The sequence below is a fragment of the Aminobacter aminovorans genome, assembly GCF_900445235.1.
GTDB lineage: Bacteria > Pseudomonadota > Alphaproteobacteria > Rhizobiales > Rhizobiaceae > Aminobacter > Aminobacter aminovorans.
Genome location: NZ_UFSM01000001.1, coordinates 4107530 through 4165036, shown reverse-complemented (window position 1 = coordinate 4165036; position 57507 = coordinate 4107530). Strand labels below are relative to the sequence as shown.

Genomic DNA, 57507 nt, shown 5'->3' with positions numbered 1-57507 from the left:
CCAAGAAATATTCCGGCTTCTTCGGCTCGATCTGCACCAATCTGGCCTGGACCGGCTATGTCATGGGCACAGGTGCGCTGCGCGGCACCGATCCGCGCGAGATCGGCAAGTCGGACTGCGTCGTCATCTGGGGCACCAATGCGGTGGTCACCCAGGTCAATGTGATGACCCATGCGATCAAGGCGCGCAAGGAACGCGGCGCCAAGATCGTCGTCATCGACATCTATGAGACGGCGACGCTGAAGCAGGCCGACATGGGGCTGGTGCTGAAGCCCGGCACCGACGCCGCGCTCGCCTGCGCCGTCATGCATGTGCTGTTCCGCGACGGCATGGCCGATCGCGCCTATCTCGAAAAATACACCGACGACCCCAGGGGGCTGGAAGCGCATCTCGCCGACAAGACGCCGGAATGGGCGGCCGCAATCACCGGTCTGTCGGTCGAGGAGATCGAAGCCTTTGCCCGGCTCGTCGGCACCACCAAAAAGACCTTCTTCCGCCTCGGCTACGGCTTCTCGCGCCAGCGCAACGGCTCGATCAACATGCATGCCGCACTGTCGATCCCGGCGGTGACGGGGGCCTGGCAATATGAGGGCGGCGGCGCCTTCCATTCCAATTCTGGCATCTTCAAGCTCAATGGCGAGCTGCTCGAAGGCACGAAATTCCGCGACCCCGACATCCGCTATCTCGACCATTCGCGCATCGGCCCGGTACTGACCAATGCCGAGGACGCGCTGTATGGCGGCCCGCCTGTGACCGCGATGCTGATCCAGAACACCAACCCGGCAAATGTCGCGCCCGAGCAGCGGCTGGTGGTCAAGGGCATGCTGCGCGACGACCTGTTCACCGCCGTGCACGAGCAGTTCATGACCGATACGGCCAAGCTCGCCGACGTCGTCCTGCCGGCAACGATGTTCCTCGAGCATGACGACATCTACAAGGGCGGCGGCAACCAGCACATCACGCTGGGGCCGAAGCTGATCGACCCGCCGGAAGGGCCGCGCACCAACCACTATGTAATCGAGGAGCTGGGCAAGCGGCTTGGCGTGTCTGATATGCCGGGCTTCGGCATGACCGAACGCCAGCATATCGACGTCATGCTGGAGAAGAAGGGCCTCGGCAATTTCGACAGCTTCAAGGACCAGAAATGGGCCGACATGCAGCCGGAATTCGACAGCGCCCATTTCCTCAAGGGCTTTGGCCATCCCGACGGCAAATTCCGCTTCAAGCCGCAATGGAATGGCGGTGCCGCACCCAACAAGCCGCCGCGCAGCATGGGCATCTTCGGCCCGGTCGCGCAGCTGCCCGAATTCCCCGATCATGTCGACCTGATCGAGGTGGCGGACGAACAGCACCCGTTCCGCCTGGCGACGTCGCCGGCGCGCAACTTCCTCAACTCGACCTTCGCCGAGACGCCGGTGTCGCGCGAAAAGGAGGGGCGGCCGGAACTTCTGATCCATTCCGAGGACGCCGCAGCCCTCGGGATCACCACCGGCGACCGCGTCGAGATCGGCAACATGCGCGGCGAGGTCGTTTTGCATGCCCGCCTGTTCGACAAGATCAGGCGCGGCGTCGTCATCGCCGAAGGCATCTGGCCGAATTCCGACCATGAGCGCGGCGAAGGCATCAACGTGCTGACCGGCGCCGACGCCCCCGCACCTTATGGCGGTGCCGCCGTGCACGACAACAAGGTCTGGGTGAGGGCGGCGTAGGGGCCGTCCCACAGCCGCAGCCGCATCGAAGCCGGTTGGGCGATGGCGCGGAATTGGCTGCTCGCTTGTTGGGGAGCAGACGCTATGTCGCCCCGCCGGGGCCGGTCAGATACGCCGGCTCGTGCCGCTGCTTGACCGACATCGAGAAAGCGTCTGGCAGATTGCGCCATCTTTCGCTGACGCCTTGCAGTTTACCGGTCGAGACATCGTTAACCGAACGGCGCAACATGAAAGCGGCCATTCTGCAGCCGACCGATTGCGTCCGTTCGATGACAGGAGACGAAGACGACCACAGCGGCCCATGTAGGTCCCTGTCATCCTGAATCATATCTGTCGCAGGTTTCGGGATTTTTGCGACAGATTACGGACAGATTACAGCTTGGCTGGCTGAAAGCCGAAACCATCAATCTCAGCCCTTACGTTTAGTTAAGTACGAATCCATTCGATAAAAATTTAGTCTTAATGCCGCGCGGGTACGCCATTAGTGGTCGACACCATAAAAATCCCTACGCGCGGAGACTTCACATGCGACGCTGTCTTCTGAATGCCCTGCTGATAGCTGTCATCGCCGGCTTCAGCGTCCCTGGTGGTGCGACGCTCACATACGCCCAGTCGGCTCCAAAAGCTCAGTTGGGAGAGGGGCGCGCCTACGAGATCATCGATAGCGAAGTGTGGGATGTGCCCGATCCGGTTTCCGGTCGCGCCTACCAGGTCTTCGTCGCCTTGCCGCCGTCCTATGCGAAGGAACCACAGCGGCGCTACCCCGTGCTTTACGTCACCGATGCTGACTACGCTTTCCCGATCATCCGGCAGATCGGCCGCCGCCTGAACGTCGAAGGACCCCGGATCGAGGAGTTCATTCTTGTCGGTTTGTCTTATGGAAAAGGCGAGGATGGCAAGGTCAGCCGTCAGCGCGACTACACCCCTACGTCGAACGGTCCGAGGAGCGCACCAGCCGGTGCGATCCATGGGCAGGGACGGGCCTATCAGCGATATCTGGGTGATCAGGTGAAACCATTTATCGCCGCCCGCTATCGGACCGATCCCGCCAGATCGCTCTTCCTTGGCCACTCCTACGGCGCTTTGCTTGGCGCACAGATACTGTTCACCGAACCTGGCCTGTTTAGCGGCTATATCCTCGGTAGCCCCTCTCTATGGTACGACAAGCGCCACACCTTGAAGCTCGAAACGGCTTACGCCACGCAGAACAAGGACCTGCCGGCCAAGGTCTATCTTTATGTCGGCGCCTATGAAGCGCAGCGCAAAGGCGACCGGCGCTACAACCAGACGGTAGATATGGTCGCCGACAACCGGGCTTTGGAAGCAGCGTTGCAGAGCCGCAAGTATCCGAACCTGCACTTGAAGTCGGCGGTCCTGGACGACGAGGATCACCTGACCGTCGCGCCGCGTGGCTTCACGCAGGGCTTGGAGTACCTTCTGAGACTGCGCTGACAAATCGCATCGAAAACCGGAACGAAGTCGCACTGAGTTTTGCGAGCACACCAGCCGCGCTGAATTTTCCGTGGAGTTTGCGTCGCAAAGGTCGGGTGCAAAGGTCGGTCCTACGCAACCGACCTTTGCGATGCCGAATGGCCGCTTCGTCAGGCTGAAAGCGGTTAGGCCGCTTTCAGCCCCGCACCGGTCAGCTCCAAGCTGATCGTCGGCAGCCTGCGTGCCTCCTGACCAGCGGACCGGCGGCGAATCTGGATCGAACGGTAAGGTGGCAACGGCGGCGAGATGCGCCGTCGCCACTGCGGTCGGAGGTCCGGCAATTCAATGCCCAGGGAGGGCTGCGAGACGCGTCTCTGCTGTGCTTGCCATCAGCAAGCGCTTTCATCAAAGGAACGTCCGGTAAGTGGAACGAGTACGGAGAGCAGCCGTCGCATGCCCGCCTCCAGGATCGTTCTCGAAGTGCCGAGGTTGATGCGGATGTGGTTCTCTCCACCAGGCCCCATCGGCTCGCCGTAGGTCACGACGAGCTTCGCCTGCCTTTCAATCAGCGGCTCATAGACAGCCCTCGGCGTGTTGAGCCTGGAGAGATCCAGCCAGGCGAAATATGCTGCTTCGGCGACCGGAACCGTGACCTCGGGCAGGAATGACCGGATCAAATCCGTGACGTATGCGTGATTGCCGGCAATATGGTGCATCAGCGCGTGGCTCCAGTCGTCACAATCCCGGAACGCCACTTCGGCAGCGGCGTATCCAAGTGCGCTGCCGCCATACTGTAGATTGGCGCGCAGCAAGCCGCGCCGGAAGGCATCCCGCAGGACCGGGTTCGGGGTGACAACGATGGAGTGCTTCAGTCCGGTGAGATTGAAGGGCTTGCTTGGTGAGAACAGGCAATAGGAATTCATCGCAGCCCATTCTGAAACCGCAGCAAAGGGTGTGAATTCCGTTCCCTCATACAGCATCCCGCTGTAGACCTCGTCGGAAACCACGATGACTCCGCGTTCGGAGCATATGCGTGCCAGCTCCTTCAGCTCGTCGCGAGCCCAGACCCGACCAACCGGATTATGCGGGCTGCAGAGCAACAACAACTTTGTTCGGTCAGTAATGCAGGCCTCAAGCCCGGCAAAATCCATCTCGTATGTGCCGTCGCGATTGATCAGTTGATTGGCGACGGGCACGCGGTCGTTGGCCTTCACGATCTCCGCAAAAACGTGGTGGACGGGTGGCTGGTAGATGATCTCGTCGCCGGCCTGGGTCAGTTCCATGATAATCGAGTGCATCGATGGATAAATCGCGACACACGCGTCGATCCACGTCTTCTCCACCTGCCATCCAAAACGTCTGCTCAGATAACCCGTGACCGCGTCGTAGTAGCTGGGTCGTCTCAGGGGATAACCAAAATGGCCGGCTTCGACCGCACGATGCAGCGCTTCGACGACGGCCGGTGGCGACCGGAAATCCAGATCAGCGGTTCCAAACGAGAAAAGGTCTTTGTCGCCCAGTCGGTCGATTTCCATCTCCCACTTGAGGGTGCTGAGAGCTGACCGATCTATCGCCTTGCTGAAGTCATGGAGCGATTGCTCGGATGCAGACCGAGCAGTTTTTGCGGACATGGGGTCTCCTTGCCCCGTGGTTTCACGGGGTCGACATCTGGTTTATGGAAGCGGACTACTTGACGCGCGCCAGGAACTCGCGGAGGCGTTGTGATTGCGGATTTGCAATCATTTCTTTTGCAACGCCACGCTCGACAACCACGCCACCGTCCATGAAAACGAGTTGGTCAGCGACTTCTGACGCGAAGCCGATTTCGTGGGTAACCACCACCATGGTCATGCCGTCCCGCGCCAAATCCTTCATGACGGCAAGAACCTCCCCAACGAGTTCGGGATCGAGCGCCGAAGTCGGCTCGTCGAAGAGAATGACCTTGGGCCGCATGGCAAGCGCCCGAGCTATCGCCACGCGTTGTTGCTGCCCACCAGAGAGCTGTCGTGGATAAGCGTCACACTTCTCGGCCAGACCAACCTTGCCAAGGAGATGGACCGCCCGCTCCGTGGCAGATTTGACCGATTCACCCCGGACATGGACTGGTGCCTCGATAACGTTCTGCAGGACGGTCAGATGGCCGAACAGGTTGAACTGCTGGAACACCATGCCGACCTCGGCACGACGGCGGCAGATTGCGCTGTCTGGCAGTTCATGGAGCCGGTCTTGCCTGAGCTCGTACCCTATGAAGTCCCCATCCACGAGGAGCAGGCCGCCATCGATCTTCTCCAGATGGTTGATGCATCGCAAGAACGTGCTCTTGCCCGAACCCGAAGGCCCGATGATGCAGGCGACGCTGCCTGTCGGGACGCTCAGGCTGACGTCTTTAAGCACTTCGAGGGAACCGAAGGATTTTCGGACGCCTTCGGCATAGACCATGACATTCTGGTCGATACCAAAGCGGCCATGATGTGTCCTTGAAACAGTCATTGTGTGACCCTCCTGCGAACGGAGAAGGCATTGCTGAATGTTGCTTTCAGCATGCCCTTGCCTTGCCGGGTGGCATTGTCCCGAGAGAAATAGCGTTCCAGGTAAAACTGGCCGATCGACATGATCGCCACGACAACGAGGTACCAAAAGGTTACAACCAGCAACAGCGGTATGGTCTCGAACGTACGGGCGTAGATGGATTGCGCCGAATAAAGCAGGTCACCCACCGCAACGACGCTGACCAGCGAAGTGGTCTTGAGCAGGTTGATCGTCTCGTTGCCGGATGGAGGGATGATTACTCGCATGGCTTGGGGGATGATGATGCGGCGCATCAACAGGCTCGGCTTCATCCCGAGGCACAGAGCCGCTTCCCGCTGGCCTTGGTTGACTGACTGCAGGCCGTTGCGGATGATTTCCGCCATGTAGCCGGATTCATGGAGCGAAAGGCCGACGACGGCCGCGACCAGAGGCGTCATGACGTCGTTGGTCGAAATTGAAAAAATGGTGCCAAGACCAGGCAGCCAAAGCTCGAAGCGCGGAACGATCAGCGCCAGATTGTACCAGAGTATGAGCTGGACCAGCGCCGGCGTTCCCCGGAAGAACCAGACGAACACTTTTGCCGGCGTTGAAAGCAGCCGGCTCGGCGACAAGATCATAAGTGCCGCAATCGTGCCCAGGACAACGGCGATCACCATCACCAGAGTGGTCACGATGAGGGTCACCAGGAGACCATTCATGATCAGCGGATTGAAGAGATAGCTTCCGGCGATGGGCCATTGCAGCTTGGGGTTCATTGCCGCGCTACGAACTGCCAGCGCGAGAAGCGACAGTACAAGAATGATCGCCGCGAGGCGGAACGGGTGGGGCAGCGGAACCACTTTAAGCTTGGCAATTTCCGCAGAGTTTTGATCGTTTTTCATGGGTGTCGCACAGCTCTCCCCGCCCGGCGGTCGAGGCCACCGGGCGTTCAGTCGATCTCGGATGAGATATGGCGGTTAGTGGTTCAGTTGAGAGACGTCGGTATAGATGACCGGCGCGTCCAGGGACGACTTGCCCATGTTGTAACTGTCGAGCAGCTTTTTGTAGGTGCCGTTCGCCATCAATTCCTTGAGGACGGCATCCACCATGGCTGCCGTAGCCTTGTCTCCCTTCGGGACCGCGATCCCAAGCGGTGACGGATAGTAGCTGTCGCCGGTGACGACGAGCTGCCCCTTGCTCGTTTTCTCAAAATAGCCTGTGGCCGTCGAGTCATCCAACCATGCCTCGGCGCGACCTGACAGTACCGCTGCGATGCTGTCCTTTGGCTCCGGATAGATCTGTTTGTTGATCTCCGGCAGGTTGGCGGCCTTGCAATCGGCCGAGATCCTGTCGGCAGCGATATCGCCGGAAGTGCCGGTCTGAACCGCGACAGCGTGCCCGCAAAGGTCAAGCTTCTTTGTGAATTTGTCCTTGTCCTCCGGCTTCACCGTTGCCACGGAGCCGGTTTCCATGAAGGAGATGAAGTCCACCTGCTTCAAACGCTCAGGCAGCACCGTGAAGGTGGTCCAGGCCATCGTTGCGCGCCCCGATGCGAGAGCCGGAATCTGCGAGGCGAAGGGAATTGTGACGACTTCCAGCTTCACCCCCATCAGGCCGGCAGCGGCCTGAGCCATCTCAATGTCCAGGCCAGCCGGCTTTCCGGAGGCGTCAGTGAACTCGAAGGGGGCGTAGGCGAGCGAACTGGCGATTGTGAGCTTGCCACTGGTCTTGACGGCATCCGTTACGGGAATGTCGGCAGCAAAGCTGCTGATGGTCGAAAATGCCGAGAGCGCAAGAACCACGCCACTCGTTGTAAGGCTACGCTTCATTGGTTCCTCCCTGTTTGAACCGTGGCCTACGGATAGCAGTCGCCTGCATGATCGGTGAAATTGATAATGCAACATAAGACTATGCATGCCATGCATAGTGCCGTCGTGAAACAGCCCATCAGGGGCCAACGCCTGGCGCACGCCTATTGTTAAGATTGACGGCCGCCGGAGATGTTTAGGCGTCCATACGCCGCTTCTTTCAATGCCCGCTGAACCTCTGTCGTGGCGATGATCAGGCTTCGCAGCCAGGCATGTCCCGCATCGGCCTCCAAACCACGTTCGTAAATCATGGAGACCCGAACGTCCGGGAGAGGGAACGGGGCCGGAACGATCTTGGTCTCGGTTTCTTCGGAGACCGCGAAAATGAAGTTGTCGCCAAAAACCGTTATGAGAGGCGTGTCCTTGATGATCCAAGGCGCTACGAGATAGTGCGGAATGGTGGCGACAACCTTCCGTTTGAGGCCAAGGCCTCTCAGGACGATATCGGCAACGCCATCCGCCTTGCCGTCTGCAGAGATCTGAAGATGAGGCGAAGACAAGTAGCGCTCTTGGGTGAAATCATCCAGCAGGCCATTTCCTTTCCAGCCGGCACAGACCATCTTGTGCGTCGATAGTTGCACGACTGTAATCTGGTCACTCTTGAGCGAAAAGTTGCCGAGCACCGCGCATTCGATTTGCTTGGATTTCAACAAGTCGAGGACTTCAGCCTCTCTGGTGTGCAAGACGTTGAGTGTTGCATTTGGCGCCTGAGCCGAGAAGTTCTGGATGAGGCTCGGAAGGATCGTAACGGCCGAGGAATCCGAGAGGCCGATCCTGAAGTTTCTGAATGTGCTTGCCGGCTCGAAATTCAAATGCCTTTCGACGACCTGACGAATGTCAGACAGCGCGCGAGTGAGAACAGCAGCCAGTTCTTTCGCCCGAGGCGTCGGCTCCATCACCCCTGAATCGCGAGAAAACAATTCGTCCTTGAAGATATGCCGCAACCTGGAAAGTGAATGGCTTGTGGCCGACTGCGTCCGACCAAGCAGTTCCGCCGCCTTTGTGACACTGCGCTCCTGCATCAATGCGTCGAACGTACGAAGCAGATTCAGATCGATTTGATTCAAGGAGAACGCGTGTGGGCTCGGAGGCATCTAACAACATCACGAATTTCAGCTCCGGCGACTTATACATACATACGAAAAATGTGCGCTACGATCACGATAATTAAGAAGCAGGGTTACCGCAGGTCCTCACCGCCAGGCATGATTGCCGATTTCCGTGCCGGGCTGAATCCAGCGTCCGCTTACATCATTTGCTCGCCAAAAGCAGCCGGGCAGAAAACCACTCCATACCGGTCATCTTCACTAGCTCGGCAGCGTGAGATAGCTGCGCAGGCGGCCGAGGCGGGCGCGCATTTCTTCTGCATCGACGAGACATTCGCCTCCGCCCGGCCGGTATTGCGCGAGATCGCCAACGCGCTCGTCTCATCACCGGGAAACAGGTCAGAAAGCAGCACCTCAATTCGGTTCGCCGCCACCGTGTCGTCGCCATCGACGAAGCGGTTGAGCAGCGTATCAAGTTCGAAGGTTGTTGCATCCAACTTCGAAGCATCGCTTTCAGACGCTGCAAGTGCTCCGGGCGGCGGGTTTGCCGACGGCCCGGCCAACGGCCGCTGTATTGTCGGCGGCGCATGCGTCCGGCGCCGTGGTCATGTCCGACGCCCCGACACACTTGCCAGGAATGCCCCGCCGGTTTTCACCGGCGGGGGCAGGGCTCTTCAGCGGTCTTGCAGCAACGCGTTGGTGTAGTACTGCGAAGGCTCTTTCCTGGTTGCGCTGTCCTCGGTCGACATCACCAGGTCCTGAGCATCCGATATGACATTCTCTTCGATCCAGCCGTTGATATGGCCTTCGGGTGCCTGAAGACTGAGCGATGTGGCAACGACCGACTGCCGGATCAGCTCTTCGGATGGAGCAGCACTCCAGGCCGACCGCAACGCGCTGGCGGCAGACGCTGGGTCTTTGCGCATGAGGTCGATGGCCTCGCTCGTGGCGGAGAAGAACCGCGTCAGGATGTCCTGGTTTTTGGCCAGGCCGTCGTCGCTGACCACGGCCGCCAGACCCGGCACCGACAATCCATATTTGGGAAGGTCCAGAACCGCGAACTTGATCCCGCTTCGCTCTTCGATGAGCGGAAGGTCGACATTGGTGTAGACCGTGATCATGTCGATCTTGTTCTGGAGGAACTGCGGGACCTTGATCTGCGGGTCGATCTGAACCTTCGAGATCTTGCTGCAGTCTATGCCGTTCTTTTTGCAGAGGACGTCGAGATACGCCGTCGCAGTATCTCCGGTCGATACTGCGAGAGATCTGCCCTCCATCTGCTTCGGCTCGGTGACGGGGCGGTCAGGATGAGAAATGAACGCGAACGGGGTTTTCGGCTGATAGAGCGCGGCGATCTTGACCGGCATGCCTTTCTGGATCGCCGATATGGCAAAAATTGCCGGCACGATGACGACGTCCTCGTTGCCCTGCACCAGCGACCCGAGTGCTGCCTGGGCGCCGGCGCCTTCTCCCAGTTCGACATCGACCTTGTGGGATGAATAGATCCCCTTGTCCCTGCCCAGATAGAAGAAGGCATATTCGCCCTTCAGCTTCCAACTGAAGCGCACTTTGACGGCGTCGTTCGCCCAGGCCTGGCTCGACGTCACCGCTGCTGCGACGGCTACCAGCGCGATGGCTATTGTGTTGGCTATGCGCATTAATGTTCCTCCCGTTTTTGTTCGAAGACGTGTGCGGCTAGCGCGCTGCTGTCCCTGTGCGCTTGGCAACCCAGTTGGCGACATAGTCCATCAGGCCGGGCGACAGGCAGTCATAGGGTTCGAGCCCGAGTTCCCTGAGCCGGCCGCGCACGCTGTCCATTTCGGACGGGTCGACGCCCGCCTCGATGATCGACGAGACGAATGCGGCAAAGCCCGGCTCGGCCCAGCCCGCTTCCTGGAAGCGCTCGGGATGGATGAAGTCGAGGCCCTTGAAGGCATGGTCGCGCTCGACCGGGCCATACATGTGCACACCGCAGGCCTTGCAGGCGTGGCGCTGGATCAACGCCGTCGGATCGACGACAGCGAGCTTGTCCCCATTTTCCAGCACCGTCACGTTCTCATGCGCGGTGACCGCCACGACCGAAAACTTCGCCCCCTCCGGCTTCCAGCATTTGGTGCAGCCGCAGGCGTGGTTGTGGGCAACCTGGCCCTTGATCGCCACCTTGACCGGCCTGTCGGCGCAGGCGCAGGCCAGCGTGCCGCCGGTGAAGGCGGCACTGCCGGGTTTGACCCCGCCGTCGAGCGCCGGATGTATCGAAACTGAAGCCATGTCGTTCCTCCCTGTTGATGACTGTTCGCGATGCGCACCCCTCGCAAGGGGACGCTAGTAGACGACCACGCTGCGGATGCTTTCGCCTGCATGCATCAGGTCGAAACCCTTGTTGATGTCTTCGAGCTTGAGCGTGTGGGTGATCATCGGGTCGATCTGGATCTTGCCCGCCATGTACCAGTCGACGATCTTCGGCACGTCGGTGCGGCCGCGTGCGCCGCCAAAGGCGGTGCCTTTCCAGCTCCGGCCGGTGACCAGCTGGAACGGCCGCGTCGCGATCTCCTGGCCGGCGCCGGCGACGCCGATGACGATCGACTCGCCCCAGCCGCGATGGCTGGCTTCCAGCGCCTGGCGCATCACCTTGACGTTGCCGGTGCAGTCGAAGGTGTAGTCGGCGCCGCCGATCTGGTCGGCACCACGCTTGGTCATGTTGACGAGATAAGGAACGATGTCGCCCTCGACCTCCTTCGGATTGACGAAATGCGTCATGCCGAACTTTTCGCCCCAGGCCTTGCGGTCATTGTTGATGTCGACGCCGATGATCATGTCGGTACCGGCTAGGCGCAGACCCTGCAGCACATTGAGGCCGATGCCGCCGAGGCCGAAGACGATGGCCGTCGAACCGATCTCGACTTTGGCGGTGTTGATGACCGCACCGATGCCGGTCGTCACGCCGCAGCCGATGTAGCAGATCTTGTCGAACGGGGCGTCCGGGTTGACCTTGGCCAGCGCGATCTCGGGCAGCACGGTGAAGTTCGAGAATGTCGAGCAGCCCATGTAATGGAAAATCTTGTCCTTGCCGATCGAGAAGCGGCTCGAACCATCAGGCATCAGGCCTTGGCCCTGCGTCGCGCGGATCGCGGTGCACAGATTGGTTTTCCGCGACAAACATGACGGGCATGAGCGGCATTCCGGCGTATAGAGCGGAATGACGTGGTCGCCCTTCTTGAGCGAGGTCACACCCTTGCCGACGTCGACGACGACACCGGCACCCTCATGGCCCAGAATGGCCGGGAAGATGCCTTCGGGGTCGGCACCCGACAAAGTGAACTCGTCGGTGTGGCAGATGCCGGTCGCCTTGATCTCGACAAGCACCTCGCCCTCGCGCGGCCCCTCGAGGTCGACCTCCATGATCTCGAGCGGCTTTCCAGCTCCAACGGCGACTGCGGCGCGGGTTTTCATGCAAATCTCCAGCTTGTCAGATATCGAGAACCAGTTGTCTGGATCGTGCGCGCGAGCAACAAATCGCAATGCGGCTGCCGCTGCTCTTTTCCAGCTGGGTCTGAAAACTATCGCGGTGGTCGACCTCGCCGCTGATCACCCGCGTCAGACAGGTGCCGCAAATTCCCTGCTCGCAGGACAGGAGCGGGCGCAAGCCGGCTTCCTCGAGCGTTTCGGCGATGGATTTGTCGTGCCTGACGCGCAGAACCTTGCCGCTGCGCGCCGCAACGACTTCAAATTCGTCTTCGCCGTGAACGACGGCCGCACCGAAACTTTCGGTGTGGATACGCTCCGGTCGAACCCCCATGCGCTGCGCGGCCGAGGTCACGAAGTCCATGAAACCGCGTGGTCCGCAAACATACACAGCCGTTGTCGGTGTGGCCGATGAGAAGGCGTCTTCGGGATTGAACCTTTGGTCAGGTCCGGCGTCGTCGAGATGCAAATGCAGGCTCGACCCGAACGGGCTCGAGGCGATCTCTTCCAGGAAGGCGGCTCTTTCGATCGAGCGCGCGCAAAGATGAAGTGAAAAACGGGTGCCCTTTGCAGCCAGCCTGTAGGCCATGCTCAGGATTGGCGTGATCCCTATTCCACCGGCAACCAGGACCACCCGGGTGTCGTCGTCGGCCAGCTGAAAATTGTTTCTGGGAACGCCGATCTGGATGATGTCGCCGGCCTTGAAGCGATCATGGATGGCTCTGGAGCCGCCACGCGACTGCGCTTCTTTCTGAATGGCGAGGCGGTAACAGGAACTGTCGGCAGGATCATTGGAAATGGAATATTGCCGCACAAGACCGTCGCCGACGAACACATCGACATGCGCTCCTGCCGTGAAGGGTAGAAACGCGTTGCCGGTTGCGGGTGCAATTTCCAGGCAGACGATATCTCTGGCGATCACCGTCCTGCTGCGGATCAGGGCAGGAAAACGCGCCGTTTTCTCGATTGTCATCAGAACTGTTCCAAACCTGAGTCATCCCGGCAGCGATGGGTTCGCTCGACAGGAAAACAGTAGGCTTGGCCCGGGGAATGCGGAAATTGGGATTTTGGAGGTCACATATCGACACGGTCGATAGATCAGTGCTGCGCTGCGTATCGTTCCGTCGCAACCCTGACGATCTGATCGCGCAGCCATTGCAGGCCGGGGTCGCGATCATGCGAACGGCGCCATTGCAGCACGTCGGTCATAACAGGCAATTCGAAAGGCACGTTCACCGTTCTGATCGGAAGGTAGGAAGATGCGCGTGCTGCAAGATCTCTAGGGACAAGGGCAATGAAATCCGTTCCGACCAGCGCATCGGGCAGCAATGTGAAACTTGGTGCGGTAATCCCGGGCTGCGGAGCGCGGCCAAATTGCTTGATGAACCAGGACTCGATGAATGTTGTTCGTTCGCTGAAAGCCTGGGCATGACGGGCTTCGAGAAACGCGTCGAGTGTTATCGACGTTCCGACATGTCTGTTGTCCTGCCAGACGATGCACGCATAGGAGTTCGGCGGCAGGGGCTCGAAAAGGCAGTCCTCTAGCATGAACCGGTCCGGCACGATCAACAGGTCGATGTCGGTCTTGAAGAAGCGGGTACTTGGTCCGCTGTAGAACATGTTCACTGACGGAGCGTTGTCGCGGAGAGCGGAAATGATGTCCAGGATCAATGTCGCCCAGACATAATCAGAGCATGCAATGGTGAACTGCCGGTCTGACGTGGACGGGTCGAAAGCGCTTCTCATCGACAGCAGGCGCTCGGTGTCGGACAGTATCGCGCGCAAAGGCACGACAAGCTCTTCGGCAAGTGGCGTCAGCGTCATCTGGCGACCCGTCCTGACCACCAGCTCGTCTTCGAAATGTTCACGCAGCCGCGAGAGAATGCCGCTGGTTGCCGACTGGCTCAGGCAAAGTCGTTCCGAGGCGCGGGTGATGTTCTGATGTGTCAGGATCGCATCGAGCGCGACCAGCAGGTTCATATCCAGGTGTCTGAAACGCAAGGTCTGCCCCAGGGAAGCCGAAACAGGTGGCAGCATAGCGTATCCCCCGGAAATGGACCACAAACGGCAAGCGGCACCGGCAACAATGCCATGGTGCCGCCGTCGTCTGGAAAAAGGCGTTTTAGTTCGCCAGTTCGGCCTTCAGCCCTGCCTCGATGACGCGTCTCGCGCGCACGGCAGGCCCGTCGGTTTGCAGGAGGACCGGGTTGAGCGACATAAGCTCGCTCGTCTCGATCATGCGCTGCTGTGCTTCGATGACGGGTTTGTCCTCGTCGTCGAAGACGGCAACGCCCACCCGAAGCAGTTCATCGCTGAGGGCTGCATCAGCCTGCCTGAAATCGCGCGACATCGCCCAGAAATAGTGGGTGGTGGTGTCGGTTTCAGGGGTGAGCAGATGCGACGTGGGGATCGACAGGCCTTCTTCCACGGGGCGACCGACACCTGTCATGCCGACGTCGAGAAGAAGCAGCGACGGTGCGGACCATCGCATGTAGTTCCGGTGGTCGCCACGCTGGTCCTTCGGATAGCCAAGCATCTGGAAATACTTGTTGGGGTACTGATTGGGACGCGAGAAGCGTGCCCAGACCTCATGGCCCGTCGGGTCTTTCTCAGGTTCGAAGCGTGGTGGGCCCTCGGCGTTGGCGAACATCGGGTGGATGTACTGGCCGTGACTGAGGTCGAGCAGATTGTCGGAAATGAGCTGATAGTTGGCCGCGACATGCAGGTAGCTGCTGACGGTCTGAAACCTGGGGTCGGTCAGCACACTAAAATCGGCGATGAGATCTGCGTCGGCGCTCTCGGGGTCGCCGAGCCAGATCCATGCGATGCTGTGTTTTTCGACCACCTTGTAGGCTTTTACCCGCGCCGCCCGCGGGATCTTGCCGTCTCCGTGGGGATTGAGGGTGCAGGCCCCGGAGGCGTCAAAACAGAGGCCGTGGTAAGCACATTCGACAATATCTCCCTTCAGCTTGCCGAGATGCAGGGGCACAAAACGATGCGGGCACCGGTCCTCGATGGCCGCGATCTCACCTGACTCGGTGCGATAGAAGACGATCTTTTCGTTGGCGATGGTTCGGGGGAAGAGGTCTCGCGCAATCTCGCTCGACCATGCCGCCGCGTACCAGATGTTCTTGATGTAAGCCATGGACTCCTCTCTGCTCGGGTTGGTGGATAGGTCCCGATCAGGAGTCTCGCATCGTTCACCGGCTTCAAAAAATTGCGAATTCAAATGGGTACTATCGGCCCAGTCGCTGATTGCTCCGCGCCGACGTTTCTCGTCATCGCGCCGCTCGAAAGTCTTCTTTCCACCAGCAAAGAAAAAGGGCTGCGCGCCATGACGGCGCGCAGCCCATTGTTATGACCGCTTGTTTTGACCGCTCAGGCGGCCTGCGCGGCAGCGGTGTCGCGCAGCACCTGGGCGAGCGGCACCAGCCCCTTCATCGCGCCGCTGCCCTTGGCCGTGACGTCGCCGTCCTCGATCGCCACCGCGAAGCGGAACGCCGGGTCGGCCTCGATGCGGTTGCGCAGCGCCAGGATGCGCGGGTAGTCGGCCAGGTTCACCGCCTTGTGGAAATCGGTCCAGCGCGCGACGCCTGAAAACACCGCATCCGCCAGCGTCGGGCGGTCGCCGAGCAGATAGGCGCTGTCGCCGATCATCGCTTCGAGCTGGGCGTGGCGGGTGGCGACGAAGTCGCGGCCGAACTTGCGCAGCGTCTCGCGCTCGGCTTCCGTGGCGTCTTCCGCTTCGAGCGCCACCCAGAGCGGGCCGAAGGCGCCGGTGAAGGCGGTGTTCAGGAAGGCGATCATCTGGTGCATCCTGTCGGCCTCCGGCGTATCAGGCACGAAGCTGATGCGGCGCTCGGGGTCGCGTGCTTCGAGCCACAAGGCGATCGCCATGGTTTCGGTCAAAACGCGGCCGTCTGATGTGACCAGCACCGGCGTTTCGACCCGGCCGTTGAGGCGCTTGTAGGCCTCGCTGCGCATCTCGCCCAGCATGTCGACGCGGGTCAGCCGGTAGGGCTGGCCGAGCCATTCGAAGGCGGCGACGAGGCCGGCCGACGATCCGAGCGGGAAGCCGGAGGTGAGGATCGGGGTGGTTGTCATGTCAGCTCTCCATTGTTGATGACCCCGATGTATCGATGTGGACTTTGATCCTGTAGTCGGGCAAATTGAAACCAAATGTCCACAAACGTAGACTTTGATGCTGAACCTCAACGATCTCCATTTCTTCGCCCAGGCGGTCGACCATGGCGGTTTTGCCGCCGCGGCGCGTCGGCTCGGCTGCCCCAAATCGACTGTCAGCAAGCGGGTCGCAGCACTGGAAGCGTCGCTCGGCGCTCTGCTGATCCACCGCAGCTCGCGCAGCTTCACGCTGACCGACGTCGGCCGCGACGTCTATGACCATGCGCGTGCGGCGGTCATCGAGGCCGAGGCGGTGGAGGCGGTGGTGCAGCGGCGGCTGGCCGAGCCGAGCGGCATCGTGCGCATCACCACCTCGGTGCCCAATGCGCAGTTCCGGCTGGCGCATCGATTGCCCGTACTGGCGCGCCGCTATCCCAAGCTTTTGATCCAACTGCATGTCACCGACCGTTTCGTCGATCTGGTGCAGGACGGCTTCGACATCGCGCTGCGCAGCCATTTCGCGCCGCTGCCCGATTCCGACCTCGTGCAAAGGCGGATGAGTGAGGATGCGATCACGCTGGTGGCGGCACCGTCCTATCTCACCTGTCATGGCGCGCCTGAAACGCCGGAGGCGCTCTCCTCTCATGACGGACTGATGAGCTCGATGACGGCCAAGAGCTGGCAGTTGCGCAATGGCCAAGGCCGCCTCGTCGAAATGGCGCCGCGGCAGCGCTTCTATGCCGACGAGTCAGTGCCTTTGCTGATGGCCGCCGAATCCGGCCTCGGCATCGTCTGCCTGCCCGAGCTGATCTCGGCCAGTTCAGTGGCGCAAGGCAGGCTGGTGCGGGTGCTGCCCGACTGGACCGCAGGCCGCGTCACCACGACGATCCTGACACCGCACAAGCGTGGACAGCTGCCGGCGGTGCGCGCGGTGATCGACTTCCTGCTCGAAAAGGATGGCCAGCCGGCAGGCTAGGTGTCGCTGCCGATCGCGATCGATCTACGGAGGACGCCGCCGATCGCGGCATGGTTGGGGCGAGACTGAGACGAAACTCGACCTATCTCCTTGTTTTTGCAAAATTCCCCGCGTAGAGGCGCTTCACACTGGTCCCGCAATTGCTTTAGCTTGTGACAAGCAAATCCCGAGGGGAGGCCTTGATGAGCGGCGACCATGATCACGGCGACATGAAGAACACGCCGGTGTCGCGGCTGTGGATGGCCTTGGGCCTGACCAGCGCCTTCATGGTGGCCGAGGTGATCGGCGGTTTCGTCACCGGCAGCCTGGCGCTGATCTCCGACGCCACGCACATGCTGACCGACGCCATGGCGCTGGCGATCGCGCTGGTGGCGATCAAGGTCGGCCGCCGCCCGGCCGACCTGTTGCGCACCTATGGTTATGCCCGCTTCGAGATCCTGGCTGCGGCCTTCAACGCGCTGCTTCTGCTCGCCGTCGCCTTCTACATTCTCTACGAGGCCTATGTCAGGCTGTTCAAGCCGCAGGACATCGCCTCGCTCGGCATGCTCGGCATCGCCGTCATCGGGCTTCTGGTCAATTGGACGTCGATGCGGCTGTTGGCCGGCCACAAGGACGGCAGCCTCAACGTCAAGGGCGCCTATCTCGAGGTCTGGGCCGACATGCTCGGTTCGATCGGCGTGATCGCCGGTGCTGCCCTGATCTGGCTGACCGGCTGGTCATGGGTCGATTCCGTCGTTGCCGTCGGCATCGGCTTCATGGTCTTCCCGCGCACCTGGGTGCTGCTCAAGGAGTGCATCAACATCCTGCTCGAAGGCGTGCCGCCTGGCATGGAGCTGGCAGAGGTCGAGCTGGCGATATCAACCGTGCCTGGCGTGGCCTCGGTGCACGATCTGCATCTGTGGGCGATCACCCAGAGCAAGGCGTCGCTGACCGCGCATGTCGTGCTGGAGGAGGGCGCCGATGCCGAGACGGTGCGCCGGGCGGTGGAGGTGCGGCTGCAGGAAAAGTTTGACCTGCACCACACCACATTGCAGATGGAGCGGGTCAGCTGCGCGCCGCTGGAGCGCATCCACTGACAGTGCCTGCGTCAACATGTCAGCAATCTGTCCCATTATCTCTAACAGCCGGAGTGCCTATGTCTGGCCGGCCCGATGAGTCTTCGGTGCGCAACTGTAGCGGAGAGCATCGATGGGCGACTTCAGGAACAAATACAGCGGCAAGGACCGTAACAGGGGCGGCCGGGATGGCCTGCTCGGCGCCGTTCTTGGCGAGGTCGGCAAGAGGTTTGGCGACAAGGCCTCCGGCGGCCATCGCGGCGCCGCGAGTTCCGACGGGCACAGGACGGCGGGCAATGTGTCGGGGGGCTTCGGGCGCGACGGGCGCGCGGCGGCGGTGAAAGCAGCGCCCCGCTCGCGAATGCCCGGCTTCGGCAGCACGGCAGCGCTGGTCGTGCTGGTGGTGTGGACGCTGCTGGCCTGGGGCGGCTACAGCCTCGTCGACGGCGTGCTGGCCTGGACGTCGAGCAATGCCGGCGCCCTGGTGCAGACCGGTCGGGATGCCGCGGCTGCGACCGGCATCGGCTCGGAAGTCGTCGGTGTGGTCGGCAGCGCCGAAACGTCGGGCATGCTCGGCGGATTTTTCGCGCTCCTCAGTGCCGTGCTCAAGCCGCTGGTGGTTGTGGTCTGGCTGGTCGGCGCGGTGCTGATCATGGCGGCGCCCAGGCTGGTGTCTCTGCTCACGCGCAAGTTCCGCTAGGCGGCCGGCGCGCCTGTCCCGGCAAGACGTGGGCGCCCCCAAGACGCGGCCAGAAGACGCGCCCGGAAGACAGGCGCCCCAAGACGCACGCCCCCAAGACGCACATCCCAGGACAGGCGCGCGCCCCAAGGCCTGAAATGGCGCCGTGCGTTATGGCGCCATCACGGATTAGGCCATCAGGGGTGCTGGTAACGGAACTCCTGGGTCTTGCCGCCATAACCATAAGAGGCTGCGCGCACGTCGTGCACGTGGATGTAGCTCTCTTCGTGGATGTCGCCGAGAATTGCGCTAAAGCCTGCGAACACCGCCGCGATGTAGCGCTTCTTCTCGTCCTTGGTGTTGGTCTCGTCGGTGACCTTGATCTCAAGCGCAAAGCTCGACTTGCCGTGGCTCTGCAACGACTTGCCGGCGATGATCCAGTCGCGCGGGTCGATGTAGCTGATGGCGATGGCCGTCACTTCGGGCTTCTTGCCGAGGATGGTGCTGGTGTGTTCGGCCAGCATCGCGGCGACCTGGTCGGTCAGCGTGTCGCTGCGCTGGGCTGATATCTTGACGGTGAGGATAGGCATTGTCATTCTCCAGTGGTTAGATATGCAACTATTATGACTGCTCAGTTGTCATGACCGGCTCATTCCAGCTTTGCGGCGATCGCCTTGGCCTGGTCGACGAAACCGGCAAAGACCTCGGCGCCGAAAAGGCCTGACAGGCGTTGGGTGACCGCAGCGCTGGCGGCGTTCAGCGCATCCTTGATGTCGAGCGCCGCCGCTGTCGGCGTGATCAGGGATTCGCGCTTGTCGCCGCTCGATTTGGTCCTGACGATAAGCCCCTTGGCCTCCAGCCCGTCGAGGCCGCGCGTCGTCGTGGCCCGCGCGATCTTCAGCTCATTGGCGAGCTCGCTTTGCAGCAGGCCCGGCCGTGCCAGCACCGCGCGCAGCATGAAGCCTTGCGGCGGCGTCAGGTCGAACGGCGCAAACGCCGCCGTCCAGACGCGGTCGAGCTGGCGCGCAAGGGCTGTGGTGTTGAAGTAGATGCAACGGTCGAACATGACGCCAACATAGGCATTAGTAGTTGCATATGCAATTATTATTTTGTCGCTGTCTGAAAAATCACAGCCGGCGGGTTGACGGGCTTCGACCGGCGGCCGGAAAGGACACGACCGGGCAGGGGCGTGGCAGGCGGATATCGTTGCGGGATGGTCGAATGCGGCCGGCAGCTTGCCTGGGAAAATTGCGATGTGGGCGACTTTTACAGCCTGACCTCTTCGACCGGATCGCCGCGCTCGAACTCCCATGTCGTTACCAAGTTCAACACATCCTCGAATGATTCATCCGGATGAGAAGAGGTGCATAGAAAGCGTGTCCCGTCGCTTCCGTCAGCGAGCACGATCTCGTCGATAATGTCTTCGACCCTCGCGCAACCCGGTCCGACTACGGCCACGAGCGCCACACCATCATTCAGACATTGCTCGACAAAGCCAGCAAGCAAGGCTTCATCGGATAGCGGAACGTGAAGAATGAGTTTTCGGGCGTGCGGCATTGCCAGATCGTAGACAGTCGGATGATTGCTTTCCAGCCGTCTCGATCACCCAGCATTCTTTAGGTTCACGACCTGGCGCGATGGTCGCATGCCGCCGCGAGCAGCGCCGGCCAAGCGGCTGCGCCTCAGGCCAGCTCTCTTGGCCTGAGGCAATGGGTCAGGCGCGCCATGCCGGGGCGTAGCTCGTTCCAGGCGCCTTCGAACTCGAAGCGGGCCAGCGCGCCGCTGGGGAATTTCTCTTCCAGCGACTGGACCGCATCGCTGCTCGAAGCGGGGCCGGCCAGCTGGGCGGCGAAGATCTCAAGCCCCGGATTGTGGCCGATGACCAGCAACGCACCGGTCTCGTCGGGCGCGGCCCTGGTGAGCGCGAACAGGTCGTTTGCCAGGGCGCCATAGATGCTGTCGTGCAGCGCGGCCGCGGGCAGCGGCGCCGGCCAGAGTGCCGAAGCCAGCTGCCAGGTCTGGCGCGTGCGCATGGCAGGCGAGATATAGACCAGCTCGGGCAGCCAGCCGCGCCTGGCGATTTCAGCGCCCATGCGCGGCGCAGCCTCGAGGCCGCGCGGCGAAAGCGGCCGGTCGAAATCGGCGAGCGCCGCATCGTCCCAGCTCGACTTGGCATGGCGCAGCAGAAGCAGGTGCCTGATTATTGCCATGCAGGTCTTTCGGCTCAGGGCGTGATGCGGGCGAGCTGCTCGAGATCGATCTCGTCGCGCGCCGGATTAGGGGCGGCGATCTCGTCGGTGCCGATGCTGTCGGCGAAGCCGGAATAGGCCGTGCGGCTGCCTTCCATGCGCACCTTGCCTTCGGCGAACAGCCTGAGGGCGAGCGGATAGAGCCGGTGTTCGGCCTTGAGCACGCGGGCCGACAGCGTCGGCTCGTCGTCGTCGATCAGCACCGGCACGGCGGCCTGGGCGATGATGGGGCCGTCATCCATCTCGGGCGTGACGAAATGCACGGTGCAGCCATGCACGCGGATGCCGGCGTCGAGCGCGCGCTGGTGGGTGTCGAGCCCCTTGAACGACGGCAGCAGTGCCGGATGGATGTTGATCATCCGGCCCTGCCACTTCTCGACGAAGCCGGTGGTCAGTAGACGCATATAGCCGGCTAGCGCCACGATCTCGGCGCCGAACGTGTCGAGTGCCGTGGCAATCGCCTCGTCATGGGCTTCCTTGCTGGCATGGTCGGCGCGTGTCACAACCTTGGTGGCGACACCACGGCTGGCGGCGATGCCGAGGCCGGGCGCATTGGCCTTGTCGGAGATGACGCCGACGATCTCGGCCGGGAATGCCGGGTCGGCGGCGGCGTCGATCAGCGCGGCCATGTTGGAGCCGCGGCCGGAAATCAGGATGACGGTGCGTTTGCGCTGCAGGCTCATAGGGCGAGCGACCCGCGATAGATGACGCCGGTGTCGCGGCGCGGCACGATGCGGCCGATCGGCGTGACGGTCTCGCCGGCCTCCTGCAGCACGGCGGCGACCTGCGCTGCCTGTCCGGCGGCAACGACCGCGATCATGCCGATGCCGCAGTTGAAGGTGCGCATCATTTCTTCAGGCGACACACCGCCTGTGGCAGCCAGCCACGAGAACACGCGCGGTGCCTCGATCGCCGACAGGTCGAGCTCGGCCGAGAATTCCTTGGGCAGCACCCTGGGGATGTTTTCGGGGAACCCGCCGCCGGTGATGTGGGCCAGCGCCTTGATGCCGTTGGTCTCGCGGATCGCCTTGAGCAGTGACTTGACGTAGATGCGCGTCGGCTCGAGCAGGGCCTCGGCCAGCGTCGGGCCGTCGGCGAAGGGGGCGCGGTCGCTCCACTTCAGGCCGGAGACCTCGACGATGCGGCGGACCAGCGAATAGCCGTTGGAATGAACGCCCGATGACGCCAGGCCGAGCAGCACGTCGCCCTCGACGACGTCGTCGGTCGGCAAAAGCCGGCCACGCTCGGCGGCACCGACGGCAAAGCCGGCGAGGTCGTAGTCGTTGCCATGATACATGCCGGGCATTTCGGCGGTTTCGCCGCCGATCAGCGCGCAGCCGGCCTGGCGGCAGCCCTCGGCGATGCCGGAGACGATGTCGGCGCCCTGGTTGGGATCGAGCTTGCCGGTGGCGAAATAGTCGAGGAACAGGAGCGGCTCGGCGCCCTGGACGACGATGTCGTTGACGCACATGGCGACGAGGTCGACGCCGATCGTGTCATGCTTGCCGGCATCGATGGCGATCTTGAGCTTGGTGCCGACGCCGTCATTGGCCGCGACCAGGATCGGGTCGTTGAAACCGGCGGCCTTGAGGTCGAACAGGCCGCCGAAGCCGCCGATCTCGCCATCCGCGCCCGGCCGGCGCGTCGAGCGCACCAGCGGCTTGATCTTCTCGACCATCAGATTGCCGGCGTCGATGTCGACGCCCGCCTGCGCATAGGTGAGACCGTTCTTGCCTTCGCTCATCGCCAATTCCTGATGTCGTGCGCTTTTGGGGCGCTATTCGCATGAACGGCCCGTTCCCGCAAGCGAGAGAGCCGGATTGCCTTGGAAACGGCCGCCAAAGCGGTGGACAGGCCTGCCCGGACCGCCGCTCGCATGACGGCCACGCGATTGCGCAGCCGCCCACTCCCTTGCGATGTCGTGAAGTCTCGCCCATTTATCGACTAAAGACAAAATGTCGGGAAAAGACAAAGCGTAATGGCAACGGCCGGGGCGGAATGCTTATCGTGACGATTCCGAACATGATCACGATCATGAGGCTGATCCTCGTGCCGTGCGTGATCTACGCCATGTTGGCGGGGGAGTGGGACTGGGCCTTTGCCGGTTTCGTCATTGCCGGCGTTTCGGACGGCGTCGACGGCTTCATCGCCCGCCACTTCAACCAGCGCTCGGAACTCGGCGCCTATCTCGACCCGATGGCCGACAAGCTGTTGCTGGTCAGCGTCTTCGTCGTGCTCGGCATCATGGGGCATCTGCCGCTTTGGCTGGTCGTGCTGGCGGTGTCGCGCGACGCCTTGATCGTCGGCGCGGTGCTTTTGTCGACGATCATGGCGCATCCGGTGAAGGTGCGCCCGCTGATGGTGTCGAAGGCCAACACCGCCGTCCAGATCGTGCTGGCGGCGGTCGTGCTGGGCGAACTTGCCTTCAGCTTTGCGCTCGGCCCGGTCCGGCCGGCGTTGATAACCATTTCCGGCCTCTTGACCGTCGCTTCCGCGGCAGCCTATCTCGTGGCCTGGCTGAGGCACATGAGCGGTTATGGCGAAGGCGAAACTCCCAACCGATGACGAAGCGGCCGAAGAAGCTGCTGCTGCGGCATTCCGCAAGCAGATCCGCTTCTGGTTGATCACAGCCGTCCTGTTTTCGGTATTCCTTTATCTGTTCAGCGACATCCTGCTGCCTTTCGTCGCCGGCATGGCGCTTGCCTATTTCCTCGACCCGGTCGCCGACCGGCTGCAGAAGCTCGGCCTGTCCAGGCTGATGGCAACCGTCGTCATCCTGGTCTGCTTCCTGGTGCTTCTGGTTCTCGGCCTTGTCATCATCATTCCGGTGCTGGCCTCGCAGATGGCCGACTTCGCCGCCAAGGTGCCGGGTTATCTCGAACGCCTGCAGCAGCTGATCACCGACTTCAACCCGCAATGGATCGAACAGCGTTTCGGCGTCGATGCCGAAGGCCTGCGCGAGGGGCTGAACTCGCTGCTCAACTCGGGCTTCGGCTTCGTCACCACCATCTTCCAGGGCATCTGGAGTTCCGGCGTCGCGCTGTTTTCGATCGCCAGCCTGTTCGTGGTCACCCCGGTCGTCGCCTTCTACATGCTGCTCGACTGGGACCGCATGGTCGCGGTCGTCGACAGCTGGATCCCGCGCGATCACGTCGTCACCGTCAGGCAGATCGCCCGCGACATCAACACGGCGATTGCCGGCTTCGTCCGCGGGCAGGGCACTTTGTGCCTGATCCTCGGCATCTTCTATGCCGCCGGCCTGACCCTGACCGGGCTGAATTTCGGCGTGCTGATCGGCCTGTTTGCCGGCCTGGTCAGCTTCATTCCCTATGTCGGCTCGCTGCTTGGCCTGGTGCTGTCGATCGGCGTCGCCTTCGTCCAGTTCTGGCCGGACTGGACCATGGTCGCGGCGGTGGCGGCGGTGTTCTTCATCGGCCAGTTCATCGAGGGCAACATCCTGCAGCCGCGGCTCGTCGGCAAGAGCGTCGGCCTGCATCCGGTCTGGCTGATGTTCGCGCTCGTCGCCTTCGGCGCGATGTTCGGCTTCGTCGGCCTTCTGGTGGCGGTGCCGTCGGCGGCGGCCGTTGCCGTGCTGGTCCGCTTCGCCATCGGCCGCTACCTCGATTCACCGCTCTATCACGGCCATGACGCAGAGACGCCCGAGGCGGGCACGCCCAGCACTGCAAAGGTCGAGGCGGGCACGCCGAGCAGTGTAAAGATCGAGGCCCGTGGGCCGCGCGCTGCAAAAGTCCAGGCCGGCAAGCCGAGCGGCGCGAAACCGGAAAAATGACCGTGTCGCGCGAGCCGATCAAACCGCGCCAGCTGCCGCTCGACCTCGGACATTCCCCGGGGTTCTCGCGCGACGACGTCGTCGTTTCAGGCGCCAACGCCCAGGCTGTTGCGCTGATCGACCGCTGGCCCGAATGGCCGGCGCCTGTCGTGCTGCTGGCCGGTCCGGCCGGCTCCGGCAAATCGCACCTCGCCGCGATCTGGCGCGAGCATGCCGAGGCGCTCCAGCTCGACGTCTCCGACATTACGGCGCATCTGGGCGAGGTCGGCGCGGCCTCGGTGCTGATCGACGATGCCGACCAGGGCAGGATCGACCAGGACGGACTGTTCCACCTGATCAACACCATTCGCGGCTCGGGCGCGCAGCTTCTGCTCACCGCGCGCAGCTTTCCCGCCGCCTGGGGTGTGACGCTGCCCGACCTCGCCTCGCGGCTCAAGGCAGCGGCGACCGTCGAGATCGACGAGCCCGACGACCTTCTTTTGGCCGGCGTCATCACCAAGCTGTTCGCCGACCGCCAGGTCGAGGTCGAGCCGCATGTCGTGCAGTTCCTGGTCCGCCGCATCGAGCGCTCCCTGTCGACGGCCATCCGCGTCGTCGAGCGCCTCGACCGCGCCGCCCTCGAACAGAAGAGCCGCATCACCCGCGCCCTTGCCGCCGAGACCATCGGCGCACTCGACGCCGGGCAGGGTGAGTTCGAGCTGTAGGGCGCAAAGCCATGAACGAGAGATGGCACGACGGGGCGGGCGCGGGCTCCCCACTTCGTCATCCCAGAGGCTCGACCCGAGAATCCATGCCGTGAGGGTGAGGAATGTGTTGCGGGTGGCAGAAGGTACAGACGTTCTGAACCGTCTGTGCGCTGCCGCAAGGTCACGGCATGGATCCCAGGGTCTCCGCGACGGAGCTTCGCTCCTGCTTCGCCCTAGGATGACGAAGGGGTGAGCATGCGCTTTAGTGGTTTTGGCTTGCCGGACAGGCCTCTCCATTCGTCATCCCAGAGGCTCGACTCGAGGATGACGAAGCGGGAGGCCGCGCCAACCGGCTCACCACCCAGGCCGGCGGCGACCATCCACAATTCGTCATCCTAGGGCGAAGCAGGAGCGAAGCTCCGTCGCGGAGACCCTGGGATCCATGCCGTGAAGGTGAGGAATGCGGAGAGGGCGGAAGAAAGAGCACTTGTTTGCTCGCTTGAACACAGTTGCCATGCCGTTGCCGGAAAACCAGCCAGGGCAATTCCAGGAAGTGCAGCGGTTTTCCATCAGGAATTGCGCGGGCACAAAAAGCGCCTCCGCTATTCGAAGAGAAGCGGAACCGATCTAGCCCCTGGCCAACCTGGAATAGAGCGCCTTGGCGCCCAGAATGACGGCCAGCAGCGTGACATTGGAGACCAGGCCGACGCCGACGGCAAACGCCTTGGCGACGTCGTCGGAGGCACCGAAGCTGAACGGGATCAGCACGGCGACGAAGACGACGCCCAGCGCGATCGGGATCCAGCGGTTCAGGTTCGGCGCGGTGTTGGCGGCGGTGACCACCAGCGCGACCAGCAGGCCGATCCGGAACGGGTCGGTTAGCTGGGCCAGATAGATGTCGAGATAAGGCATTGTCGTTCCTCCCCATTCCAGATGCGCAGGTCGCAGGCGACGTGTCGAGTAAGCCTATGGTCTAGGCCCCAGGCTCATAAGCGAAGCCACAGCCCAAAGAAGCGAGCTGAACCATGGCGAGAACGTTTTCGGCCGGCTTGTCGTAGCGGGTCGCAACCTTCCGGACGGGCTTCAGTTTGGAGAAGAAGCGCTCGATGAGAGCGGCTCGATCAAGCGCCTCGGTTAGATCTATCGGCTCATGCCGATGCTGAATCAGATTTCGGCCCAACGTGAAAGACAGCGTCCGCATTCGACCCCCATGCCGGTCATCCAGAGCTGATGCGTGCATCCCAGCAAGCTGCCATTCGTCATCCCGTAGAGGTGCCAGGTGCGCGCCCCGATAGTGCAAATCAGTCGGGTTGCTGCTCAATCTTGTGCGTAATGTCTTTCACTTTAAACAGCCGACACCACCCGACTTCGAAATCGTCAATATTGAAGATTGCGACATTGTAGCCGTCCTCGCCGAACGCGCTTTTGTACGCCACGCCGTCGTAACCGAGGGAGCGGAACAATTCCGAGAGAATCTGTGTAGGCGCGTACTCCGCTGCGTCGTCGGACCTATCTACAGGCGCTGAAAATGCCCTGTTGATATCCGACCAGACGGCCTCCTCCATCTCGGCGCGTTCTGGCTCTTTGAAGTATATGAACTGCTTTTCGGCGAGAACGCTGCAGTCGATCAGTTTCAATTCGCGCAAGCATTTCATAACGGCGACGGTCACGTAAGCGCCGATCGCGGGCCTGACTTCCGATACTGCCGTAGCGTCGTTGGTCGCCATATAGAGACAGGGTATGCCGCGGGGGTTCACGCGCCCGTCGCCAGCCCGGTCAGGCAAAGGCATCATGCGGGCCTTGTTGGCTGCGCACTCGATATCGTCGATGTGTATGTATTCACCGTCGTCGCCAGTTTGATAAATCGGTCTCAGGCCATGTGCTACTTGGGCGCGCCTCAATCCCGCGCCCACTTTGAAGATAGTCTCTCGGGCATGACAGGTGGCAGCGACGGCTTGCAGAAATGCTACCGTCTCCGGAGACCCAATGTAACGACGTGACTTCACTACCTCGCGTCGGAAATGATAGTAATCACGGTGCGACTTGAAAGCCGGATCCAAACTGTCGTCCGTCACGAATTCACTCCCCAAAATCGACAATCACTAGGTCAGAAACAAACACTCAAACTGGCCAACGCCTTGCCAGCCGGCAACCTGGGTATCCTTGCCGGACCAGATTAGTTAGTACCGTTAAACGAGTTTCGCGGCGTCCTCGTCGATCTTGTCTGGCTTGGTGATCAGGAATTCGTGCAGGGCCACCAGCTTTGCCAGCAACTCGTCGAACGTGATGATGAGCACGTCCTTCTGGCTGCCGCGGTATATCTCGAAGGATTGCTTCTCGTCCTTTTTCTCGGGGACCCTGCCGATGATGAGAATGCACGGGACCGACCAAGCCTGGATGTTCGGCTCCTCCTCCTCTTCCTTCTTGGCTGCGATGCTCTTGATGAGACGAAGCTTCTGGTCGACCAACTGGTTCACACCACCTGTCAGTTCCGGGTGCGGGCCATAGAGGTTGGGTGGACGATAGGGGGGCTTGGTCAGCAACTGAGTCTCAGTCGTTTTGATCTCGACGATGGCCAGATTACCCAGCATCCCGGCTTTGACCAAGTAATCGGCCTGCTTCTCGCCCTTCCGCTTCAGCCCCATCCCGCCGACTGTCGCCTGGCTGGTATAGTGCACCACCGGCAGCCCGAAGAGCACCTTTAGGATGAATGGGTTCTCCTCAAAATAGGTCTGCCAGAACGCCTCGCGGTGGCCCTTGGCCATCTCCTTGGCCATGTCCTCGATCAATGCGGAAAGGGAGGCCAATTGGATCTTTTCGCTCAATTCGAAGAGCTGCACCGGATCGTCCTGGGTGATCTCCACGACCTGGCGCATCACGCTCCGGATAGCGGCACTGTTGTTGGTGTTGCGGGACCGCGGGATGCCCTTCTTCGCCAGCGCCGACCGAACGGTATCCTGCAGGTCGATTCCGGGCCGCTCGAAATCGTTGGGTTCGTATCCCGGGACTACGTAAGGCAAGAAAAGGTTTTTGAGGTAGGCCATCTTCTCGCCGTTGGCGAAATCACGAGCGGCATCGTGGGCCCGGTTTATGTTCAGGCGGGCGTCGTCGAAGATGTGGATGGGAAGGCGCACGTGGTCGCCATCGACCGAGATCTGGTCGTCCTCGCACATCGTGATGCCTACGATGCCGGGGAGGTTGCGGAAGGCGTCGATGAGATACTTGATGCGGGGATCGACGCCAAACCCCTCGAACGGCTTGCGGTGAAATCCGGTCGGCAAGCCGAAGAACAAGCCTATGTGCTTGTCGACTTCCATCTCATGCCCGTCCTCGAACGATATCCTGGCGATTGTCCCGTACTTCGGCTTGAGGAAATTGGTCTGGTTCGAGCGGAGCCAGATCGGATAGGTGGTCAGGACTTTCGTCTCGAAGCTATATTCCGCCAGCAGCTGAGGCTGGGACGCTTCGTCCAAAAGCTCCATATCGGCTCCAGCCGCCTTCGCCCTATCATAGGCCTTCACGCTGAGATGGTAGCTTAGATACTGGGTCTTCCCATCGGGAATGGTCTCAAGGACCAGGAAAGAACCGTCCTCGGCATGCGTGCCGGCGTCGATAGGCGCGCTGGCATAGGTATCTTCCTTCTCCGGACCGGCCACTTCATCCTCCCTTTGTGGGCCAGCATATACAGGCCAGGGGCAGGAAAGTGAATCCGAAGCAAACGCCTCCGCGTGGCGGCTCAATGTCTAAAAACTCTAGCGCCCGCTTTTCGCGGTTCCGCAATGAAAGCAGACTGTCCGCTTCCCACCCCAAACCACGCTCATTCAATCTATGCCTAGCTGCCCGGTCGCGGCAGCGTCACGCCGAGCAGCAGCCGGACCAGCGACGACTGCTTGGACACCCCCGACTTGGCGAAGATCGAGCGCAGATGCGAGCGCACGGTTTCCCGGGCGATGCCGAAATCCTGGCTGATGGCGTCGATGGTGCGGCCGTCGGCGAGCGCCGCGGCGATGCGCGCTTCGCTCGGCGTCAGGTCGAACAGCGCCTGCAGCACCTTGACCGGCGGTGCGCCCGGGCCGGGCAGCGGCATGATGACCAGGATGCTGTTCATGCGGCTGAACACGTCGTTCGCCGAGCCGCGCACCGGCAACAGATGCGCCACGCCTGACGGCTTGCCGTCATCGCCCTTGATCGGGAACGACTGGACGATGCCGCGCCGGGTGCCGACGGCGAGTGCCGCAAGTGCCGCCTCGAGCAGCGCATCGGCTTTCCTGTCGGTGATCTGGGCGCGGGCCGTGCCGTCCTGCACCATGTCGGGGATCAGCCTGTCCATCAGCTGGTTGCAGGCGAGCAACTGGCCGCGTCCGCCCAGCACCGCCGCCGGCAGGCCGAGCGCCTCCAGCGCATCGGCGCCGGCGCGCGCCTTTTCCAGGCCGATCCGTGCGCCGACCATGGCCGCGCGCGCAATATGCGGCCGCAGCCGGTCGAGCGCCTCGACATAGGGCCGTTCGAACGGCCCGCGTGCGGTGGAGCGCTCGAGGTTGAACGACAGCACGTCGCCGGTGGGCAGCGGGATATGGGTGCCGGCGGCCCAGCCCATGCCGCGCGGCCTGAGGAAGTCGCGGTAGATCGGCTCGCGCTCCAGTTCCTCTTCGCTGAAGGCATCGAGGTCGGTGATGAAGCCGGGATAGGCCAGCGCTTCGGCGCGCGCCGCCCGGCCGTTCACCGCCATCCAGCCTTCATCCATGAAGGCCCCGACATGGGGTGCCACCGCATCGGAGGCGACATAGGCGGAAGCGCCCCGGCTGATGGTGAAGAGGTAGCCGCCCATGCCGTCGACGGCCCTGGCGAGGTCGTCAAGCAAAACAGGCCATTTCTCCGGGACGAAGGACGCCTCATAGATCTGGTCGATGAATTTTTCGCACAGCTCCGCCAATCGTTGCCACTCCCACCCTGGCCCGCGACCGGTTATGCAAAGTCATTCGCCCGTGGCGACAGGCCGGCGAGCGGATCCGCCAGGCCCAGGCATGGTCGAACACGCGGCTGTAATTCAGCTTTTGTTAACCATGCTTGATCGGACGATAGCACTACACTTTGATTCATCAAATGCCGGCTGCCGTGCACAAACGTCGCAATGGCATATGCCAGTATGATCTTTCCACAATCTCTGCCGAAGGCTGTGACGTCTGATGGATGACGAGCCGACCTCCGGCGCGACCGACCCCCGGCGCGACCGAACCTCGGCGCGACTGGCGCGCCGGACAGGGATCGGCGGGTCGGCGGGCTTACCGATCCGACGATTCGGCGACGAGGTGGCCGCCGCCGACGTCGGTGAGCACCAGTTTCTCAGGCGCATCGCCAAGCCTGCGCACCGGGCTCGGAATCTCGCGCTCCATGCGGGCGAAACGTGTCCGGCGCCTGAGCGGATCGGGAACCGGCACCGCCTCGATCAGCCGCCTGGTGTAGGGATGGCGCGGATTGGAAAAGATCTGGTCGCGCGTGCCCATCTCGACGATCTGGCCGAGATACATGACGGCGACACGGTCGGAGATGTTCTCCACCACCGCCATGTCGTGCGAGATGAACAGATAGGCGACGCCGAATTCGCGCTGCAGCTCCTTCAGCAATTGCAGCACGCGCGCCTGCACCGATACGTCGAGCGCCGACACGCTCTCATCGGCGATGATCAGCTTGGGCCGCAACGCCAAGGCGCGGGCGATGCAGATGCGCTGGCGCTGGCCGCCGGAAAACTCATGCGGATAACGCTCCATCTGCTCAGTCGAAAGACCGACGCGCTCGAACAGGGCGGCGACCCGTTCGCTGCGCTCCTCTGATGTGCCGATGTCGTGAATCAAAAGCGGCTCGGCGACGAGGTCGCCGACACGCATGCGCGGATCGAGCGAGGCGTAGGGGTCCTGGAAAATCATCTGCACGTCGCGGCGCACCGCCTTGCGCGCTTCGCGGCCGAGGCCGGACAGGTTGCGCCCGCCGATCTCAAGCTCGCCGTGATAGGGCACCAGGCCGGCAAGCGCTTTCGCCGTCGTCGACTTGCCGCAGCCGGATTCGCCGACCAGGGACAGCGTCTCGTTGGGCGCGATGGAAAAGCTGATGCCCTCGACGGCATGCACCCGGCGGTTGACCCGGCCGAAGAAGCCGCCGGTCAGGTCGAAGCGGACATGGAGGTCGCGCGCCACAGCGACCGGCTGGGGTTTCGCCGCTTCGATCTCCGGGAGTGCTGCCTGCCGCGCGGTGCCCATGCGCGGCACCGCGGCCAGCAGGTCGCGTGTGTAGTCGACTGCGGGCCGTTCGAAGATGTCGGCGACCTTGCCCTGCTCGACCATGCGGCCATTGCGCATGATGATGACGCGGTCGGCCATTTCGGCGACCACGCCCATGTCGTGGGTGATGAGGATGACGCTGGTGCCGTGCTGGCGCTGCAGGTCGCGCAACAGTTCGAGCACTTCGCCCTGCACGGTGACGTCGAGTGCCGTTGTCGGCTCGTCGGCGATCAGCACGTCGGGCTTCAGCGCCAGTGCCATGGCGATCATGACGCGCTGGCGCATGCCGCCGGACAGTTCATGCGGATATCGTTTCAGCCGGCTTTCGGCCTCGGGGATGCGCACGGCGGTCAGCGCCTCGATGGCGAGTTTGCGCGACTGGGCCGCGGAAACACCTTTATGGGCCTCGATCGCCTCGACCAACTGGCGGCCGATCGACAGCACCGGGTTGAGCGAGGTCATCGGCTCCTGGAAGATCATGGCGATGCGGTTGCCGCGGATGCGGCGCATCCGGCGTTCGTCGAGGCCCGCGAGATCGGTGTCGCCGAGCCTGATCGAACCGGCTGATAACAGGGCCGCCGGCTGCGGCAGCAGCGCCATGATCGCCAGCGAGGTCATCGACTTGCCGGAGCCGGATTCACCGGCGATGCACAAGGTCTCGCCGCGCGCCAAGGAGAAGGAGAGGTCGGAGACGACAGGCCGTTCGCCGTCTTCGCCGCGCACGGAAATGGTCAGCCCGGCGACGTCGAGCACCGGCCTGTCGGCTGCCGGGGCAGGGGCTCCGGCAGCCTGTTTCGGATCGGTCGCTGCGTTCATTCGAACACGCAGCGCGGGAAGTAGAACGACACCACCCAGTTCGGCATGTCGACAATCTCCGAGATGCGCAGGTCGCCGCACACCGACACCAGCATGTAGGCGTCGACGGGGTCCATCTGGTAACGCCGTGACAGCAGGTCGACCATCTGGGCGACGGCTTCTTTGGCGCCGGTCATCAAATCGGGACCGATGCCTGTGGTCACCTCATAGCCCTTGGCGTCGAGATGCCGCGTCACCGGCCCCGGCGTGGTGAAGCGCGGCGTCTTCAGCCTGGCATCCTTGACCAAATCGAGGGTCAGCACGACGTTCATCGGGCTTTCGATCGCCGTGCCGCAGACCTCGCCGTCGCCCTGGGCGGCATGCGTATCGCCGACAGAGAACAGCGCGCCCGCCACTTCGACAGGCAGATAGAGCACGGTGCCGGCGGCAAGGTCGCGGATGTCGAGATTGCCGCCGACGCGGCGTGGCGGCACCACCGAGTGGTGCCCCATCTCGGCAGGGGCGTTGCCGATGGTGCCGGCGAAAGGCTTCAGCGGCACGCGGCCGTTTTTGCCAAAAAGCGCCGGTTCGAGCGAGGTCGCGTCATATTTCCAGATGGTGAGCGCCGGCTCCTTGAAGTCGTCGGCGAGCAGGCCGAAGCCCGGGATGTTGGCCGTCCAGCCGAAGCCGGACGGCTTGAACGCCTCGATCGTCACCTTGAGCGCATCGCCCGGTTCGGCGCCCTCGACGAAGATCGGCCCGGTCACCGGGTTGATCTGGTCGAAGTCGAGCTTTGCGATGTCGTCGACGGTGCTGTCGGCCGTGAGCTGGCCGCCCGAGGAATCAAGGCATTCGAACTCGATCGTCGAGCCGGGCGTCACCCGCTCGGCCGGGGCAAATGAATTGTCCCAGCCGAAGTGATGATGGCGTCCGTGGATGGTGTAGTTGCAGTTATTGCACATCGTTCACATACACATAGTCGTAGTTGATCGGGATATGGACCGGGTCGACATACAGCTTGTCGTCGCCGCCCATGCGCGGCGACTTCATGGTGAAGCGCTGCTCGTTGAAGACGGGCGCCCAGGGTGCGTCGGCCATGATCTTGGCGTAGATCTCGCCCCACAATTTGGCGCGTTCCTCGGCCTTGGCGGGATCGACGATCGAATCGGCCGCTGCCGCCTTTTCGTCGAGCTCCTTGTTGCAGTACCAGGCCCAGTTCCAGCCGCCCTGCACCGCACCGCCGCAGCCGAGGATCGGGCCGTAGAAGTTGGACGGATCGGGGAAGTCGGCGATCCAGGCCATGCCGCCGGACCAGATCATCGGCGCGCCGTCCTTTTCGCCGCCGGCGGCAATGACGTTGGCCTGGGCGAGCGACTGGATCGAGGCCTTGATGCCGATTGCCGCCAGATCCTGCTGGATCGCCTGGGCGATGCGCGGGTTGGGATCGGTGTTCATGACGAACAGTTCGGTCTCGAAGCCTTCGGGATGGCCGGCTTCGCCGAGCAGCGCCTTGGCCTTGTCCAGATCGAAGGCATAACCGGTGAAAGCCTTGTCATAACCCGGCATCGACGGCGGCAGCGGCTGGTTGGCGGGGACGGCGCGGTTGTTGATCAGCTTGACGATGCGGTCCTTGTTGATCGCCATGTTGACCGCCTGGCGCACCTTGACGTTGTCGAACGGCGCCATCTGGGTGTTCATGGTGACGTAGCCGGTCTGCAGCTGGCCGCCTTCGACGACGCGCGCCTTCTGCTCGGGATCGGCCATCACCTCCTGGAACTTGGCCGGCGGAATGCCGTCGCCCGGAACGTCGACCTCGCCATTCTGCAGGCGCAGAAGGGCTACGATCGGCTCCTGGCCGATCTCGAAGGTGATCTTGTCGATATAGGGCAGGCCCTTGTGCCAGTAGTCGGCGTTGCGCTCGAACACCAGGCGCTGGCCGAGCGTCCACTCGGCCATCTTGTAGGCGCCGGTGCCGACCGGGTGCTTGCCGAAGTCGGCGCCGTATTTCTCGACCTCTTCCTTGGGCACGACATGGCTGAAATTGATCGCCATGACATGGAGGAAGGTGGCGTCGGGGCGCGACAGCTCTATCTTGACCGTCGAGGGATCGACCACGGTTACGCCGGCCAGGCTTTCCGACTTGCCGCCGGCGACGTCGTCATAGCCGTTGATCGAGGCGAAGAAGCCGGCGCCCGGGCTCTGCGTCTTGGGGTTGGTGACGCGGTCGAGCGAATATTTGACGTCGTCTGCCGTCATCTCGCGGCCATTGTGGAATTTCACGCCCTTGCGCAGCTTGAAGGTGAAGGTCTTGCCGTCGGGCGAGATCTCGTAGCTTTCGGCCAGTTCGGGTCGCAGCGTGGTGGTGCCGGGCTCGTAATCCATCAGCCCGTCGAACAGGCTCTTGATCATCGACCAGTTCTGCCAGTCGTAGCCGATCGCCGGATCGAGGGTGGCGACATCGTCCTTGTAGGTGATGGTGATCGCGCCGCCCTGCTTGGCCTTGGGGTCGAGCGTTTCCTGTGCCGTGGCTGATACCATGCCGAGCGCCAGCAAAAGCGCTGACGCGGCGACGGTTGATTTTAACAGCTGTTTCATCCGAGGTTCCCTTCTCTTTGTTTGTCTGCTTGTCGTCTGTCTGTCGGCAGTCTTGTGGTCTGTTGGGGATCAGCGCAGCTTGATGCGTGGATCGATGAACGGGGCGACGATGTCGGCGAGCAGATTGCCGAGCACGATGGCGCAGGCCGAGACGAGCGTGACGCCCATGATGATCGGGATGTCGACGCGCTGGATCGCCTGCCAGGCGAGCTGGCCGATGCCGGGCCAGCCGAACACGCTTTCGACCACCACGATGCCGCCCATGAACATGCCGATGTCGATGCCGATCATGGCTATGACAGGCAGGATGGCGTTGGGCAGAGCGTGGCCGAACAGCACGGCGCGCTGGGCCAGGCCCTTGGCGCGGGCGGTGCGGATATAGTCCTGGCGCAGGACGTCGATCATCGACGAGCGCATCATGCGCGAATACCAGCCGGCGCCGAGGATGCCGAGCGTCAGCGACGGCAGCACCATGTGGCTGAAGGTGCCGTAGCCGCCGATCGGAAACCAGCCGAGCTTGACGGCAAAGACGTAGAGCAGAAGCAGGCCGACGACGAATTGCGGCGCCGACACGCCGATGAAGGAGCCGACCATCAGCGCCTGGTCGGTGGCGGTGCCGCGCTTGACCGCAGCGACCAGGCCCATGCTCAGGCCGATGACCAGCTCGCAGACGATGGCGCCGACCATCAGAAGCAGGCTGGCCGGCAGGCGCGCCACGATCAGCTCGCTGACCTCCGAACGCTGGATGTAGGAACGGCCGAGATCGCCGCTGACAAGGTTGGTCAGATAGCGCCAGTATTGCACGGCGAAGGGCTGGTCGAGCCCGAGCTGCTGGCGGATGCTCTCGACCGTCTGCGGGGTGGCGCTGCGGCCGGCGATCTGGCGCACCGGATCGGCCGGCAGGAGATAGAGCAGGGCGAAGGTGATCAGCGACACGCCGAGCAGGATCAGCGCTGCCTGGATCAGCCGGCGGGTGAGATAGGCGATCATGCCCGGCCTCGCTGCGTCGGGTCGAGAATGTCGCGCAGCGCATCACCGACGAGGTTGAAGGCAAGCGCCAGTGCCAGGATCGCCGCACCGGGGAAGAACACCAGCCAGGGTGCTGCCTGGAAATAGGTCTGGTTCTCGAAGATGATGTTGCCCCACGACGCCGTCGGCGGCTGCACGCCGATGCCGAGATAGGACAGCGTCGCTTCCAGAAGCACCGTCGTCGAGATGCCGAGCGTGCCCCAGACGATGATGGTCGGCAAAAGATGCGGCAGGATGTGGCGGAACAGGATGCGTGCCGTACCGGCGCCGATGGTGCGCTCGGCGTCGATGAACTCACGTTCGGCAAGCGAGCTGGTTTCGGTGAAGACGATGCGCGCCGTCTGCACCCAGTTGACCAGCGCGATCACCATGGCGACGATCCACAGGCTGGGCTGGAACACGGCGGCCAGGCAGATGGCGAGCAGCAGGGCCGGAAAGGCCATCATCAGGTCGGTAAAGCGCATCAGGGCCGCCCCGACATAACCGCGGAAGTAGCCGGCGGTGATGCCGACGAGCGTGCCGATCAGAAGGGCAGCGCCATTGGCAACGATGCCGATGATCAGCGAGGTCCGCGCGCCATAGAGAATGCGGGTCAGAAGGTCCCGGCCGAGCAGGTCGGTGCCGAGCCAGAAGGTGGCGCTGGGCGGCAGCGGTGCGCCTTCCAGCGTCAGCCCGTCGAACATCTGCTCGTTGGGGTCGTAGCCGGTGAGATAGGGGGCGAGCAGGGCGCCGGCGACCGTGAGCGCGATGATCACCAGGCCGGTCAGCGCCAGCGGCCGCCTGACGAGGCGGCGCCAGACACCGGCGCGTGCCTTGGCCGGCACAGCGATGGCGGATATCTCAGGCGCGATGGGACTGGTCAAGGCCGCCCTCCTTCTCGGTCTTGGCCTTGTCGGTCATGGCCTTTTCGCTCAGGGCCTTGTCGGTGAGGGCGACGACACGCCGGGCGGCGTCCTCGAGGCTGACCTGCCAGTTCATGGCGAGCGAACGCAACTGCGCATAGGCGCGCTCGTCGTCGACGCCCTGGCTCGACAGAGCGGCAACAGCGCGCACGATGGTCTGGCGCTCGGCGACGCGCTGCTGGAGTGCTGCGATCTCGTCGGCCAGCTGCCGGCGCGCGGCAAAACTCTGGCGGGCGATCAAAAGCGCGCTGTAGACGCCGGCATTGCCGACCGGCTTCAGCAGCTGCGCATCGGCCTTGTGCGACAGCGCCCATTCGATCCGGCCCGGCGCTTCCGAGCCGATCAGCGCAATCGTCGGCATCGGGGCGGCACCCCGCGCCCACGGAAACTGCTGGTCGAAGCCGAGATCGACGTCGAAGAACACGAAATCGGCGGCCAGCGCCTCGGCCGGCAGGTCCGGCCAGCAGTCGACGACCTCGAGGCCGATCGCCTGGAGCTGGCGTGATATGGCGCCGACCGTGGCATGCGGGCGGTGCAGCACGAATGCCCTGGCACCGCCGAGATTGGGGATATGGGCGGCCCGGCTCATGACACGACCCCGCTCATGACACCACCTTGAGCCTGGCACGGCCGAAGGTCCTGGCCCGGTCATAGCGCGAGAGATAGGGGTCCGGGGCGACAGCTTCGATATGGCTGACGCGTTCGAAGCCAAGCCCCGAGATGCGGCCGATCTCGACCGGCAAGGTCGCGTGCTGGGTCTGCGGGTCGACGGCGATGGTGCCGAAGGGCGTGGCGAAACTTGACCTGGCAAAGGCGGTGGACAGTTCGGCGAAACCCGCGCCGGGATTTGCCTGGAGCACCTTGGCCAGCACCATGACCGAGGCATAGGCCGAAGCCTCGAAGGACGATGCAGGCGTCTGGGCCGTGGCCGTGCCGGCGTCGCGGAAATAGGGCCCGACGGAGAGGTGGCCGCTTCCTGCCTCGCCGATCGCCGGCAGTTCGGCCTCGGTCAGGTTGCAGGACAGGATCGGGCAGCGCTCCGGTCCGAAATGCGGGTCGTTGCGCGCAAGCTCGGCATATCTGGCGAAGAAGGCGTAGGACGAGGTGCCGATCAGATTGTTGAGGATGAAGGACGGCCGTGTCGCCCTGATCTCCTCGATCAGCCTGGAGACGTCGGTCTCGCCGATCGGCAGATAGCGCTCGCCTGATACCTTGCCGCCGGCATCCGCAATCAGGTCGCGCGCGACGCGGTTGGTTTCCCAGCCCCAGATGTAGTTGGAGCCGAGCAGGAAGCCATCGGCGCCGAAGCGCGGCACGACATGGGCCAGAAGCGGCACCAGATGCTGGTTCGGGCAGGCATGCATGTAGACGACATGCTCATTGGCCTCGAAGCCTTCATAGGGGCAGGCATACCACAGTGCCGCACCCGACTTCTCCAGCACCGGGATTACCTCCTTGCGGCTCCACGAGGTGACGGCGCCGACGACATGACGCGCGCTGCTCTGGCGCAGGATCTCGTCGCACAAGGGTGCGTAGCGGTCGATATTGCCGCCGGGGTCGCGCTCGATGGCAACGAGCTCGATGCCGCTTGCCGGGTCGGCGTTGACGTCCGATATGGCGCGCATGGCACCCGCATGGCAGGCATTGGCGACCAGCTGATAGCTGCCCGAGCGCGAATAGAGCACGCCGATTTCGATGCGCGACTTCAAAAATTCCTCCCAAAAACAAAAATGCCCCGCAGCCGCCGCCGGGAGGCGAGGCATACGAGGCATGTTTGCCACCCGGCAGTCGGGGCCGGTATTTGATGTCAGCCTAGCCTGTCGCGCCTGCCAGTCAAGGGGGGCGATGCAGATGCATGGATCCGGGCAAAGGCATGGCAACTGTGTTCAAGCGAGCAAGCAAGCGGCAACACTCCCAACCCTTCGTCATCCTGCCGTAAGGGTTTGGAACGTGATGAGGGTGGAGGAAAGAGCAGGCCCGGACCGTCTTTGCGCTGCCGACAGGTCACGGCATGGATCCCAGGGTCGCCGCGACGTCGCTGCGCTCCTGCTCCGCCCTGGGATGACGAGGGGGTAGGGGCGTTCTCCAGCAATCTGCGACGTTTCCTGTTGGCTCGAGACAGGCGTTGGAGATGAGCGGCAACGCCTGCGCATTCGTCATCCTAGGGCGAAGCAGGAGCGCAGCTCCGTCGCGGAGACCCTGGGATGACGAAGCGGAGAGGCCGCTCGCGGCAACCGGCTCACCACCTAAGCCCGCGACGACGCCCCCGCCCTTCGTCATCCTAGGGCGAAGCAGGAGCGAAGCTCCGTCGCGGCGACCCTAGGATCCATGCCGTGAAGGTGAGGAATGCGGAGAGGGCAGAAGAAAGAGCACCTGTTTGCTCGCTTGAACACAGTTGCCATGCCGTGACGTTGTCGCCGGGCTCCAGCGGTCAAGAACACCTGCTCTTTCTGCACCCGCCTTAGGTGACGCTTGATCAGGCAGCCCGTCAGATCTGGTGGCCGACCAGCGCCAGGCCGAGCCCGACAAGGATCGAGCCGCAGGCCTTGGGCACGATCCAGCCGGTATTGCCCGATGCGACGCGGGCAAGGGTGACCGAGGCGATGCCGACGGCAGCGACGTCGGCTGCCGAGAAAACCAGGTTGACGAACATGCCGAGCAGCAGGAACTGCAGCCACACAGGCAAGGCGGCTGCCGGATCGACGAATTGCGGCAGGAAGGTCAGGAAGAACAAGGCGGTCTTCGGGTTGAGGATCTCGACGATGATGCTGTCGCGCAGGCTTTGTGACGCGAGACTGGGCGAGGCGGGGCTGGCGGCGTCGCCATGCGACTTGCCCCAGCCCATGAACATCGAGAGGCCGAGCCAGACGAGATAGGCGGCACCGGCAAGCTTGATCGCCTCGAAAAGCATCGGCGCCTGTTCGATCAGCGAGGCCAGGCCGATGGCCGCGGCGAAGATGTGGACGTAGCAGCCGATATGGACGCCAAAGGCTGCCATCAGTCCGGCCCGGCGGCCGAGCGCCACCGTCTGCGCCGTCATGTAGAGGATTGCCGGCCCCGGCATGCAGGCGAAGGCCAGCGTTGCCAGGGCAAACGGCAACAACAGTTCCAGCGACGACATGTCGGCTCCTCCCCAATGATCCGATCGCCACATGACGCGATCGCCACATGACGCTGTGGAAGGGAGGAATAGGCTGGGCCATCAGGCGAAAACATACGGCATGTGGCGTATATCGACTGCCCGTCGCCTCAGCTAAATAGTTGATGGTTAAGCAGATATTGACGTGATGCCGGGCGCGGGCAGGGCGCTGCGCGGCAGCCTTCAGGCTGTGGGCAAACCCAGGCGAACCGCATAGGCGGTCAGTTCGGCGGCACTGTGGAGATTGAGCTTGCCCATCAGGTTTTCGCGATGCTTGCGCACCGTCAGCGGGCTGATGCCGAGCCGCTCGGCGATTTCGCGCGCCGTCAGCCCCTGCGCCACCAGTGCGAGGATTTCGCGCTCGCGCCGGGTCAGCGGCACCGGCGACAGGATGTCGGGCACGGCGTGCTGCCTGCCGCTGCCGGACGCCTCGCCGACGGCGAAACGCACTGTGCGGGCAAGGTAGGTGCCGCCTTTCCCGATTGCCTCGATCGCCTCGCCGAGTTCCTCGGGGTCGCCGTCCTTGGTCAGATAGCCGCTGGCGCCGACCTCGAGTGCGGCGCGCACCGTCCGCGGCTCGATATTGGCGGTCAGCACGATGATCTTCAGCCTGGGCACGAGCTCCCTGATGTCGGAGATGAACTGGATGCCGGCAACGCCGGGCATGCCGAGGTCGAGCAGCAACAGGTCGGCGCGGGTCTTTGTGACCTGCTCCAGCAAGGCCTCGCCATCCGCGGCTTCCGCCACCACCGACATGTTGTCCATCGTCGAGATCAGCATCTTCAGCCCTTCGCGCACCAGCGCGTGGTCGTCGGCGAGGATGAAGGTGAGAGGGCGGTTCATGTGGTCACCATTCATGATGAAGCGATGCGAATCGGCGGAACGCCAACTTATGGGAAATAAATTGTCGGTAGATCAACAGTCCCTGATGAGGAAAGCTTATGCGATCTTCATCCGGTACTTCAGGGGAATCGGATGCAGGAAGACAAGATACGCCAGGCTCTGGTCGAGCTTCTCTATCGCAATTCATATGGCGTGGTCATTTCCAACATCGTCATTTCGCTCGCCGCCGTCTACGTCTTGCGCAGCGGCATTTCCACGCCATGGCTGGCGGGATGGCTCGGCACGCTCTATGCGCTGACGGCGCTGCGCGTTTTCGCCTCCCGCCGCTTCTTCAGCCGGCCGCGCGATATCAGCACGATCATGCGCTGGGCCTGGCTGGCGGCCGCCTTCTCCTGGGTCTCGGGATTGTTGTGGGGCATGTTCGGCTGGGTCGGCTTCCTGCCCGAAGCGCCGCTTCTTCTGTCCTTCACCGTGGTGGTGCTGACCGGCCTGGTCTGTGGCACGGTGCCGTCGCTTTCGGCCTTTCCGCCGGCGCTGATCGGCTCGATCCTGGCGACGGTGTTGCCGGTCGCCGCCCGCGTCATCACCAGCGGCAGCGCGATTTCGGCAGGCTTTCTGTTCCTGCTCGTCTCGCTCGTGGTGATCAATTTCTACTATTGCCGCATCACCTACCGCATGTTGCGCGAGACCATCAGCCTGCGCCTGGAAAATGAACGGCTCGTCGAGCATCTGCAGGAGGAGCGCGACCGGGCGCAAACCGCCGACCGCGCCAAGACCCGCTTCCTCGCCGCGGCGAGCCACGACCTGCGCCAGCCGATCCATGCGCTCAGCCTGCTGGTGTCGACGATTGCCGTGCTGGCCAAACGCGGCAACGTGCCGGCCGAGCAGGCGCGCGGCCTTGCCGGCCGGGCCAAGTCGATCATCGGCAATCTCAGCGGCCTGCTGAACGCGCTTCTCGACATCTCCAAGCTCGATGCCGGCATCGTCACGGTTGCCCGCGAAACCGTGTGCCTGCGCGAACTGTTCCGCGATTTTCGCGAGGAGTTCGCCACCGAGGCCAAGGAGCGTGGCCTGAAATGGCGGGTGGTCGACAGCCATCTGCTGGTCGAAAGCGACCCGATGATGCTGAAGCGCGTGCTGACCAACCTGGTCACCAACGCCTTCCGCTACACCAGGCAGGGCGGCGTCGTGCTCGGCTGCCGCAAGCGCGCCGGGTTTGTCGAGATTCAGGTCTGGGACAGCGGCCCCGGCATTCCAGACGACCAGCAGGCGGTGATCTTCGAGGAATTCGTGCAATTGCAGAACCCGGCGCGTGATCGCACGCAAGGGCTCGGCCTCGGCCTCGCCATCGTCCGCCGCACCGCCGGCTTGCTGAAGCATCCGCTGAGGCTGGTATCCAGACCGGGGCGCGGTTCGATGTTTTCGATCACCGTGCCGGAAGTCCGCGCCGCGAAGGCGCCGGTGCCGCAGCGCGAGACGCGGACTGAAGCCCGGACTGGCGGCATCATCGTCGTCGAGGACGAGAACGACATCCTCGAGGCGATGGAGCAGCTGCTGACCATCGAGGGCCACAGCGTCTATGCCGGACGCTCGGCGGCGGAGGCCCAGGCGGTGCATGCGGCCGCCGCCCTGCGCGGCGCGGCATCGGTCGACCTGATCATCTCGGATTATCGGCTGGCCCATGGCGCCACCGGGCTCGAGGCCATCCGCATGCTGAGCGCCTATCTCGGCCGCAGCGTGCCGTCGATCATCATCACCGGCGACACCTCGCCGTCACGGCTGAAGGAGGTGAGCGCCGGCGGCAGCCGCATCCTGCACAAGCCGATCTCGGAAACCGAGCTCAGCCAGGCGATCCAGGCGGCATGGGCAGAGGGCAGGGCGGTGACGGCGGGGGAGTGAGCCTGGCTGGCGGAGAGATGCAGGCAGGTGGCTTCATCGGTCATATCCGCGAAGCCATGCGCTCGGACGAATTCACGCCGATGGTGCCGACGACGAGGCTTTACTCATAAGATGCCCCTGACCGCAGCAACTCGGCAGCATGCCGCCATTGATTGTCACGGGCAGGACTGTCCCAATCATCAACCCAGGCAGCCATCGCTTCGAGAAAACTGGCCAGGTCGATATTCTCCCAATTCCCGGCTCCGGCGCTGAGCTCGCCGCGCATCGCATCCAGAAAGCGAAGGAAGCTGTCTTTGTCGTAAACGGTTTCAGGGCCCATGGTACCTCCATCTCGCGACTTCAGTACCAGTGTTGAGCCCGATCCGGAACGTCATGGCAACTGTGTTCAAGCGAGCAAGTAAGGGCCTCCTTCTTCTGCCCTCTCCATGTTCCTCACCCTCACGTCATGTATTCACGGGGGCGGCGGGGCAAGGACGGTCAAAAACAATCCGGGCGCGGTCGGTTCTCGATGGTCGAGAACGCGACCGCGCCCGGTTGGCCTCAGGAGGCTATGGCGACGGTTCTGATGCGCGACGACAGCGCCCAGAACAACAGGAAGCTGCTGGTGACGGTTGCCGGTGCCGAGAGCAGTTCGAGGTTGGGGATGGCGAGCAGGATGATGCCGATGGCGACCGCACCGAACCAGGCGACCATTCCGGGCGCGTAATAGGCCGGGAAATCGTCGTCGGAACGGGCGCTTTCCTCGCCGCTGCCGTCATGTTGTCCGCACATGATATAGGCCAGCGCCACGCCGACCCAGGCGACGACGAAGATGCCCTGATAGGCGAGTGCGACGAGCAGATACTGGAAGATGTCGGCCAGCATCACGAAATAGACGATGACGCCGACGATGATCGCCCAGACATATTTCGGCATCTCCAGCTTGAACACCAGCCGGAAGAACGCCTGCATGTTGACTGTCGACAGGTAGAAGTTGGTGGTGTTGATGCGCGTCTGGCTGATCCAGACGAACAGCAGGCCGAGCGCGCCCATCATCACGATCAGCGCCTTGACGACCGACACCTCCGAGGTTGCGCCCTCGAGCGGGATCGTCTGCACCAGGAAGATGCCGACCAGGCCGTTGACGAAATAGGTCAGCGTGTAGAAGGGCAGGCCGAAATTGAACACGGCGTGGTAGGTCTCGTCCTCCTTCTTGCCGAAGCGGGCGAAGTCGAAGGTGCACATCATCATCCACCAGACGCCCATGAAGGCGATGAAGACGTTGATCCAGCCATAGGGCGGGGCGCCGCCTTCCGGCGTCATGGTCAGCCAGGCGTTGGAATAGCCGTAATGCGAGATGGCATAGATCACCGTGCCCATCAGGCCGACGAGATAGAGCGGCAGGAGATAGCCGTTGAACTTGTCGAGCCAGTGCTGGACGCTGCCGAGGATCAGCGGCACGCTGTAGATGCAGACGATCAGGGCAGCGATTGCGAAGGTCAGGCCTTCGAAATAGTAGGTCGCCGCAGTCGCGATGACCGAGCCTTCGAACACCGCGTAATAGATGCTCGAGACCGCATAGATGAAGGTGGCGATCGCCGAGCCGTAGCGGCCGAACAAGAGCCTTGAAAATAGCGACACCGACAGGCCGCTCCTGATCGCGTAGCGGGTGATGACCGCATTGATGGCGGAGTAGGAGATCACCGTCAGTATCAGGCCGATGATCGTATTGGCGGTGCCATAGATCTCGGCCAGCGTCGCCGAGATGATGAGAAAGAACATGGCGCTGCAGATCGCCCAGAAGGCCATCGTCAGATTGAGCTTGGGCATGCGGCCACTGGGTGGCACCGGCCGTTGCGAATAGTCTAATTCCCCTGCGACATCGAGACTTCCAGACATGGTTCATCTCCAGATTTTTTGATTTTTGCCAGACTTCTTGATTCTGCTTATGCAAACCCCGTTGGCGAAGAAGGCAGCAAGCCTGCTGGAGCTTGCTGCCTTCCCTTGATCAGGCGACCTTCAGGGTCGCGTTGGCGGCCTGGCCCGATGCCGTCCAGTAGGGAACCGTCCGCCGCTTCAGCATCTCGCGGAACTCGGCGGTGGTCTTGGGAAGAAGCTCGCCCGAGCCCCAGTCGACGATGACGCCGTATTGGCGGATCAGGTCGAGCATGTTGAGCTTCTTGTCGCGATAAAGGGCGGCGATCTTCTCGGCGTCCTCGTTGAGCCAGTCCTTGCGGTGGCTGGCGATGCGCGCCCGTTCGGCCAGCGTGGCGTTCTCGTCGACCCTGTATTGGTCGAGGTCGAGATCGACGACATGGACGACGACGCCATAGTCCTTCTTCGCCCGCTCGACCGAGACATAACCTTCGACCACGTCGCTGAGCACGCTCTGGATATCGCGCTTGAGCGGATCGCCAAGGCCGCCGCCGCCGGCCGAGGGCCGCTGCACGGTGTCGCCCTGCTGCAGCGGCACGCCTGAGAACAGCGAGCCGAGATACCGCTCCTTGTCCTGGCCGGGATTGACCCAGACGCCGTGCGGGATCGACGGCAATCCGCCCCACAGGCCCCAGGTGATCGAGCGCTCGCGGTCGCAGCAATACGACACCACGGTGCGTTCGCAGGCGTAGAGCGTGCCGCCCTTCTGGACGCCGAGGCCGCCGCGGAATTCGCCGGGGCCGCCGGAGTCGACCATCAGCTCGTGGCAGGTGGTGAGAACAGGCGACAGCCGCTCCTGGCCTTCGAAGGGCTGGGTGCCGAGCTGGACGCCGAACACCGGGCCGGTTGCCGCCCAGCCGTCACGGCCGTTGCGCGCGCCCCAGCCGCCGACCATCCAGTCGTACCACATGAAGTAGGGCTTGCCTTCGTGACGCGTGTCGCGGCCGCCGATCAGCAGATAGTCGAGGTTGAAGGTGCAGGCCATGGCGCGTTCCGGCAAGACCTCCGCCCAGAGCTCGAAGACCGCGTTCATGATCTTTTCGAACGGACCGGAAGCGAAGCCGGCGACCGGGGTCGGCCATTCGGCATTGACCACCGAGCCGAGCGGGCCGGCATCGACCGTCACCACCCGGTAGAAGCCGGAGTTCATCGGAATGTCGGGCGACTGCATCTTGGTGCCGGCAACGACGGCGGCGAAGGCGCCGCCATAGCAGCAGTTGAGGAACGAGCCGACCGTCTTGGGGTGGGAGCCGGTCAGGTCGTAATGGACCCGGTCGCCGTCGATGGTCATCTTGACCTTGATCGGCACCAGCCCTTCGCCCTCGTCGGGATCGACGTCGATATAGTCTGTTGTCTCCCAGGTGCCGTCGGGTAGCTCGGAGATGCGCTGGCGCGTCATGTCCTCGACATAGTCCTGGACCTCGTTGAACGACTTCTTGATCGTGTCGACGCCATATTTGTCGCACAGGCGCTGGATCTCGCGCTCGGCCAGGCGGCAGGCTTCGGCCTGGGCCTGGAGATCGCCGATGATGTCGCTGGGCGCACGCGTGTTATGGGCGATCAGCTCGGCGACGTCGGAGAGATAGACGCCCTTGCTGTAGACCCGGACCGGGGTGATGCGCAGGCCCTCGGCCATGTGGTCGAGCGCGTTGACGTTGAACGAGCCGGGCACGGCGCCCCCGACATCGGCCCAGTGGCCGTTGGCCTGGGCGAAGCCGAGCAGCTCGCCCTTGTAGAACATCGGCGCAAACAGGCGGGTGTCGTTGAAGTGGGTGCCGCCCTGGTAGACGTCGTTGATGACGAAGACGTCGCCCGGATGCACGTCATGGCCGAACTTCTTGATCACCGCCTTTGCGGTCAGGTGCAGCGTGCCGACGTGAGCGGCGATGTCGCCGCTGCCTTGCATGATGGTGTCGCCGGTCGGGTCGCACAGCGCCGAGGAGAAGTCGCGGGAGTAGATGACGAAGGAGTAGCAGGTGCGCAGGATCTGCTCCGCCATCTGGTCGACGATGTTGACATAGGCGTTCTTCAGGACCTCGAAGGTAACCGGATCGAGCGTGCGGCGATCTTTTCTAGGTGCCATTTCCAATCTCCAATTCAGAATTTGCGTGAGGGCTAAAGCTCGTTCGTTCAGGACTGCTGCGGGACGTGCATCCTGATGATCAGGTACTCGTCCACCTCGGCCTTGATGCCGGGCGGCACGACGATGGTCGAGTCGAGCTGGTCGATGATGGCGGGGCCGACGACGACGGCACCCGCATGCAGGGTCGAGCGGTCATAGACCGGGGTCTTGATGCGCTGCGGCGCTTCGTCGAAGCGGACCAGGCGTTCGCCGACGGGGGCGGGCAAGGGCGCTGTGCGCAGTTCGTGTTTGGCAAGCTCGGCCTTGCGGTTGAGGCCGGTGGCCTTGACCTGGATGCGGCACACCTCGACCGGGGCGTCGGGCCTGGAATAATTGTGCTCGCGGCCATGCTCCTCGTGGAACTGCCTGACCGCCTCGTCGAGGTTTTCGATGTCGGCGCTGACCGGGATCGACATCGAGCGCCACTGGCCGAGATAACGCATGTCGATGTAGCGCTGGAACAGCATCTGCTCGGGCGAGATATCCTCGCTCAGCAGGCGGTCGTGGCCGTCTTCTTCGAGCAGGCGGAAGGCGCTGTTGAGCTCGGCCATGTCGATGTCGCTGACCGTGTCGGTGTACATCTGGGTGATGTCGTGGGTGATGTCGACGAGCAGGCAGCCCATGGCCGAGGTGACGCCGGGATTTGGCGGGATCAAGACGACGGGGATGTAGAGGTCGCGGGCCAGCGCCACGCCATGCAGGGCACCGGCGCCGCCGAAGGCGACCAGCGCGAAGTCGCGCGGATCGTAGCCCTTGCGCAGCGACACCAGGCGCACGGCGTCGGCCATGTTGGCGTTGGCAACCTTCAGGATCGACAGTGCCGCCTGTTCCGCATCCATGCCGAACGGTTCGGCGATGACGCGGTTGATGGCGCTTTCCGCCAGCTTGACGTCGAGTTCGACCCTGCCGCCGGCGAGCTTGGTGCCGAGGCGGCCGAGATAGACATTGGCGTCGCAGTTGGTCGGCTCCGTGCCGCCCTGGTTGTAGCACACCGGTCCCGGCGTCGAGCCGGCCGATTGCGGTCCGTTGCGCAAGGCACCGGCCGCGTCGCGCCAGGCCAAGGAGCCGCCGCCGGCGCCGATGGTCAGGACCTCGATGCTGGGGAAGCGGATCGGATAGCCATATTCGACATGCCAGTCATTGGTGACGTGGAGATGGCCGTCGGAGCACAGGCTGATGTCGGTGCTGGTGCCGCCCATGTCGAGGCTGATCGAGTTCTTGTAGCCGGCAAGCTCGGAGATGAAGCGGCTGGCAATGGCGCCGGCAGCGATGCCCGATGCCGCCAGGCGTGCGGCAAATTTGGTGGCGCCCTTGGCGGTCATGACGCCGCCGCCGGAATGCAGCAACAGCACGTCGCCGGCATAACCGCCGTCCTGCATGCGGCTTTCGAGCTCGGCGCCATACTGGCCGGCGACCGGTCCGAGCACGGTATTGGCGACGGTGGTGTTGAAGCGTTCATGCTCGAAGATCTCGGGCATGATGTCGCTCGACAGCGAAATCGACACGCCCGGCAGTTCCTCGAGCAGGATGTCGCGCATGCGCTGCTCGTTTGCGGGATTGACGAAGGAATTGACGAAGCAGATGGCGACGTTGTTGACGTTGCGCTTCCTGATGACGCGGGCGAGCTCGCGCGCCTCGGCTTCATTGACGCCTTCGATGACCTTGCCCGAATAGTCGATGCGCTCTGTCACCACCAGCCGGTCGCGGCGCGGCAGATAGGGCGGGGCCATCTCCTTGTAGGTGTCCCAGAGGTCGTCACGCGTGCCACGGCGGATTTCGATGACGTCGCGAAAACCCTTGGTCGTGACCATGATGGCGGGCGGGAAGCGGCGGGTGATCAGCGCGTTGGTGGCAAGCGTCGTGCCATGCGAGAACAGGATGATGTCGCGCAGCGCCACGCCGCCCGCCTCGATGCCCTTGAGCACGCCGTCGATCGGGTCCGGCGTCGTCGGCGTCTTGGCGACATGGATCTTGCCGGAAGCCTCGTTCAGGATGCACACATCGGTGAATGTGCCGCCCACATCGCAGGCCACACGCACCGCAGTGCCAAATGTCTCTACCTTGTTCACGTCCAGTTCCTCCTCAGGCTGATTGGTGTTGTCGTGCTTCCGCCGGGCGGGGCCGTTTTGGCAAAGCTCCGCACGTCTGGAATCCTTGCGGAATCCCAGGGATGTCAGGGGTGCGAGCGAGGTCAGTCGCTCGAAGCGGCAATGGCTATTGTCAGCGTCGTTGCTGTCTGCGCAGCCGAAGAGACGGGGCGCGCAGCGCACTGGTGGTGTCTCAGCCCGCAGCGTCGCAGGCCTGATGTCGATGATCATCCGCAACTTCCCGATTTCTGTCAACCGGGATTTCGTCTGATCGGCGCAACATCAGGCAAAGCAACCTGTTGTGTGGTTTGCCGGCTCGCCTGCGACCGTCGGACAGGCTTTGCCTGAACAGCGCAGTGGCCTGATATCGTTTGCCGAGGCGCAAGCGAGTTGACGGGCCAGATCGCTTGAGGCACAGTTTACGTAAGGACAGCGATGTCCCGATCAGTCGAGCAAAGGCGCTTGCTGCGGTTACCCGCGCTGGGCGCTTTTTTTGTGTCGAGTTCGCGGATGAACAATCTGACGGAGTTGGCAATCGATGGCGACAAGAACCGAGGAGCCGATGAAGGTCGGCGTGTTGTTCTCCCAGACCGGCGTCACTTCGGTGATGGAACGCAGCATGCTGAATGCGACGCTGTTTGCCATCCACGAGGTCAATGAAGCAGGCGGCATCGACGGCCGTGAGCTTGTTGCCGTCCATTACGATCCGGGCTGCGATGCGGTCGCCTATCACCACCTCGCCAACCGCCTGCTTGTCGAGGACGGCGTCCGGATCATCTTCGGCTGCTACATGTCGAGCACGCGCAAGGCGGTGCTGAAGGCGGTCGAGCACCGCAACGGGCTGCTCTGCTATCCCGCGCAATATGAGGGCTTCGAATATTCGCGCAACGCCATCTATTGCGGTGCCGCCCCCAACCAGAACAGCGTCCAGCTCGGCGAGCATCTGCTCAACCATGTAGGCCAGCGCTTCTACATGGTCGGCTCCGACTACATCTGGCCGCGCGAGTCCGACCGCATCATGAACGAGATGCTTGTCAAGCATGGCGGCGAGGTGGCCGGCCGCGGCTATCTCAAGCTCGACGCCAGGCGCTCGGCCTACAAGCCGCTGGTAGCCGACATCAAGCGCAAGCAGCCTGATGTGATCTTCTGCAATTTCGTCGGCGAAAGCATCGTCCATTTCTACCAGGCCTTCGCCGAAGCCGGCCTCGATGCCAGGGCGATGCCGATCGCCAGCCTGACCACCAGCGAAACCGACATCCAGGCGATGGGCATCGACGTCGGCGCCGGCCACATCACCTCGGCCAGCTATTTCCAGTCGGTCGGCGGGCTGACGAACGAACGCTGCGTCGAGCGCTACAAGAAGAGGTTCGGCAGCGATGCGGTGACCAACATGTGCTGGGAGGCGGCCTATTTCCAGGTCCATGTCGTGGCCAATGCGCTGCGCAAGACAGGCACCGACGATGTCGAGACGCTCAGGCCGGCCATTCTCGGTTCGGAATTCGACGCACCGCAAGGGCGCATCCGCATCGACCCCGACAATGCCCACACCCATGTCTGGCCGCGGGTGGCGCGGGCGCGCGAGGACGGCCAGTTCGAGATCCTGTCGAGATCGGCAACGGCCATCCGCCCCGATCCCTATCTCGCCAGCTACAATCCCGAGGAATGGGGGGAGCGCCTGGCCATGCATTCTTTATGACCCCGTGGCGGAGGCACGGGACTGCAGCGATACGACCCGTGCTGGGAGGCACGTGACTTCAGCGATATGACCCTGTGCCGAGGGGCATGGGGACAAGAAACCGCCCGACATCAGGGCAAACGACACCAAAGGCAGGCGTTGTTACCGACGACATTGCCGTAATGAGGACCAATGGTATCACGTAGCCCCAACGTGGCGCCGCATGACGGATCAGCGCCGATCCAGATCAAGGACATACGCTCGCTGCGTGTGCTTTTGCTGCAGCCCAAGAGCAGCGAGGGCGAGGAGCTTTGGCAGCACCTCAACCGCATCGGCTGCCAGGTCCAGACCAACTGGCCGCCGCCGGCGGAAATTCCTGCCAATATCGACGTGGTGTTCGCCTTCATCCGCCCGCTCGTCGAAGGCGGCATCACCTGGAACTGGAACGCCGACGACCCGCCGGCGGTGCTGATCGCCATCGTCGACTATGAGAACCCGATCATCGTCGAGAAGGTTTTGCGGCTCAGGGCGCAGGCGGTGATCGGCCTGCCGCTCAGGACTTTCGGAATCCTCGCCAACATCCTTTTGAGCGTCAACAACCACCGCCGCGAAGAGCGGCTGCGCATCCGCGTCGAGCGGCTCTCCGCCAAGCTCAAGGCGCATCGCGACATCGACAAGGCCAAGGAGATCCTGATGGCCACCAACAAGGTGTCGGAACAGGTCGCCTACGAGACCTTGCGCGAGCAGGCGATGAACAAGCGCACCACCATCGAGGCGATCGCGCTTGCCATCATCAACGCCAGCGACGCACTCAAGCTGCCGGTGAAGGAGGCCGTTGCCTAGGCATCTCCGGGAGAGGGGCCGATGCGCTGTGCGGTCGCTCCCGGTCGGCCTGATATGCCGGCCGCCCGGGCCTGTGGCGCATCGAATGCCGGCGCGCCGCCGTCGTGCCGCGCTTGAGGCGTTTCGCCATTCGGCCCGAGCCCGCGTGGCCCGTGACGCAAGCATTGCCTGCGCGCCGGAGCACCCTCGACTTGTCCGCCCCGAGTCCCAGAGATCCACCCCGGGACGCCCCCAGACTCCCCCCGGGATGCCCCCCGGATGCCCCCCGGATTCCCATTGACATGACCGCCTAAATCCCTGACGCTTCACCCCATCGCGCCCGCACCGATGCGGGCCGATGGCAGAGCAAAAAAGCTCCCGCGGGTCACCCCGCCGGGAGCTTTTTGCGTTCTGGATGCAAGCAGGCGGGCCGCCTTGGGCCGTCGCGGAGGTCCGCAGACCACTGACGTCGCGCCGACGTGCAAACGGGTGCCGGAATTGGGGGCGGAGTTCGGGTCGGGCCGTCGCGACCGGCCGCCGTTGCGACGGGGCGGCAGACGCTGGCGACAGATGCCGGTGACAGACACCGGTGACAGATGCCGGTGAAGGATGCCGGCGAAAGATGCCGGCAACAGGGGGGGCCGACGAGGCCAGCGACATGGTCATTTCAGGAGGTGGCGCGCATGACAATTTCAGGCCTCGACTTTGGCGGAGGCGACATGGCCGACGCAGCTCTGGCATTGAGCCAGGACCCGCACGCGCTGCGCGGTGCTGCCGGCAACCGGCTCGAAATGGCGATCGGCCGCGAGGTCAGGGCCTGCCGGCGCAGGCATGGCATGACCATCATCGAGCTGGCGCGGGCCGCCGGCCTGTCGCTCGGCATGATGTCGAAGATCGAAAACGGCATCATCTCGGCGTCGCTGACCACGCTGCACCAGCTGTCGCGCGCCCTGGCCGTGCCGCTGAGCGTTTTGCTGAAACCGTCCGAGGAACTGCGCGACGCCAGGTTCGTGAAGGCCGGTTTGCCAACCGAGCGCTGCGGCACGCGCCCCGGTCATCGCCCGCTCGGCTATGTCGTCCCCGATGCCGCAGGTGTGTCGGTCGAGCCCTGTCTCGTCACCCTGACCGACGACGCCGACCGCCCCGCCTTGAGACAGCATGCCGGCATGACATTCATCTATCTGCTGGAAGGCGAGATGGTCTGGCGCCACGGCATGGAACTTTACCGCATGGCCCCTGATGACAGCCTGTTCTTCGACGCCGCCGGCCCGCACGGCCCCGACCAGTTGCTGAAGCTGCCGGTCCGATACCTCTCGGTCGCGTCATGCCGGCCGGCCAGAAAGGGCTGAGCGATGGCCGGGCGCATTCCGTTGCGCACGATGCGCCTGCGCAAGGCTTTGGCGCGAGGATGAGGGACCTGGGGCGGGTGGAAGATGCAGGCGTTCTGAACCGTCAGTACGCTGCCGCCAGGTCACGGCATGGATCCTCGGGTCGAGCCCGAGGATGACGAAGCGGGAGGGGCCGCGCCCGGCAATCATCACCAAGACGCGCCCATCCCTTCGTCATCCTAGGGCGGAGCAGGAGCGCAGCTCCGTCGCGGAGACCCTGGGATCCATGCCGTGACTTTGCGGCAGCGTGCAGACGGTTCAGAACACCTGCACCTTCTTCCACCCGTCTCACGCCCTCACGGCATGGATCCTCGGGGCAGGCCTCTGGGATGACGAATTGGAGAGTGCGCGCTCGGCGACGAAGTGGAGAGGCAGTGCTCGGCATTCATCATCACCAAGCCCGCGGGACACTCCCGCACCACCCGCTGGAAGGCAGGGAAAGGCTGAGCGATGGCCGATGTCGGCCGTTTCAACACGCGCGGTTCGCCTGCGCATGGCCGTGGCGTGATGCGCAAGGGCCGTTGCCATCGCACGCCAGATGCCATGGGCGGACAGATCGATGTCTTGGGAAAAAAGCTGTCGCGGGGAGAAAAATGGTCGGAGTGGAGAGATTCGAACTCCCGACCCTCTGGTCCCAAACCAGATGCGCTACCAGACTGCGCTACACTCCGAAATCACATTTCGACGCCGTGCCTAGTGGCTTCCGCTCGACATGGCAAGGGCAAAAAAGCGGAAACCGGCTTTCGCCTTGCAGCAATGGCGATTGCGAAGTAAATGACGGGCGCATCTGGATGTCCGCGCTCGCTGCGGACTCACGAATGAGGGAATTAATGTCCGCGCGAATTTTCAGCCCTGCCAAGACCGCCATGCAGTCGGGCAAAGCCAAGACCGGGCACTGGGTGCTCGAATTCGACGCCGAGAAGCCGAAGAAGATCGACCCGCTGATGGGCTACACCAGCTCCGGCGACATGAAGAGCCAGATCAGGCTGACCTTCGAGACCCGCGAAGAGGCTGTCGCCTACGCCGAAAAAGAAGGCCTCGCCTTCCGCGTGCAGGAGCCGAAGGAAGCCAAGCGCCGGCAGATTTCCTACTCCGACAATTTCCGTTATGACCGCAGGACGCCCTGGACGCACTGACGTCCCAAGGCACGATCACGCCGGCCCGGCCGGCCAGCGGTCCCGTAGCTCAGCTGGATAGAGCACCGGCCTTCTAAGCCGATGGTCACAGGTTCGAATCCTGTCGGGATCGCCAATATTTTCAAGGTGTTAGCCTGTCAAATAGACCGTCAAAAGGCAAGGATTCCTGCCGGTTTAGATGGCGTTTACCGAAAATATTCGTCATGGCTTCTTCTCCATGCGGAGAATGACGGCATCGGTCGACTGTGCGGTTTTCGACGCTAGACGCCAAGATCGATGGCGTCAGCGGCACGCTCAACTGGATCGCCAAGCTGGTCATCAGCGGCATCATCCTGGCCATCGTCGCCTTCATGAAGGGCGGAGGCTTCAAGCTGCCGTAACGATGCCCGGCATGTGGTGTTTCGGCAACGCTTCATAGGTGAATTCAGGGAAGGTCTATGAATTCCTCGACCGCGTGTTACGTTCTACTGGGGGATAATTTTGGAGAACGGGTGCGAAGAAGTTTTTGCTGACGAACGTTTTCTTGCTTGGCCTATCAGGCATTGCTTCCGCAGCCGATGCGGTCGTGCTCGAGCCAACCCCCGAAATTTTGCCGGCGGGTTTTGTGTGGACAGGCGGATACGTCGGTCTTCAGGCAGGATATGGTTGGGGCGATGGCGACGTGTCGGCGAATGTCGGCGGGCCATCTGCACCTGCAGACATTGATGGCTGGTTGGGCGGCGTTTATGCCGGCTACAATCATCAACTGGCCAACAACATTGTGGTCGGCATAGATGCCGATATTGCGTGGTCAGGCATCGATGGCTTCGGCCAAGGATTGACCCTCGGCGTTCCAGTGCCTGGCGCGGGCGTAGACTACGAGTTGAATTGGACGGGCGCTGCACGAGCCAAGCTCGGATATGCTGTTGATCGGTTCTTGCCGTACATTGCAGGTGGCGTGGCGGTTGCTGGAGCTGACGCAACCGTCTTCGTCGGCGGGTCGCCGGCTGTGGAATACAGTGACACCCTTGTAGGATGGACGGTGGGTGTAGGTGTGGAATATGCCTTCACCGATAGCCTAGTTGGTCGGGCTGAGTACAGGTACACGGATTATGGTGACCTGGACTTCAGCGAGCTGGGCGGGAGTGGAAGCTTCAGCTTTAAGACGAACGATGTTCGTGTCGGGTTGGCATACAAGTTTTAAACTATGATGTTTTGTTTCTAACCCCGGCTGCGGCCGGGGTTTTTGTTTGGCTGTATGCTAGCGCCCCGCTGCCGAAAGGTGGCGGGGACTTTTTTTGTTTTGATGGGAACAGCATCACAACTCTATCCGTTGGCCTTCAAAGGATTACGGTTATGTCCGAAGGACCAGCTGATGCCACTAAGATTGAATACCTCATCATCCGGCGCCTGATGAAAGAAGGCAATGTCACCGAGGAACAGGCGCGACAGCTTATCGCCTATCTCGGACACGATTGGTCGTCCCTGATAAGGGAAGCGAGATTCGTGGCGAAGAAGCGTTAGCTGCCCCTCATGGGCGGCAGCCAGCGCGATCACGATGGGGGGCACCGCCCGCCCGGAACGACACCTTCACACCGTCGCCGCTTAAGTTTATCGACTGTAGCAATTTGGAATTTCGCGCCGGGGCTAATTGATGGAACGACTTCTTTTTTTCCTTCCCGAGAAGCCGCAACCGCTTTGGGTACGTTACGCCACAACTACTGCCTTGATGGCGTTCTGCATTGCGGTGCATATCGAACTTCAAAGTCAAACAGGCTTTGTTGGTTTCTTCTTCCTTCTGCTTGGCATTTTTGCTGCGGGTCTCTTGTTCGATCGCGGGTCGGCTCTGTACGCGACCGCGCTTGGTACCGCGTTTGCCTATCTCGTCATCAGTCAAATGGCTCCCTTTCCCGATTATGTGGCCCCCTGTGTGTTGTTCGCCGCGACCGGCGCTGTCATCGGGCTCATTGCGGAGAGTTTGCGGACAGAGATGGAAAAGGTGGTGCGGGCCGAAAAGGCCAAGGGCCTTCTTCTTATGGAGCTCGCTCATCGGACCAAGAACAACCTGGCGATGATATCCGCGATAATGCGCCTTCAGTCGAAGGACACCAGCGTGAACGCGTCAGAAGCGCTCAGTGATATGGCAGAGCGCATTCAGGTGATGGCGCAAGTGTACGACCATCTCACGATACGCTCAGATAGAAAGGTCGTGGACGCGAGGCACTACCTTGCGGACATCTGCCAGGGGCTCAGCGCGTCGATCAGTGGAACAAGCCCGGTTGCTATCAAAGCCGACGCTGACGAACTTTATATTCATAGCGAACAGGCTGTGCCCATTGCGATCATCGTCAACGAACTCGTGACCAACAGCCTCAAATATGCTTTTCCAGACGGACGCGCCGGTCTTATCGAAGTTGCGCTACGCGTCAACGATGACGTAGTCCTGTCCGTAACCGACAATGGCGTGGGCCTACACGAGGAGCGGCCTGGAGGGGTTGGCTCCCGCGTCTTGTCGCTGTTGACGCAGCAACTGGGCGGGACAATAAAGCGCGAAAATCTAGAGGTTGGCTGCCGCGTGACGCTGCTGATGCCAAAGCCGTCTGTCTAGGCGCAAGACGTCTGCAGAGGCCGCACCAAGCCTTACTCAAGCGTTCCCCAACGACTGTGCCATCTTCATCGAGCATCGGCACCGGCAGATAGCCGCCCTTTTCCAGCCATTCGTCACTCGCAGTTGAGGACAAGATTCGAACACGCCGGTAAAGCGGCTTAGTGCGCGGTACTCCTCTAAAAAAGAGAGACTGCCAAAGCCTTAGAACTCCGCTATCGCAAGATTTGGCACGACGCCCTTTTGCTCAAATTATCCGGTTCGCCCCCCCCGCTGCCGTTAGGTTGGGGCTCTTTCGCGCTTTGCAGGCTTGAACAGGAGCTCCCGCTGCAAGGAACCAAATGGGCAAGCACGCCGTTGTCCTATCAGTAATTTGGGGAGGATTTGATGGACCGTAGCGTGCACGAAGCGCGATGGATTCTTGCGCCAATATTTGGACTTTGTTTCGGACTTGTCACGTTCGGCATCTTTTTAACTTAACTGGAGGATTGAATCATGGCCGATGGCCCAACTGTTGTGAATTCGGGTGGTAGTGGCGGTGGATGGGCTGTTGGCATTATTGCCATCATTGTCCTGCTCGCGGTCGGCTTCTTTGTCCTGACCCAAGGAAACTGGGGTGGTAGCAGAGATATCGACGTGAAGATCGAAGCGCCTTCCGCTCCTGCTGCCCCCGCAGCCCCGACAACTGCAGCACCGGAACCTGCCGCGCCGGCACCTGCCG

Annotated in this window: 53 protein-coding genes, 2 tRNA genes and 1 pseudogene (1 of these 56 running past the window's edge); 17 read left to right on the top strand and 39 right to left on the bottom strand. The window is 62.6% G+C overall.

All coding sequences use genetic code 11. The features are described from left to right. Both DY201_RS20555 and DY201_RS20550 read left to right on the top strand, forming a co-directional pair. Positions 1 to 1709 carry the 3' portion of a molybdopterin-containing oxidoreductase family protein gene (locus tag DY201_RS20555; protein ID WP_115732816.1) on the top strand. 397 nt of this gene lie to the left of the window's left edge, so the window shows 1709 of its 2106 coding nt (coding positions 398–2106); the start codon falls outside the window, past its left edge; the stop codon is at positions 1707 to 1709. A gap of 525 nt (positions 1710 to 2234) precedes the next feature. Continuing rightward, positions 2235 to 3161, top strand: a complete 927-nt coding sequence (locus tag DY201_RS20550) for an alpha/beta hydrolase (RefSeq protein ID WP_115732815.1) — start codon at positions 2235 to 2237, stop codon at positions 3159 to 3161. Positions 3162 to 3529: 368 nt separating this feature from the next. Here the strand turns inward: DY201_RS20550 and DY201_RS20545 are convergent, their stop codons facing one another. The 13 genes from DY201_RS20545 to DY201_RS20485 all read right to left on the bottom strand — a co-directional run bounded on the left by DY201_RS20545 (position 3530) and on the right by DY201_RS20485 (position 16128). Beyond that, a complete protein-coding gene (locus DY201_RS20545; protein ID WP_245432056.1) occupies positions 3530 to 4771 on the bottom strand; it encodes a MalY/PatB family protein in 1242 nt (413 codons plus the stop codon). A gap of 55 nt (positions 4772 to 4826) precedes the next feature. Next, the gene (locus tag DY201_RS20540; RefSeq protein WP_115732813.1) at positions 4827 to 5630 is read right to left on the bottom strand and encodes an amino acid ABC transporter ATP-binding protein; all 804 of its coding nucleotides are present in this window, start codon (positions 5628 to 5630) and stop codon (positions 4827 to 4829) included. Beyond that, on the bottom strand, positions 5627 to 6550 hold the full coding sequence (locus tag DY201_RS20535; RefSeq protein WP_115732812.1) for an amino acid ABC transporter permease: 924 nt from the start codon (positions 6548 to 6550) through the stop codon (positions 5627 to 5629). Before DY201_RS20535 ends, DY201_RS20540 begins: the two co-directional genes overlap by 4 nt. 75 nt (positions 6551 to 6625) lie before the next feature. Beyond that, positions 6626 to 7477: an ABC transporter substrate-binding protein gene (locus tag DY201_RS20530; protein ID WP_115732811.1), complete on the bottom strand. Its 852-nt coding sequence runs from the start codon at positions 7475 to 7477 to the stop codon at positions 6626 to 6628. Positions 7478 to 7626: 149 nt separating this feature from the next. Then, on the bottom strand, positions 7627 to 8583 hold the full coding sequence (locus DY201_RS20525) for a LysR family transcriptional regulator (protein WP_245432055.1): 957 nt from the start codon (positions 8581 to 8583) through the stop codon (positions 7627 to 7629). Between the two features lie 179 nt (positions 8584 to 8762). Continuing rightward, a complete protein-coding gene (locus tag DY201_RS20520) occupies positions 8763 to 9059 on the bottom strand; it encodes a hypothetical protein (protein WP_115732809.1) in 297 nt (98 codons plus the stop codon). Between the two features lie 177 nt (positions 9060 to 9236). Next, complete coding sequence (locus DY201_RS20515; RefSeq protein ID WP_115732808.1) at positions 9237 to 10220, bottom strand: ABC transporter substrate-binding protein; 984 nt, start codon at positions 10218 to 10220, stop codon at positions 9237 to 9239. A 37-nt stretch (positions 10221 to 10257) separates the two neighbouring features. Further along, positions 10258 to 10830 (bottom strand): S-(hydroxymethyl)glutathione synthase, encoded by a 573-nt coding sequence (gene gfa, locus DY201_RS20510; RefSeq protein ID WP_115732807.1) that lies wholly within the window; start codon positions 10828 to 10830, stop codon positions 10258 to 10260. Positions 10831 to 10884: 54 nt separating this feature from the next. Continuing rightward, positions 10885 to 12012: an S-(hydroxymethyl)glutathione dehydrogenase/class III alcohol dehydrogenase gene (locus DY201_RS20505; protein WP_115732806.1), complete on the bottom strand. Its 1128-nt coding sequence runs from the start codon at positions 12010 to 12012 to the stop codon at positions 10885 to 10887. 16 nt (positions 12013 to 12028) lie between these two features. Next, positions 12029 to 12997: a PDR/VanB family oxidoreductase gene (locus DY201_RS20500; RefSeq protein ID WP_115732805.1), complete on the bottom strand. Its 969-nt coding sequence runs from the start codon at positions 12995 to 12997 to the stop codon at positions 12029 to 12031. Between the two features lie 125 nt (positions 12998 to 13122). Then, complete coding sequence (locus DY201_RS20495) at positions 13123 to 14061, bottom strand: LysR family transcriptional regulator (RefSeq protein ID WP_115732804.1); 939 nt, start codon at positions 14059 to 14061, stop codon at positions 13123 to 13125. Positions 14062 to 14146: 85 nt separating this feature from the next. Continuing rightward, positions 14147 to 15169 carry an aromatic ring-hydroxylating oxygenase subunit alpha gene (locus tag DY201_RS20490; protein ID WP_115732803.1) on the bottom strand — a complete coding sequence of 341 codons (1023 nt, stop codon included), beginning with the start codon at positions 15167 to 15169 and terminating at the stop codon, positions 14147 to 14149. 233 nt (positions 15170 to 15402) lie between these two features. Further along, positions 15403 to 16128 carry a glutathione S-transferase family protein gene (locus DY201_RS20485; protein WP_115732802.1) on the bottom strand — a complete coding sequence of 242 codons (726 nt, stop codon included), beginning with the start codon at positions 16126 to 16128 and terminating at the stop codon, positions 15403 to 15405. A 97-nt stretch (positions 16129 to 16225) separates the two neighbouring features. On the opposite strand from DY201_RS20485, the gene DY201_RS20480 reads away from it, so the two are divergent. The 3 genes from DY201_RS20480 (at position 16226) to DY201_RS29560 (ending at position 18877) form a co-directional block, all read left to right on the top strand. Then, on the top strand, positions 16226 to 17122 hold the full coding sequence (locus DY201_RS20480) for a LysR substrate-binding domain-containing protein (protein ID WP_115732801.1): 897 nt from the start codon (positions 16226 to 16228) through the stop codon (positions 17120 to 17122). Between the two features lie 182 nt (positions 17123 to 17304). Next, the gene (locus tag DY201_RS20475) at positions 17305 to 18198 is read left to right on the top strand and encodes a cation diffusion facilitator family transporter (RefSeq protein ID WP_115732800.1); all 894 of its coding nucleotides are present in this window, start codon (positions 17305 to 17307) and stop codon (positions 18196 to 18198) included. Positions 18199 to 18310: 112 nt separating this feature from the next. Further along, the gene (locus tag DY201_RS29560) at positions 18311 to 18877 is read left to right on the top strand and encodes a hypothetical protein (RefSeq protein ID WP_245432054.1); all 567 of its coding nucleotides are present in this window, start codon (positions 18311 to 18313) and stop codon (positions 18875 to 18877) included. Positions 18878 to 19053: 176 nt separating this feature from the next. Here DY201_RS29560 and DY201_RS20465 read toward each other — a convergent pair whose 3' ends face one another. From DY201_RS20465 to purM, 6 genes are all read right to left on the bottom strand, one after another. Next, positions 19054 to 19446, bottom strand: coding sequence for a tautomerase family protein (locus DY201_RS20465; protein WP_115732799.1), 393 nt, complete (start codon positions 19444 to 19446; stop codon positions 19054 to 19056). Between the two features lie 59 nt (positions 19447 to 19505). Continuing rightward, complete coding sequence (locus DY201_RS20460; protein ID WP_115732798.1) at positions 19506 to 19922, bottom strand: MarR family winged helix-turn-helix transcriptional regulator; 417 nt, start codon at positions 19920 to 19922, stop codon at positions 19506 to 19508. A 200-nt stretch (positions 19923 to 20122) separates the two neighbouring features. Continuing rightward, positions 20123 to 20413, bottom strand: coding sequence for a hypothetical protein (locus DY201_RS20455; RefSeq protein ID WP_115732797.1), 291 nt, complete (start codon positions 20411 to 20413; stop codon positions 20123 to 20125). 125 nt (positions 20414 to 20538) lie between these two features. Beyond that, positions 20539 to 21066 (bottom strand): SixA phosphatase family protein, encoded by a 528-nt coding sequence (locus DY201_RS20450; protein WP_115732796.1) that lies wholly within the window; start codon positions 21064 to 21066, stop codon positions 20539 to 20541. A gap of 14 nt (positions 21067 to 21080) precedes the next feature. Further along, complete coding sequence (purN, locus tag DY201_RS20445) at positions 21081 to 21788, bottom strand: phosphoribosylglycinamide formyltransferase (RefSeq protein WP_115732795.1); 708 nt, start codon at positions 21786 to 21788, stop codon at positions 21081 to 21083. Further along, positions 21785 to 22849, bottom strand: coding sequence for a phosphoribosylformylglycinamidine cyclo-ligase (gene purM, locus DY201_RS20440; RefSeq protein WP_115732794.1), 1065 nt, complete (start codon positions 22847 to 22849; stop codon positions 21785 to 21787). The genes purN and purM overlap by 4 nt, the downstream gene beginning before the upstream one ends. Before the next feature lie 263 nt (positions 22850 to 23112). Here purM and DY201_RS20435 point away from each other — a divergent pair, with 263 nt between their 5' ends. From DY201_RS20435 to hdaA, 3 genes are read left to right on the top strand one after another with little or no spacing between them, the layout of a single operon-like run. Next, a complete protein-coding gene (locus DY201_RS20435) occupies positions 23113 to 23670 on the top strand; it encodes a CDP-alcohol phosphatidyltransferase family protein (protein WP_115733898.1) in 558 nt (185 codons plus the stop codon). After that, positions 23642 to 24895, top strand: coding sequence for an AI-2E family transporter (locus DY201_RS20430; protein ID WP_115732793.1), 1254 nt, complete (start codon positions 23642 to 23644; stop codon positions 24893 to 24895). The genes DY201_RS20435 and DY201_RS20430 overlap by 29 nt, the downstream gene beginning before the upstream one ends. Next, positions 24892 to 25599 carry a DnaA regulatory inactivator HdaA gene (gene hdaA, locus DY201_RS20425; RefSeq protein WP_115732792.1) on the top strand — a complete coding sequence of 236 codons (708 nt, stop codon included), beginning with the start codon at positions 24892 to 24894 and terminating at the stop codon, positions 25597 to 25599. The genes DY201_RS20430 and hdaA overlap by 4 nt, the downstream gene beginning before the upstream one ends. Positions 25600 to 26208: 609 nt before the next feature. Here hdaA and DY201_RS20420 read toward each other — a convergent pair. The 14 genes and pseudogenes from DY201_RS20420 to DY201_RS20355 form a co-directional block, all read right to left on the bottom strand. Next, positions 26209 to 26493, bottom strand: a complete 285-nt coding sequence (locus DY201_RS20420; protein ID WP_115732791.1) for a hypothetical protein — start codon at positions 26491 to 26493, stop codon at positions 26209 to 26211. 74 nt (positions 26494 to 26567) lie between these two features. Beyond that, positions 26568 to 26692: pseudogene (locus tag DY201_RS29860) on the bottom strand (IS5/IS1182 family transposase); the annotation flags it as partial. 190 nt (positions 26693 to 26882) lie between these two features. Further along, positions 26883 to 27656 (bottom strand): RES family NAD+ phosphorylase, encoded by a 774-nt coding sequence (locus tag DY201_RS20410; RefSeq protein ID WP_147297339.1) that lies wholly within the window; start codon positions 27654 to 27656, stop codon positions 26883 to 26885. A gap of 114 nt (positions 27657 to 27770) precedes the next feature. Beyond that, entirely contained in the window at positions 27771 to 29237 is a 1467-nt protein-coding gene (locus tag DY201_RS20405; protein ID WP_115732789.1) for a Shedu immune nuclease family protein, read from the bottom strand. A 176-nt stretch (positions 29238 to 29413) separates the two neighbouring features. Then, positions 29414 to 30514 (bottom strand): helix-turn-helix transcriptional regulator, encoded by a 1101-nt coding sequence (locus DY201_RS20400; RefSeq protein WP_115732788.1) that lies wholly within the window; start codon positions 30512 to 30514, stop codon positions 29414 to 29416. 349 nt (positions 30515 to 30863) lie between these two features. After that, entirely contained in the window at positions 30864 to 32672 is a 1809-nt protein-coding gene (locus tag DY201_RS20395; RefSeq protein WP_115732787.1) for an ABC transporter ATP-binding protein, read from the bottom strand. Continuing rightward, the gene (locus tag DY201_RS20390) at positions 32669 to 33613 is read right to left on the bottom strand and encodes an acetamidase/formamidase family protein (RefSeq protein ID WP_115732786.1); all 945 of its coding nucleotides are present in this window, start codon (positions 33611 to 33613) and stop codon (positions 32669 to 32671) included. The genes DY201_RS20395 and DY201_RS20390 overlap by 4 nt, the downstream gene beginning before the upstream one ends. Then, positions 33603 to 35246, bottom strand: a complete 1644-nt coding sequence (locus tag DY201_RS20385; RefSeq protein ID WP_115732785.1) for an ABC transporter substrate-binding protein — start codon at positions 35244 to 35246, stop codon at positions 33603 to 33605. The genes DY201_RS20390 and DY201_RS20385 overlap by 11 nt, the downstream gene beginning before the upstream one ends. A 69-nt stretch (positions 35247 to 35315) precedes the next feature. Beyond that, positions 35316 to 36236, bottom strand: coding sequence for an ABC transporter permease (locus DY201_RS20380; protein ID WP_115732784.1), 921 nt, complete (start codon positions 36234 to 36236; stop codon positions 35316 to 35318). Continuing rightward, positions 36233 to 37138 carry an ABC transporter permease gene (locus DY201_RS20375; RefSeq protein ID WP_115732783.1) on the bottom strand — a complete coding sequence of 302 codons (906 nt, stop codon included), beginning with the start codon at positions 37136 to 37138 and terminating at the stop codon, positions 36233 to 36235. Before DY201_RS20375 ends, DY201_RS20380 begins: the two co-directional genes overlap by 4 nt. Continuing rightward, positions 37116 to 37766, bottom strand: coding sequence for an ANTAR domain-containing response regulator (locus DY201_RS20370; RefSeq protein ID WP_115732782.1), 651 nt, complete (start codon positions 37764 to 37766; stop codon positions 37116 to 37118). Before DY201_RS20370 ends, DY201_RS20375 begins: the two co-directional genes overlap by 23 nt. Before the next feature lie 13 nt (positions 37767 to 37779). Next, positions 37780 to 38886: a transporter substrate-binding protein gene (locus DY201_RS20365; RefSeq protein ID WP_115732781.1), complete on the bottom strand. Its 1107-nt coding sequence runs from the start codon at positions 38884 to 38886 to the stop codon at positions 37780 to 37782. A gap of 779 nt (positions 38887 to 39665) precedes the next feature. Then, entirely contained in the window at positions 39666 to 40298 is a 633-nt protein-coding gene (locus DY201_RS20360; protein WP_115732780.1) for a LysE family translocator, read from the bottom strand. 201 nt (positions 40299 to 40499) lie between these two features. Continuing rightward, complete coding sequence (locus DY201_RS20355) at positions 40500 to 41159, bottom strand: response regulator (protein WP_115732779.1); 660 nt, start codon at positions 41157 to 41159, stop codon at positions 40500 to 40502. 132 nt (positions 41160 to 41291) lie between these two features. On the opposite strand from DY201_RS20355, the gene DY201_RS20350 reads away from it, so the two are divergent. After that, positions 41292 to 43058 carry an ATP-binding protein gene (locus DY201_RS20350; protein WP_115732778.1) on the top strand — a complete coding sequence of 589 codons (1767 nt, stop codon included), beginning with the start codon at positions 41292 to 41294 and terminating at the stop codon, positions 43056 to 43058. Between the two features lie 100 nt (positions 43059 to 43158). Here the strand turns inward: DY201_RS20350 and DY201_RS20345 are convergent, their stop codons facing one another. From DY201_RS20345 to DY201_RS20330, 4 genes are all read right to left on the bottom strand, one after another. Further along, a complete protein-coding gene (locus DY201_RS20345) occupies positions 43159 to 43377 on the bottom strand; it encodes a DUF7660 family protein (RefSeq protein ID WP_115732777.1) in 219 nt (72 codons plus the stop codon). A 221-nt stretch (positions 43378 to 43598) separates the two neighbouring features. Then, on the bottom strand, positions 43599 to 44936 hold the full coding sequence (locus DY201_RS20340) for a purine-cytosine permease family protein (protein WP_115732776.1): 1338 nt from the start codon (positions 44934 to 44936) through the stop codon (positions 43599 to 43601). Between the two features lie 109 nt (positions 44937 to 45045). Further along, positions 45046 to 47055 (bottom strand): hydantoinase B/oxoprolinase family protein, encoded by a 2010-nt coding sequence (locus DY201_RS20335; RefSeq protein WP_115732775.1) that lies wholly within the window; start codon positions 47053 to 47055, stop codon positions 45046 to 45048. Positions 47056 to 47102: 47 nt separating this feature from the next. Further along, positions 47103 to 49163, bottom strand: coding sequence for a hydantoinase/oxoprolinase family protein (locus DY201_RS20330; RefSeq protein ID WP_245432053.1), 2061 nt, complete (start codon positions 49161 to 49163; stop codon positions 47103 to 47105). A 556-nt stretch (positions 49164 to 49719) separates the two neighbouring features. Between DY201_RS20330 and DY201_RS20325 the strand changes: the two genes are divergently transcribed. The 3 genes from DY201_RS20325 to DY201_RS20315 all read left to right on the top strand — a co-directional run bounded on the left by DY201_RS20325 (position 49720) and on the right by DY201_RS20315 (position 53027). Next, positions 49720 to 50877: a transporter substrate-binding domain-containing protein gene (locus DY201_RS20325; protein WP_115732773.1), complete on the top strand. Its 1158-nt coding sequence runs from the start codon at positions 49720 to 49722 to the stop codon at positions 50875 to 50877. Positions 50878 to 51048: 171 nt separating this feature from the next. Beyond that, positions 51049 to 51699 carry an ANTAR domain-containing response regulator gene (locus DY201_RS20320; RefSeq protein ID WP_115732772.1) on the top strand — a complete coding sequence of 217 codons (651 nt, stop codon included), beginning with the start codon at positions 51049 to 51051 and terminating at the stop codon, positions 51697 to 51699. Between the two features lie 662 nt (positions 51700 to 52361). Then, positions 52362 to 53027 (top strand): helix-turn-helix domain-containing protein, encoded by a 666-nt coding sequence (locus tag DY201_RS20315; protein ID WP_115732771.1) that lies wholly within the window; start codon positions 52362 to 52364, stop codon positions 53025 to 53027. A gap of 633 nt (positions 53028 to 53660) precedes the next feature. On the opposite strand, the gene DY201_RS20310 is transcribed toward DY201_RS20315, so the two are convergent. Further along, positions 53661 to 53737 (bottom strand) — tRNA-Pro (locus DY201_RS20310). Positions 53738 to 53896: 159 nt separating this feature from the next. On the opposite strand from DY201_RS20310, the gene DY201_RS20305 reads away from it, so the two are divergent. The 4 genes from DY201_RS20305 to DY201_RS20295 all read left to right on the top strand — a co-directional run bounded on the left by DY201_RS20305 (position 53897) and on the right by DY201_RS20295 (position 55385). Beyond that, positions 53897 to 54202 carry an ETC complex I subunit gene (locus tag DY201_RS20305; RefSeq protein ID WP_115732770.1) on the top strand — a complete coding sequence of 102 codons (306 nt, stop codon included), beginning with the start codon at positions 53897 to 53899 and terminating at the stop codon, positions 54200 to 54202. A 38-nt stretch (positions 54203 to 54240) separates the two neighbouring features. Next, a tRNA-Arg gene (locus DY201_RS20300) sits at positions 54241 to 54317 on the top strand. 130 nt (positions 54318 to 54447) lie between these two features. Continuing rightward, positions 54448 to 54582, top strand: coding sequence for a hypothetical protein (locus DY201_RS29700; protein WP_280959932.1), 135 nt, complete (start codon positions 54448 to 54450; stop codon positions 54580 to 54582). 125 nt (positions 54583 to 54707) lie between these two features. Beyond that, a complete protein-coding gene (locus tag DY201_RS20295; protein ID WP_115732769.1) occupies positions 54708 to 55385 on the top strand; it encodes an outer membrane protein in 678 nt (225 codons plus the stop codon). Between the two features lie 122 nt (positions 55386 to 55507). Here the strand turns inward: DY201_RS20295 and DY201_RS29290 are convergent, their stop codons facing one another. Further along, on the bottom strand, positions 55508 to 55738 hold the full coding sequence (locus DY201_RS29290) for a hypothetical protein (protein ID WP_165915783.1): 231 nt from the start codon (positions 55736 to 55738) through the stop codon (positions 55508 to 55510). A gap of 97 nt (positions 55739 to 55835) precedes the next feature. On the opposite strand from DY201_RS29290, the gene DY201_RS20290 reads away from it, so the two are divergent. Then, a complete protein-coding gene (locus tag DY201_RS20290) occupies positions 55836 to 56789 on the top strand; it encodes a sensor histidine kinase (protein ID WP_115732768.1) in 954 nt (317 codons plus the stop codon). Positions 56790 to 57507 lie beyond the last annotated feature (718 nt).

Bases quoted from the DNA above. Each gene is read 5' to 3' on its own strand.
- DY201_RS20550 (WP_115732815.1), top strand. From the start codon at position 2,235: ATGCGACGCTGTCTTCTGAATGCCCTGCTGATAGCTGTCATCGCCGGC.
- DY201_RS20545 (WP_245432056.1), bottom strand. From the start codon at position 4,771: ATGTCCGCAAAAACTGCTCGGTCTGCATCCGAGCAATCGCTCCATGAC.
- DY201_RS20540 (WP_115732813.1), bottom strand. From the start codon at position 5,630: ATGACTGTTTCAAGGACACATCATGGCCGCTTTGGTATCGACCAGAAT.
- DY201_RS20535 (WP_115732812.1), bottom strand. From the start codon at position 6,550: ATGAAAAACGATCAAAACTCTGCGGAAATTGCCAAGCTTAAAGTGGTT.
- DY201_RS20530 (WP_115732811.1), bottom strand. From the start codon at position 7,477: ATGAAGCGTAGCCTTACAACGAGTGGCGTGGTTCTTGCGCTCTCGGCA.
- DY201_RS20515 (WP_115732808.1), bottom strand. From the start codon at position 10,220: ATGCGCATAGCCAACACAATAGCCATCGCGCTGGTAGCCGTCGCAGCA.
- gfa (WP_115732807.1), bottom strand. From the start codon at position 10,830: ATGGCTTCAGTTTCGATACATCCGGCGCTCGACGGCGGGGTCAAACCC.
- DY201_RS20505 (WP_115732806.1), bottom strand. From the start codon at position 12,012: ATGAAAACCCGCGCCGCAGTCGCCGTTGGAGCTGGAAAGCCGCTCGAG.
- DY201_RS20500 (WP_115732805.1), bottom strand. From the start codon at position 12,997: ATGACAATCGAGAAAACGGCGCGTTTTCCTGCCCTGATCCGCAGCAGG.
- DY201_RS20495 (WP_115732804.1), bottom strand. From the start codon at position 14,061: ATGCTGCCACCTGTTTCGGCTTCCCTGGGGCAGACCTTGCGTTTCAGA.
- DY201_RS20490 (WP_115732803.1), bottom strand. From the start codon at position 15,169: ATGGCTTACATCAAGAACATCTGGTACGCGGCGGCATGGTCGAGCGAG.
- DY201_RS20485 (WP_115732802.1), bottom strand. From the start codon at position 16,128: ATGACAACCACCCCGATCCTCACCTCCGGCTTCCCGCTCGGATCGTCG.
- DY201_RS20480 (WP_115732801.1), top strand. From the start codon at position 16,226: ATGCTGAACCTCAACGATCTCCATTTCTTCGCCCAGGCGGTCGACCAT.
- DY201_RS20475 (WP_115732800.1), top strand. From the start codon at position 17,305: ATGAGCGGCGACCATGATCACGGCGACATGAAGAACACGCCGGTGTCG.
- DY201_RS29560 (WP_245432054.1), top strand. From the start codon at position 18,311: ATGGGCGACTTCAGGAACAAATACAGCGGCAAGGACCGTAACAGGGGC.
- DY201_RS20465 (WP_115732799.1), bottom strand. From the start codon at position 19,446: ATGCCTATCCTCACCGTCAAGATATCAGCCCAGCGCAGCGACACGCTG.
- DY201_RS20460 (WP_115732798.1), bottom strand. From the start codon at position 19,922: ATGTTCGACCGTTGCATCTACTTCAACACCACAGCCCTTGCGCGCCAG.
- DY201_RS20455 (WP_115732797.1), bottom strand. From the start codon at position 20,413: ATGCCGCACGCCCGAAAACTCATTCTTCACGTTCCGCTATCCGATGAA.
- DY201_RS20450 (WP_115732796.1), bottom strand. From the start codon at position 21,066: ATGGCAATAATCAGGCACCTGCTTCTGCTGCGCCATGCCAAGTCGAGC.
- purN (WP_115732795.1), bottom strand. From the start codon at position 21,788: ATGAGCCTGCAGCGCAAACGCACCGTCATCCTGATTTCCGGCCGCGGC.
- purM (WP_115732794.1), bottom strand. From the start codon at position 22,849: ATGAGCGAAGGCAAGAACGGTCTCACCTATGCGCAGGCGGGCGTCGAC.
- DY201_RS20430 (WP_115732793.1), top strand. From the start codon at position 23,642: ATGGCGAAGGCGAAACTCCCAACCGATGACGAAGCGGCCGAAGAAGCT.
- hdaA (WP_115732792.1), top strand. From the start codon at position 24,892: ATGACCGTGTCGCGCGAGCCGATCAAACCGCGCCAGCTGCCGCTCGAC.
- DY201_RS20420 (WP_115732791.1), bottom strand. From the start codon at position 26,493: ATGCCTTATCTCGACATCTATCTGGCCCAGCTAACCGACCCGTTCCGG.
- DY201_RS20395 (WP_115732787.1), bottom strand. From the start codon at position 32,672: ATGAACGCAGCGACCGATCCGAAACAGGCTGCCGGAGCCCCTGCCCCG.
- DY201_RS20390 (WP_115732786.1), bottom strand. From the start codon at position 33,613: ATGTGCAATAACTGCAACTACACCATCCACGGACGCCATCATCACTTC.
- DY201_RS20385 (WP_115732785.1), bottom strand. From the start codon at position 35,246: ATGAAACAGCTGTTAAAATCAACCGTCGCCGCGTCAGCGCTTTTGCTG.
- DY201_RS20380 (WP_115732784.1), bottom strand. From the start codon at position 36,236: ATGATCGCCTATCTCACCCGCCGGCTGATCCAGGCAGCGCTGATCCTG.
- DY201_RS20370 (WP_115732782.1), bottom strand. From the start codon at position 37,766: ATGAGCCGGGCCGCCCATATCCCCAATCTCGGCGGTGCCAGGGCATTC.
- DY201_RS20360 (WP_115732780.1), bottom strand. From the start codon at position 40,298: ATGTCGTCGCTGGAACTGTTGTTGCCGTTTGCCCTGGCAACGCTGGCC.
- DY201_RS20355 (WP_115732779.1), bottom strand. From the start codon at position 41,159: ATGAACCGCCCTCTCACCTTCATCCTCGCCGACGACCACGCGCTGGTG.
- DY201_RS20350 (WP_115732778.1), top strand. From the start codon at position 41,292: ATGCAGGAAGACAAGATACGCCAGGCTCTGGTCGAGCTTCTCTATCGC.
- DY201_RS20345 (WP_115732777.1), bottom strand. From the start codon at position 43,377: ATGGGCCCTGAAACCGTTTACGACAAAGACAGCTTCCTTCGCTTTCTG.
- DY201_RS20340 (WP_115732776.1), bottom strand. From the start codon at position 44,936: ATGTCTGGAAGTCTCGATGTCGCAGGGGAATTAGACTATTCGCAACGG.
- DY201_RS20335 (WP_115732775.1), bottom strand. From the start codon at position 47,055: ATGGCACCTAGAAAAGATCGCCGCACGCTCGATCCGGTTACCTTCGAG.
- DY201_RS20325 (WP_115732773.1), top strand. From the start codon at position 49,720: ATGGCGACAAGAACCGAGGAGCCGATGAAGGTCGGCGTGTTGTTCTCC.
- DY201_RS20320 (WP_115732772.1), top strand. From the start codon at position 51,049: ATGGTATCACGTAGCCCCAACGTGGCGCCGCATGACGGATCAGCGCCG.
- DY201_RS20315 (WP_115732771.1), top strand. From the start codon at position 52,362: ATGACAATTTCAGGCCTCGACTTTGGCGGAGGCGACATGGCCGACGCA.
- DY201_RS20305 (WP_115732770.1), top strand. From the start codon at position 53,897: ATGTCCGCGCGAATTTTCAGCCCTGCCAAGACCGCCATGCAGTCGGGC.
- DY201_RS20290 (WP_115732768.1), top strand. From the start codon at position 55,836: ATGGAACGACTTCTTTTTTTCCTTCCCGAGAAGCCGCAACCGCTTTGG.